The sequence below is a fragment of the Nonomuraea sp. NPDC049695 genome (assembly GCF_040674955.1).
GTDB lineage: Bacteria > Actinomycetota > Actinomycetes > Streptosporangiales > Streptosporangiaceae > Nonomuraea > Nonomuraea helvata.
In genome coordinates this window covers 114593-169266 of the sequence record NZ_JBFANV010000005.1, presented here as the reverse complement: position 1 = coordinate 169266, position 54674 = coordinate 114593, and the positions used below count along the sequence as shown (strand labels likewise).

Annotated in this window: 61 protein-coding genes, 1 tRNA gene and 2 riboswitches (2 of these 64 running past the window's edge); of the genes, 31 read left to right on the top strand and 31 right to left on the bottom strand. The window is 70.0% G+C overall.

From position 1 onward, the window contains the following. The 10 genes from AB0J64_RS06940 to AB0J64_RS06895 all read left to right on the top strand — a co-directional run. On the top strand, window positions 1-899 hold the 3' portion of the coding sequence (locus tag AB0J64_RS06940; protein ID WP_364021850.1) for a glutamine synthetase family protein. The gene continues 472 nt to the left of window position 1, outside the view; only the last 899 of its 1371 coding nucleotides appear in the window; its start codon lies off the left edge, out of view; its stop codon occupies window positions 897-899. A 9-nt stretch (window positions 900-908) separates the two neighbouring features. Next, on the top strand, window positions 909-2252 hold the full coding sequence (locus tag AB0J64_RS06935; RefSeq protein ID WP_364021847.1) for an aldehyde dehydrogenase family protein: 1344 nt from the start codon (window positions 909-911) through the stop codon (window positions 2250-2252). A 5-nt stretch (window positions 2253-2257) separates the two neighbouring features. Then, window positions 2258-3022, top strand: coding sequence for a 3-oxoacyl-ACP reductase (locus AB0J64_RS06930; protein WP_364021844.1), 765 nt, complete (start codon window positions 2258-2260; stop codon window positions 3020-3022). A 12-nt stretch (window positions 3023-3034) separates the two neighbouring features. Beyond that, window positions 3035-3730, top strand: a complete 696-nt coding sequence (locus AB0J64_RS06925; RefSeq protein ID WP_364021841.1) for a gamma-glutamyl-gamma-aminobutyrate hydrolase family protein — start codon at window positions 3035-3037, stop codon at window positions 3728-3730. A 112-nt stretch (window positions 3731-3842) separates the two neighbouring features. Continuing rightward, window positions 3843-3940, top strand: a riboswitch (glycine riboswitch). A 91-nt stretch (window positions 3941-4031) separates the two neighbouring features. Next, window positions 4032-4131: riboswitch (glycine riboswitch) on the top strand. Window positions 4132-4165: 34 nt separating this feature from the next. Further along, on the top strand, window positions 4166-5251 hold the full coding sequence (gene gcvT, locus AB0J64_RS06920) for a glycine cleavage system aminomethyltransferase GcvT (protein ID WP_364021838.1): 1086 nt from the start codon (window positions 4166-4168) through the stop codon (window positions 5249-5251). After that, on the top strand, window positions 5248-5637 hold the full coding sequence (gcvH, locus tag AB0J64_RS06915) for a glycine cleavage system protein GcvH (protein WP_364021835.1): 390 nt from the start codon (window positions 5248-5250) through the stop codon (window positions 5635-5637). Before gcvT ends, gcvH begins: the two co-directional genes overlap by 4 nt. Before the next feature lie 58 nt (window positions 5638-5695). Continuing rightward, window positions 5696-7072 (top strand): L-serine ammonia-lyase, encoded by a 1377-nt coding sequence (locus AB0J64_RS06910; RefSeq protein ID WP_364021832.1) that lies wholly within the window; start codon window positions 5696-5698, stop codon window positions 7070-7072. A gap of 73 nt (window positions 7073-7145) precedes the next feature. Then, complete coding sequence (locus AB0J64_RS06905; RefSeq protein WP_364021829.1) at window positions 7146-7346, top strand: hypothetical protein; 201 nt, start codon at window positions 7146-7148, stop codon at window positions 7344-7346. An 89-nt stretch (window positions 7347-7435) separates the two neighbouring features. After that, window positions 7436-7696, top strand: a complete 261-nt coding sequence (locus AB0J64_RS06900) for a type II toxin-antitoxin system prevent-host-death family antitoxin (RefSeq protein ID WP_364021826.1) — start codon at window positions 7436-7438, stop codon at window positions 7694-7696. Continuing rightward, window positions 7693-7950, top strand: coding sequence for a Txe/YoeB family addiction module toxin (locus AB0J64_RS06895; RefSeq protein WP_349450429.1), 258 nt, complete (start codon window positions 7693-7695; stop codon window positions 7948-7950). Before AB0J64_RS06900 ends, AB0J64_RS06895 begins: the two co-directional genes overlap by 4 nt. Before the next feature lie 194 nt (window positions 7951-8144). Here the strand turns inward: AB0J64_RS06895 and AB0J64_RS06890 are convergent, their stop codons facing one another. The 3 genes from AB0J64_RS06890 to bcp form a co-directional block, all read right to left on the bottom strand. Next, window positions 8145-8591 (bottom strand): hypothetical protein, encoded by a 447-nt coding sequence (locus AB0J64_RS06890; RefSeq protein ID WP_364021822.1) that lies wholly within the window; start codon window positions 8589-8591, stop codon window positions 8145-8147. Between the two features lie 211 nt (window positions 8592-8802). Further along, window positions 8803-8885 (bottom strand) — tRNA-Leu (locus AB0J64_RS06885). A 122-nt stretch (window positions 8886-9007) separates the two neighbouring features. Beyond that, a complete protein-coding gene (bcp, locus tag AB0J64_RS06880; RefSeq protein WP_364021819.1) occupies window positions 9008-9481 on the bottom strand; it encodes a thioredoxin-dependent thiol peroxidase in 474 nt (157 codons plus the stop codon). Between the two features lie 152 nt (window positions 9482-9633). On the opposite strand from bcp, the gene AB0J64_RS06875 reads away from it, so the two are divergent. Beyond that, window positions 9634-9963: a DUF3618 domain-containing protein gene (locus AB0J64_RS06875; RefSeq protein ID WP_364021816.1), complete on the top strand. Its 330-nt coding sequence runs from the start codon at window positions 9634-9636 to the stop codon at window positions 9961-9963. Between the two features lie 18 nt (window positions 9964-9981). Here AB0J64_RS06875 and AB0J64_RS06870 read toward each other — a convergent pair whose 3' ends face one another. Continuing rightward, on the bottom strand, window positions 9982-11175 hold the full coding sequence (locus AB0J64_RS06870; RefSeq protein ID WP_364021813.1) for an amino acid deaminase/aldolase: 1194 nt from the start codon (window positions 11173-11175) through the stop codon (window positions 9982-9984). Between the two features lie 137 nt (window positions 11176-11312). Between AB0J64_RS06870 and AB0J64_RS06865 the strand changes: the two genes are divergently transcribed. Next, the gene (locus AB0J64_RS06865; protein WP_364021810.1) at window positions 11313-11915 is read left to right on the top strand and encodes a DUF6286 domain-containing protein; all 603 of its coding nucleotides are present in this window, start codon (window positions 11313-11315) and stop codon (window positions 11913-11915) included. Further along, the gene (locus AB0J64_RS06860) at window positions 11916-12407 is read left to right on the top strand and encodes a hypothetical protein (RefSeq protein ID WP_364021807.1); all 492 of its coding nucleotides are present in this window, start codon (window positions 11916-11918) and stop codon (window positions 12405-12407) included. A gap of 18 nt (window positions 12408-12425) precedes the next feature. Here AB0J64_RS06860 and AB0J64_RS06855 read toward each other — a convergent pair whose 3' ends face one another. Next, on the bottom strand, window positions 12426-12908 hold the full coding sequence (locus AB0J64_RS06855; protein ID WP_364021804.1) for a hypothetical protein: 483 nt from the start codon (window positions 12906-12908) through the stop codon (window positions 12426-12428). Between the two features lie 168 nt (window positions 12909-13076). On the opposite strand from AB0J64_RS06855, the gene AB0J64_RS06850 reads away from it, so the two are divergent. The 4 genes from AB0J64_RS06850 (at window position 13077) to AB0J64_RS06835 (ending at window position 18225) form a co-directional block, all read left to right on the top strand. Next, window positions 13077-14255 (top strand): histidine kinase, encoded by a 1179-nt coding sequence (locus AB0J64_RS06850; RefSeq protein ID WP_364021802.1) that lies wholly within the window; start codon window positions 13077-13079, stop codon window positions 14253-14255. Between the two features lie 13 nt (window positions 14256-14268). Beyond that, window positions 14269-14919, top strand: coding sequence for a response regulator transcription factor (locus AB0J64_RS06845; RefSeq protein ID WP_364021799.1), 651 nt, complete (start codon window positions 14269-14271; stop codon window positions 14917-14919). A gap of 80 nt (window positions 14920-14999) precedes the next feature. Beyond that, window positions 15000-15746, top strand: a complete 747-nt coding sequence (locus tag AB0J64_RS06840) for an ABC transporter ATP-binding protein (protein ID WP_364021797.1) — start codon at window positions 15000-15002, stop codon at window positions 15744-15746. A gap of 1 nt (window position 15747) precedes the next feature. Further along, the gene (locus AB0J64_RS06835) at window positions 15748-18225 is read left to right on the top strand and encodes an FtsX-like permease family protein (RefSeq protein ID WP_364021794.1); all 2478 of its coding nucleotides are present in this window, start codon (window positions 15748-15750) and stop codon (window positions 18223-18225) included. 147 nt (window positions 18226-18372) lie between these two features. Here the strand turns inward: AB0J64_RS06835 and AB0J64_RS06830 are convergent, their stop codons facing one another. From AB0J64_RS06830 to rph, 5 genes are all read right to left on the bottom strand, one after another. Next, the gene (locus tag AB0J64_RS06830; protein ID WP_364021791.1) at window positions 18373-18642 is read right to left on the bottom strand and encodes a hypothetical protein; all 270 of its coding nucleotides are present in this window, start codon (window positions 18640-18642) and stop codon (window positions 18373-18375) included. Next, a complete protein-coding gene (locus AB0J64_RS06825; RefSeq protein WP_364021788.1) occupies window positions 18639-19529 on the bottom strand; it encodes a toxin glutamine deamidase domain-containing protein in 891 nt (296 codons plus the stop codon). The genes AB0J64_RS06830 and AB0J64_RS06825 overlap by 4 nt, the downstream gene beginning before the upstream one ends. A 78-nt stretch (window positions 19530-19607) precedes the next feature. Further along, on the bottom strand, window positions 19608-21227 hold the full coding sequence (locus AB0J64_RS06820; protein WP_364021785.1) for a molybdopterin-dependent oxidoreductase: 1620 nt from the start codon (window positions 21225-21227) through the stop codon (window positions 19608-19610). A 46-nt stretch (window positions 21228-21273) separates the two neighbouring features. Further along, window positions 21274-21864, bottom strand: a complete 591-nt coding sequence (rdgB, locus tag AB0J64_RS06815) for an RdgB/HAM1 family non-canonical purine NTP pyrophosphatase (RefSeq protein WP_364021783.1) — start codon at window positions 21862-21864, stop codon at window positions 21274-21276. Then, a complete protein-coding gene (rph, locus tag AB0J64_RS06810) occupies window positions 21861-22580 on the bottom strand; it encodes a ribonuclease PH (RefSeq protein ID WP_364022096.1) in 720 nt (239 codons plus the stop codon). The genes rdgB and rph overlap by 4 nt, the downstream gene beginning before the upstream one ends. 53 nt (window positions 22581-22633) lie before the next feature. Between rph and AB0J64_RS06805 the strand changes: the two genes are divergently transcribed. Beyond that, window positions 22634-23887 carry an MFS transporter gene (locus AB0J64_RS06805; protein ID WP_364021780.1) on the top strand — a complete coding sequence of 418 codons (1254 nt, stop codon included), beginning with the start codon at window positions 22634-22636 and terminating at the stop codon, window positions 23885-23887. On the opposite strand, the gene AB0J64_RS06800 is transcribed toward AB0J64_RS06805, so the two are convergent. The 3 genes from AB0J64_RS06800 to AB0J64_RS06790 form a co-directional block, all read right to left on the bottom strand. Next, window positions 23872-24624: an MBL fold metallo-hydrolase gene (locus AB0J64_RS06800; protein WP_364021777.1), complete on the bottom strand. Its 753-nt coding sequence runs from the start codon at window positions 24622-24624 to the stop codon at window positions 23872-23874. The genes AB0J64_RS06805 and AB0J64_RS06800 overlap by 16 nt on opposite strands. Further along, a complete protein-coding gene (gene murI / locus AB0J64_RS06795) occupies window positions 24621-25463 on the bottom strand; it encodes a glutamate racemase (protein ID WP_364021774.1) in 843 nt (280 codons plus the stop codon). Before murI ends, AB0J64_RS06800 begins: the two co-directional genes overlap by 4 nt. Before the next feature lie 104 nt (window positions 25464-25567). Further along, window positions 25568-26356 (bottom strand): thioesterase family protein, encoded by a 789-nt coding sequence (locus tag AB0J64_RS06790; protein ID WP_364021771.1) that lies wholly within the window; start codon window positions 26354-26356, stop codon window positions 25568-25570. Window positions 26357-26462: 106 nt separating this feature from the next. Between AB0J64_RS06790 and AB0J64_RS06785 the strand changes: the two genes are divergently transcribed. Beyond that, window positions 26463-26789, top strand: a complete 327-nt coding sequence (locus tag AB0J64_RS06785) for a hypothetical protein (RefSeq protein WP_364021768.1) — start codon at window positions 26463-26465, stop codon at window positions 26787-26789. Between the two features lie 85 nt (window positions 26790-26874). Next, window positions 26875-28788: a DUF3352 domain-containing protein gene (locus AB0J64_RS06780; protein ID WP_364021765.1), complete on the top strand. Its 1914-nt coding sequence runs from the start codon at window positions 26875-26877 to the stop codon at window positions 28786-28788. Window positions 28789-28839: 51 nt separating this feature from the next. Here the strand turns inward: AB0J64_RS06780 and AB0J64_RS06775 are convergent, their stop codons facing one another. The 5 genes from AB0J64_RS06775 to clpS form a co-directional block, all read right to left on the bottom strand. Continuing rightward, a complete protein-coding gene (locus AB0J64_RS06775) occupies window positions 28840-29787 on the bottom strand; it encodes a cysteine synthase (RefSeq protein ID WP_364021763.1) in 948 nt (315 codons plus the stop codon). Between the two features lies 1 nt (window position 29788). Next, window positions 29789-30061, bottom strand: a complete 273-nt coding sequence (locus AB0J64_RS06770; RefSeq protein WP_185071430.1) for a MoaD/ThiS family protein — start codon at window positions 30059-30061, stop codon at window positions 29789-29791. Window positions 30062-30296: 235 nt separating this feature from the next. Next, window positions 30297-30698 carry a M67 family metallopeptidase gene (locus AB0J64_RS06765; RefSeq protein WP_364021760.1) on the bottom strand — a complete coding sequence of 134 codons (402 nt, stop codon included), beginning with the start codon at window positions 30696-30698 and terminating at the stop codon, window positions 30297-30299. A gap of 9 nt (window positions 30699-30707) precedes the next feature. Continuing rightward, window positions 30708-31232, bottom strand: coding sequence for a DUF2017 domain-containing protein (locus tag AB0J64_RS06760; RefSeq protein WP_364021757.1), 525 nt, complete (start codon window positions 31230-31232; stop codon window positions 30708-30710). A 13-nt stretch (window positions 31233-31245) separates the two neighbouring features. Beyond that, the gene (clpS, locus tag AB0J64_RS06755) at window positions 31246-31539 is read right to left on the bottom strand and encodes an ATP-dependent Clp protease adapter ClpS (protein WP_090935661.1); all 294 of its coding nucleotides are present in this window, start codon (window positions 31537-31539) and stop codon (window positions 31246-31248) included. Window positions 31540-31585: 46 nt separating this feature from the next. Here clpS and AB0J64_RS06750 point away from each other — a divergent pair, with 46 nt between their 5' ends. The 3 genes from AB0J64_RS06750 (at window position 31586) to AB0J64_RS06740 (ending at window position 34111) form a co-directional block, all read left to right on the top strand. Next, window positions 31586-32869, top strand: a complete 1284-nt coding sequence (locus AB0J64_RS06750) for a nicotinate phosphoribosyltransferase (protein ID WP_364021754.1) — start codon at window positions 31586-31588, stop codon at window positions 32867-32869. 15 nt (window positions 32870-32884) lie between these two features. Beyond that, a complete protein-coding gene (locus AB0J64_RS06745) occupies window positions 32885-33454 on the top strand; it encodes an isochorismatase family protein (RefSeq protein ID WP_364021751.1) in 570 nt (189 codons plus the stop codon). Window positions 33455-33583: 129 nt separating this feature from the next. After that, the gene (locus tag AB0J64_RS06740; RefSeq protein ID WP_364021748.1) at window positions 33584-34111 is read left to right on the top strand and encodes a hypothetical protein; all 528 of its coding nucleotides are present in this window, start codon (window positions 33584-33586) and stop codon (window positions 34109-34111) included. Window positions 34112-34113: 2 nt separating this feature from the next. On the opposite strand, the gene AB0J64_RS06735 is transcribed toward AB0J64_RS06740, so the two are convergent. The 7 genes from AB0J64_RS06735 to AB0J64_RS06705 all read right to left on the bottom strand — a co-directional run bounded on the left by AB0J64_RS06735 (window position 34114) and on the right by AB0J64_RS06705 (window position 41931). Further along, entirely contained in the window at window positions 34114-34491 is a 378-nt protein-coding gene (locus AB0J64_RS06735; RefSeq protein WP_364021745.1) for an STAS domain-containing protein, read from the bottom strand. Between the two features lie 204 nt (window positions 34492-34695). Continuing rightward, window positions 34696-36447, bottom strand: a complete 1752-nt coding sequence (locus tag AB0J64_RS06730; protein ID WP_364021742.1) for a DEAD/DEAH box helicase — start codon at window positions 36445-36447, stop codon at window positions 34696-34698. A 124-nt stretch (window positions 36448-36571) separates the two neighbouring features. Beyond that, on the bottom strand, window positions 36572-37426 hold the full coding sequence (locus AB0J64_RS06725) for a hypothetical protein (protein WP_364021739.1): 855 nt from the start codon (window positions 37424-37426) through the stop codon (window positions 36572-36574). Between the two features lie 194 nt (window positions 37427-37620). Beyond that, window positions 37621-39006: an MFS transporter gene (locus AB0J64_RS06720; RefSeq protein ID WP_364021736.1), complete on the bottom strand. Its 1386-nt coding sequence runs from the start codon at window positions 39004-39006 to the stop codon at window positions 37621-37623. 25 nt (window positions 39007-39031) lie between these two features. Beyond that, complete coding sequence (locus AB0J64_RS06715) at window positions 39032-39907, bottom strand: zinc metalloprotease (protein WP_364021733.1); 876 nt, start codon at window positions 39905-39907, stop codon at window positions 39032-39034. Between the two features lie 78 nt (window positions 39908-39985). Beyond that, window positions 39986-40246, bottom strand: coding sequence for a DUF3039 domain-containing protein (locus AB0J64_RS06710; RefSeq protein ID WP_364021730.1), 261 nt, complete (start codon window positions 40244-40246; stop codon window positions 39986-39988). A gap of 89 nt (window positions 40247-40335) precedes the next feature. Further along, a complete protein-coding gene (locus AB0J64_RS06705; RefSeq protein WP_364021727.1) occupies window positions 40336-41931 on the bottom strand; it encodes an MFS transporter in 1596 nt (531 codons plus the stop codon). A 151-nt stretch (window positions 41932-42082) separates the two neighbouring features. Between AB0J64_RS06705 and AB0J64_RS06700 the strand changes: the two genes are divergently transcribed. Then, window positions 42083-42691, top strand: a complete 609-nt coding sequence (locus AB0J64_RS06700) for a TetR family transcriptional regulator (protein ID WP_364021724.1) — start codon at window positions 42083-42085, stop codon at window positions 42689-42691. Window positions 42692-42736: 45 nt separating this feature from the next. Here the strand turns inward: AB0J64_RS06700 and AB0J64_RS06695 are convergent, their stop codons facing one another. Then, the gene (locus tag AB0J64_RS06695; RefSeq protein ID WP_364021721.1) at window positions 42737-43315 is read right to left on the bottom strand and encodes a YqgE/AlgH family protein; all 579 of its coding nucleotides are present in this window, start codon (window positions 43313-43315) and stop codon (window positions 42737-42739) included. A 111-nt stretch (window positions 43316-43426) separates the two neighbouring features. Between AB0J64_RS06695 and AB0J64_RS06690 the strand changes: the two genes are divergently transcribed. Next, entirely contained in the window at window positions 43427-43936 is a 510-nt protein-coding gene (locus AB0J64_RS06690; RefSeq protein ID WP_364021718.1) for a hypothetical protein, read from the top strand. Here AB0J64_RS06690 and AB0J64_RS06685 read toward each other — a convergent pair. Then, window positions 43933-44559: a TetR/AcrR family transcriptional regulator gene (locus AB0J64_RS06685; protein WP_364021716.1), complete on the bottom strand. Its 627-nt coding sequence runs from the start codon at window positions 44557-44559 to the stop codon at window positions 43933-43935. The two genes, AB0J64_RS06690 and AB0J64_RS06685, sit on opposite strands and share 4 nt — an antisense overlap. A gap of 159 nt (window positions 44560-44718) precedes the next feature. Between AB0J64_RS06685 and AB0J64_RS06680 the strand changes: the two genes are divergently transcribed. The 4 genes from AB0J64_RS06680 (at window position 44719) to AB0J64_RS06665 (ending at window position 49130) form a co-directional block, all read left to right on the top strand. After that, window positions 44719-45471: an IclR family transcriptional regulator gene (locus tag AB0J64_RS06680; RefSeq protein ID WP_364021713.1), complete on the top strand. Its 753-nt coding sequence runs from the start codon at window positions 44719-44721 to the stop codon at window positions 45469-45471. 56 nt (window positions 45472-45527) lie between these two features. Beyond that, window positions 45528-47003, top strand: a complete 1476-nt coding sequence (glpK, locus tag AB0J64_RS06675; RefSeq protein WP_364021710.1) for a glycerol kinase GlpK — start codon at window positions 45528-45530, stop codon at window positions 47001-47003. An 11-nt stretch (window positions 47004-47014) separates the two neighbouring features. Further along, window positions 47015-48589: a glycerol-3-phosphate dehydrogenase/oxidase gene (locus AB0J64_RS06670; protein ID WP_364021707.1), complete on the top strand. Its 1575-nt coding sequence runs from the start codon at window positions 47015-47017 to the stop codon at window positions 48587-48589. Between the two features lie 61 nt (window positions 48590-48650). Beyond that, window positions 48651-49130: a hypothetical protein gene (locus AB0J64_RS06665; protein ID WP_364021704.1), complete on the top strand. Its 480-nt coding sequence runs from the start codon at window positions 48651-48653 to the stop codon at window positions 49128-49130. Window positions 49131-49231: 101 nt separating this feature from the next. Here the strand turns inward: AB0J64_RS06665 and AB0J64_RS06660 are convergent, their stop codons facing one another. From AB0J64_RS06660 to AB0J64_RS06645, 4 genes are read right to left on the bottom strand one after another with little or no spacing between them, the layout of a single operon-like run. Continuing rightward, window positions 49232-50641: an NAD-dependent malic enzyme gene (locus tag AB0J64_RS06660; RefSeq protein ID WP_364021701.1), complete on the bottom strand. Its 1410-nt coding sequence runs from the start codon at window positions 50639-50641 to the stop codon at window positions 49232-49234. 56 nt (window positions 50642-50697) lie between these two features. Then, the gene (locus AB0J64_RS06655; protein WP_364021698.1) at window positions 50698-51327 is read right to left on the bottom strand and encodes a cytidylate kinase-like family protein; all 630 of its coding nucleotides are present in this window, start codon (window positions 51325-51327) and stop codon (window positions 50698-50700) included. Between the two features lie 9 nt (window positions 51328-51336). Further along, on the bottom strand, window positions 51337-52275 hold the full coding sequence (locus tag AB0J64_RS06650; RefSeq protein WP_364021695.1) for a tetratricopeptide repeat protein: 939 nt from the start codon (window positions 52273-52275) through the stop codon (window positions 51337-51339). 34 nt (window positions 52276-52309) lie between these two features. Then, window positions 52310-52831, bottom strand: a complete 522-nt coding sequence (locus AB0J64_RS06645) for a MarR family transcriptional regulator (protein ID WP_364021692.1) — start codon at window positions 52829-52831, stop codon at window positions 52310-52312. A gap of 229 nt (window positions 52832-53060) precedes the next feature. Here AB0J64_RS06645 and AB0J64_RS06640 point away from each other — a divergent pair, with 229 nt between their 5' ends. Both AB0J64_RS06640 and AB0J64_RS06635 read left to right on the top strand, forming a co-directional pair. After that, window positions 53061-54431 carry a hypothetical protein gene (locus AB0J64_RS06640; RefSeq protein WP_364021689.1) on the top strand — a complete coding sequence of 457 codons (1371 nt, stop codon included), beginning with the start codon at window positions 53061-53063 and terminating at the stop codon, window positions 54429-54431. A gap of 67 nt (window positions 54432-54498) precedes the next feature. Next, on the top strand, window positions 54499-54674 hold the 5' portion of the coding sequence (locus AB0J64_RS06635; RefSeq protein ID WP_364021686.1) for a DUF4230 domain-containing protein. Its footprint extends 496 nt past the window's final position; 176 of the gene's 672 nt are visible here — the first part of the coding sequence; it begins with the start codon at window positions 54499-54501; the stop codon falls past the right edge of the window.

The following is a 54674-nucleotide window of genomic DNA, read 5'->3' as shown; positions in this document are numbered from 1 at the left end:
ACGAGGACGCGTGGAAGCGCGGCTACCGCGACCTGTCCCCCGCCAACCTCTACAACGTCGACTACTCGCTCCTCGGCACCTCCCGCATCGAGCCGCTGCTCAGGCGGATCAGGCGGAGCATGGAAGGCGCCGGCCTGTACGTCGAGTCCGCCAAGGGCGAATGCAACCTGGGCCAGCACGAGATCGCCTTCCGCTACGACGAGGCGCTCAGGACCTGCGACCACCACGTCATCTACAAGACCGGCGCCAAGGAGATCGCCGCCCAGGAGGGCAAGTCGATCACCTTCATGGCCAAGCCCAACCAGCGCGAGGGCAATTCCTGCCACATCCACATCTCACTGCGGAGCAGCGAGGGCGATCCGGTGATGGCGGGCGAGGGGCCGTACGGGCTCTCCCCGCTCGGCGCCCGCTTCGTCGCCGGTCAGCTCGCCTGCCTGCGCGAGCTCACCCTCATGTACGCGCCCAACATCAACTCCTACAAGCGCTACGTCCCCGGCAGCTTCGCGCCCACGGCCGTCAAGTGGGGCGTGGACAACCGCACCTGCTCGCTGAGGCTGGTCGGCCACGGCCTGTCGCTGCGCGTCGAGAACCGGGTCCCGGGCGGCGACGTCAACCCGTACCTCGCGGTGTCCGCGCTGATCGCGGCCGGGCTGCACGGCATCGACAACGAGTTGCCGCTGGAGAGCGCGTACGAGGGCAACGCCTACGACTCCGGCGCCGAGACCGTCCCCCACACGCTGCGCGACGCGCTGGCGCTGTTCGAGGGGTCGAAGCTGGCGCGTGAGACGTTCGGCGAGGATGTGGTCGAGCACTACGCGAACAACGCGCGGGTGGAGCTGGCCGCGTTCGACGCGGCGGTCACCGATTGGGAGCTTTTCCGTGGTTTCGAGCGGATGTGAATGGGGCGCATGAAGATCGTTAATCCGGCCACGGAGGACGTCGTGGCCGACGTCGAACTGGCCGACGCCGCCGAGGTCGACCGGGCCGTGGAGCGTGCCAGGAAGGCGTACGAGAGCTGGCGGAAGGTGTCGCCGGGCGACCGGGCGCGGCTGCTGCGCAGGTTCGCGGACCTGGTGGACGAGCACGGCGAGGAGCTGGCGCTCCTGGAGCTGGCCAACGCCGGCCACCCGATCGGCAACGCCCGCTGGGCCGCCGGCAACGTGCGTGACGTGCTCCACTTCTACGCCGGCGCCCCCGAACGCGATCACGGCAGGCAGATCCCGGTGCCCGGGGGCGTGGACATCACGTTCCAGGAGCCGCTGGGCGTCGTCGGTGTCATCGTGCCGTGGAACTTCCCTATGATGATCATGTCCTGGGGCATGGCCCCGGCGCTCGCGGCCGGCAACACGGTGATCGTCAAACCGGCCGAGTGGACCCCGCTGACCGCGCTGAGGCTGGCCGAGCTGGCCCTCGCCGCGGGCCTCCCCGAGGGGGTGCTCCAGGTTCTGCCTGGGGCAGGGGAGGTGGCGGGTGCCCGCCTCGTGGAGCACCCCGGCGTGGCGAAGATCGTGTTCACCGGCTCGACCGAGGTGGGCAAGGAGATCGCCGCCAAGGCGGCGCGGCACGTCAAGCGGGTCACGCTGGAGCTGGGCGGCAAGTCCGCGAACATCGTCTTCGCGGACGCCGATCTCGAGAAGGCCGCGGCAACCGCCCCCTACGCCGTTTTCGACAACTCCGGCCAGGACTGCTGTGCCCGGTCCCGGCTCCTCGTCCAGGCCGAGGTGTACGACGCGTTCATGGACCGCCTGGCGACGGCCGTACGCGGCGTCAAGGTCGGCGACCCGCTCGACGAGAGCACCGAGATGGGCCCGCTGATCAGCGCCGAACACCTCGACCGCGTGCGCGGCTTCGTCCGCGGCACCCCCTACCTGCAGGGAGCCTGCCCCGACGGCAAGGGCTACTGGTTCCCGCCGACCGTGCTGACGCCCGAGGTGACGGACCCGGCGTTCACCGAGGAGATCTTCGGGCCGGTCGTGTCGGTGGTGCGCTTCCAGGACGAGGCCGAGGCCGTACGGATCGCGAACGACACCCCCTACGGCCTGAGCGGCTCCATCTGGACCCGGGACGTCGGGCGGGCGCTCCGCGTGGCCAGGGCGGTCGAGGCGGGCAATCTGTCGGTCAACTCGCACTCGTCGGTCCGCTACTGGACGCCGTTCGGCGGCTTCAAGCAGTCCGGGCTCGGCAGGGAACTCGGCCCCGACGCCCTGGCGGCGTTCACCGAGACCAAGAACGTCTTCATCTCCTGGGAGTGAATGCAGTGCAGCGTTTGCAGGATCGGGTGGCGGTCATCACCGGTGCGGGCAGCGGCATCGGGCTGGCCACCGTGCGCAGGTTCGCCGAGGAGGGCGCCAAGGTCGTCTGCGTGGACATCGACGAGGAGGCGGGGGTCAAGGCGGCGAACGAGGTCGGCGGCCTCTTCGTCAAGGCCGACGTGACCAGCGAGGACGATGTCGTCAGGATGTTCCAGACGGCCTTCGACACCTACGGCAGCGTGGACATCGCCTTCAACAACGCGGGCATCTCGCCGCCCGACGACGACTCCATCCTGGAGACCGGCATCGACGCCTGGCGCCGGGTCCAGGAGGTGAACCTCACCAGCGTCTACCTCTGCTGCAAGCACGTCATCCCGTACATGCGGCGGCAGGGCAAGGGCTCGATCATCAACACCGCGTCCTTCGTGGCGGTCATGGGCTCGGCGACCTCGCAGATCTCGTACACGGCCTCCAAGGGCGGGGTGCTCGCGATGACGCGCGAGCTGGGCGTGCAGTTCGCCAGGGAGGGCATCAGGGTGAACGCGCTCTGCCCCGGGCCGGTGAACACGCCCTTGCTGCAGGAGCTGTTCGCCAAGGACCCGGAGCGGGCACAGCGGCGGCTGGTGCACATCCCCGTCGGGCGCTTCGCCGAGGCGTCGGAGATCGCGGCGGCGGTGGCGTTCCTGGCCAGCGACGACGCGTCGTTCATCACGGGCAGCGAGTTCCTGGTGGACGGCGGCATCTCCGGCGCGTACGTCACGCCGCTCTAGCTCTGGGAGATCATGGTGCAGCGTCCCGTCATCGGCATCACGTCGTACGTCGAGCCGGCGAACTTCACGGTCTGGGCGGACATGACCGTGGCGCTCCTGCCGTACATGTACGTGGAGCAGGTCGTACGCGCCGGCGGGCAGCCGGTCGTGCTGCCGCCGGCCGGCGAGCCCGCGCAGGTCGTGGGCCGCCTGGACGGGCTCGTTCTGGCCGGTGGCGGGGACATCGACCCGGCGAGGTACGGCGAGCCGCCTGGGGAACACACCGGCTATATCCGGAAATTTCGTGATGAGGCGGAGTTCGCCCTGATCGGCGCGGCCCTCGACGCGGGCCTGCCGTACCTGGGCATCTGCCGCGGCCTCCAGGTGCTCAACGTCGCCCTCGGGGGCAGCCTCCACCAGCACCTCCCCGACGTGGTCGGGCACACGGACCACGCCCCCGCGCCCGGCCGCTTCGGCCCGCTGCCCGTCACCGCCGTGCCCGGCACCCGCGTGGCCAAGGCGCTGGGCACCGGGCCCGTGACGGTCCCCCACTACCACCACCAGGCCATCGACCGCCTCGCGCCCGGCCTCACGGTCGGCGCGACCGCCGACGACGGCACGATCGAGGCGGTCGAGCTGGACTCGGCGCCCTTCGCCGTGGCCGTGCAGTGGCACCCGGAGGCCGCTGAGGACTGCGCGCTCTTCGAGGCCCTCGTCGCCGCCTGCTGACCGCAGGGTCCACAGCGACCGGACGGAAAGCCACCATTCGCCAGAGCGGTTCGTGAGAGGCCGGAACGCGACAACACCCCCATCACCGCACTAGGCTGACGAACATCACCGGCAAAACCGCGCGGGAGAGCACCCTGACATCCGGTCAGGGTCCCTGAAGGAGCAAGCCCTCCCCGCAAACCTCTCAAGGCAAAGGACCGCGCGGTATCCGAGTGAGAAATCTGCCAAGTGGACTGCCGCTACGGACATCGCGGGCACGACGATAGGGCGGCAGTCCGCTTGAGACAGGTTTCTTACTCGGCGGGTGACCTCTGGAAAGCAGGCCTGCGCGGCCTCGCCGAAGGTGAAAGTCCGGCAAAACTCGGGCGAAGCTCTCAGGCATCGACGACAGAGGGGGAGGATGCTGGCATCCGATCCTGTCCAGAGGTGCGACAAATGTCCCGACCCACACCGCTACGAGACGTTCACGAGAGCCTCGGCGCCATGCTCACCGACTTCGCGGGGTGGCTCATGCCGCTCCGGTACGGGAGCGAGTCCGCGGAGCACAACGCCGTCCGGCAGGCGGCCGGGCTGTTCGACCTCTCGCACATGGGCGAGATCTTCCTGACCGGGCCGCAGGCGGGCGAGGCCCTCGACTACGCGCTGGTCGGCCACCTGTCGGCGCTGGCGCCCGGGCGGGCCAGGTACACCATGATCGTGAACGAGCGCGGCGGGGTGCTCGACGACCTCATCGTCTACCGGCTGGGCGACGAGGAGTTCATGGTCGTAGCAAACGCCTCGAACTACGAAAAAGTCGGAAATGAGCTGAAAGAGCGGTCGAAGGCGTACGACGTGGTGGTCGAGGATCGCTCGGACCAGTACGCGCTGATCGCCGTACAGGGGCCCCGAGCCCAGGAGATCCTCGCCACGCTCACCGACGCCGACCTCGACGGCCTCAAGTACTACGCGGGCCTGCCCGGCGTGGTCGACGGGCGGCAGGCGCTCATCGCCCGCACCGGCTACACCGGCGAGGACGGGTTCGAGCTGTTCGTCGCCAACCAGGACGCGGTGCCGCTCTGGCACGCGCTCATGGCGGCGGGCGAGCCGCACGGGCTCAAGCCCGCCGGCCTGTCCGCCCGCGACACGCTCAGGCTCGAGGCGGGCATGCCGCTGTACGGCAACGAACTCAGCGCCGAACTGACCCCGTTCGACGCGGGGCTGGGCAAGGTGGTGAAATTCGACAAGCCGGGCGACTTCGTCGGCAGGTCGGCGCTCGAGGCGGTCAAGGACGACACGCCGCGGCGCCGTCTCGTCGGCCTGGTCGCGCGGGGACGCCGGGTGCCGCGCCACGGCTACCCGGTCACCAAGGACGGCGCCGTCGTCGGCGAGGTCACCAGCGGTGCGCCCTCCCAGACCCTGGGAAAGCCCATCGCGATGGCCTACGTGGACGCGGGCGTCGAATCAGGCCTGGCCGTGGACATCCGGGGCAGCCAAGAACCTATGGACCTGGTTGAGCTGCCCTTCTACAGGAGGAACAAGTGAGCAACATCCCTGACGACCTGAGCTACACCAAGGAGCACGAGTGGGTGGCGGGCCTCGACGACGGCCTCACCGTGACCGTCGGCGTCACGGCCTTCGCCGCCGACTCCCTTGGTGACGTCGTCTACGTGCAGCTCCCCGAGGTCGGCTCCACCGTCGAGGCGGGCGACTCGGTCGGCGAGGTGGAGTCCACCAAGTCGGTGAACGAGATCTACACCCCCGTCGGCGGTGAGATCGTCGAGGTGAACCAGGTCGTCGTGGACGACCCCAGCCTGGTCAACAGCGACCCGTACGGCGATGGCTGGATGTTCCGGGTGCGCGTCGAGGGCGAGCCCGAAGACGTGCTCTCCGCCGAGGAGTACAAGGCACTCACCTCAGGCGAGTCCTGACCTGTTCGCCGGGGCCCGAGCCCGGGCCCCGGCACCGTATGAAAGGCAGCGCTCATCAATGGCGATCAGCGTCTTCGACCTCTTCAAGATCGGCATCGGCCCGTCGAGCTCCCACACGGGAGGCCCGATGGCTGCCGCGCACAAGTTCGCCCGCGGGCTGCACGAGGACGACCTGCTCCCGCAGGTCGCGCGCGTCGAGGCCATCCTGTACGGCTCGCTCGGCCTGACCGGCAAGGGCCACGGCAGCGACAAGGCGGTCCTGCTCGGCCTCTCCGGCGAGAAGCCCGAGCTGGTGGACGTCGACTCCATCGACGGCCGGCTGGCCGAGATGCGCGAGTCGGGCATGGTCAAGCTGTACGGGACGCACGAGATCCCCTTCGTCGTGGGCGAGCACCTCGTCTTCGAACGCAAGATCTCGCTGCCCGAGCACCCGAACGGCATGCGCTTCACCGCGTACACGGCCGATGGCGAGAAGCTGAGGGAGAAGGTCTACTTCTCGGTCGGCGGCGGCTTCGTCGTGGACGAGAAGGCCACCGGCGCCGACCGCATCAAGCCGGACGACACCGTACTGCCCTACCCCTTCACCACCGGTGAGGAGCTGCTCAAGCACTGCTCCAACACAGGCCTGTCCATCTCGGCCCTCATGCTCGAGAACGAGAAGGCGTTCGGCCGCACCGAGGAGGAGATCCGCGCGGGCCTGCTGCGGCTCTGGCAGGTCATGTCGGAGTGCGTGCACCGCGGCATCTCCAAGGAGGGCGTCCTGCCCGGCGGCCTCAAGGTCAAGCGCCGCGCCAACCAGCTCCATCGCCGCCTGCAGTCCGAACCGGCCGAGAAGGACCCGCTGCAGGCCATGGACTGGGTGACGCTCTTCGCGCTGGCGGTCAACGAGGAGAACGCCGCCGGGGGCCGCATCGTCACCGCCCCCACCAACGGCGCCGCCGGCATCATCCCGGCCGTCCTGACGTACTACACCCGCTTCGTGCCGCGCGCGGACGAGGAGGGCGTGGTGCGCTTCCTGCTGACGGCGGGCGCGATCGGCGTGCTGTTCAAGGAGAACGCCTCGATCTCGGGCGCCGAGGTGGGCTGCCAGGGCGAGGTCGGCTCGGCCTGCTCGATGGCCTCGGCCGCCCTCACGGAGGTCCTCGGGGGCACACCTGAGCAGGTGGAGAACGCCGCCGAGATCGGCATCGAGCACAACCTGGGCCTGACCTGCGACCCGATCGGCGGCCTGGTCCAGATCCCGTGCATCGAGCGGAACGCGGTGGCCTCCAACAAGGCCATCACGGCCGCCCGGATCGCGCTGCGCGGCGACGGCCGCCACTTCGTGGCCCTGGACAAGGCCATCAAGACGATGCGGGACACGGGGCGGGACATGCTGGACAAGTACAAGGAGACGTCACGCGGCGGCCTCGCCGTCAACGTGATCGAATGCTGACGGCCGGCTGCGGGCGGGCGTGGGTCCTACCGGTGCATCTGGGAATGTCATAGCGAGCAGGTAACGTGCGACCATGACGTCGCAACACCACGACGAGGTCGTCACCATCCCGCGTGACGAATACGAGGCACTGAAAGCCGAGGTCCGGCGGCTGCGTCGAGAGGTAGGGCGTCAGCAGGCCATGCGAGCCATCATGGACAACGCGACCGACCCGGGCAACGTGCGGACGTTCACCCGCGACGAGTTGGCCGCCGAGTGGGGCATCGTTGGCTGACCGGCGTATCGCATTCCCTAGCGAAGTGATCGAGTGCCGAACAACCCATCGAGTGGTACCATGATGTTGTACCACTCCCAGGGGGGGCCGTGTCCATTACTGCCAGCGAAGCCCGCCGTCGACTGTTCCCTCTCATCGAAGAGGTCAACAACGACCGCACCGCCGTGGAAATCGTGTCCAAGAGCGGCAACGCCTACCTTGTGGCCGCAGAGGAATACGAAGCTCTCCAGGAAACGGCCTACCTTCTCCGCTCCCCCGCCAACGCGCGTCGGTTGATCGAGTCCTACCAGGAAGCGGTCGGAGGACGCTACGAACGGCACGAACTACTGGACGACGAGGCTGCGGGGTGAAAGTCTCATTCACAAGCCAAGGCTGGGAGGACTACGTCCACTGGCAGACGGCCGACCGGCAGATACTCAAACGGATCAACCGGCTCATCGAAGACACCCTGCGTGATCCCTACGAGGGCATCGGAAAGCCAGAGCCGCTTAAATACGCGCTGGCGGGTGCGTGGTCGCGGCGCATCACCGACGAGCATCGCCTGGTATATCTCGCCGCGAACGACGAGATCGTCATCCTGCAGGCCCGGTACCACTACGAATAGCCGCCGCATCCCGTGCATCGAGCGGAACGCGGCGGCCTCCGACAAGGCCATCACGGCAGCCGGATCGCCCTGCGCGGCGACGGCCGCCACTTGTCCTTGCCCTTGTACGGGGTGACGACCGGGCTCTCGGCTCTTTGATACGCCGACTGCCGCGCGCGGAGCGGCGGTCGGTACGTGACCGGACGGATATCGGTTCATTCAGCGAATCTGACAATGCCGTCCACCGGGGGTGTGCGGTCGCCCGTCGGAGCCGTCAGAGGACTCTCTTCGCCCAGCATGATCTCGTAGTCGGCCCAGCAAACTCCGTGAGCGATGATGTAGCTCTCGATGGAATCGGGTTCGAGAAGGAAGATGCCCAATCCATGCCGGACTTCCCCGAGCAGGGACGTCAGGATGTCGGCCTCGGCGTCGGTCGGCTTGCGCAGGTGGATGGGACCCATATCCTTCCAGCAGGCGATACGCCAGACACCTGCGAAGAACAGGTCCCGCACGATGCCTTCACCGTCTCCCTCCTCAATAGCCTCAAGAGGCGGAAATCCTCTGACCACGGCGTACGAATGCTGGGGGCGATACGCGAACAGGCTGAAATGCCGGTCGTCGCGGAATCCGAGAGCCCCTCTTTCCAGCTTCTCCTCCGTCATGTCAATAGACCTCCGTGGCGTGCCTGAGCGTTGTGTCAACTGCGAGATCGGGGAAACCTGGCAAGAGAAGCCGTTGACGCTGGAGGTGGACCACAACAACGGCAATCCGCTCGGCAACCGGCGAGAGAACCTCAGACTGCTGTGCCCGAACTGTCACTCACAAACAGCGACGTTTGCCGGGCGGAACAGAGGCCGATCCAGCGCATAAGTGTGCGGGCGGGGGGACTCGAACCCCCACGGTGTCTCCACCAACAGGACCTAAACCTGCCGCGTATGCCATTTCGCCACGCCCGCGCAGCCCTCACCAGAGCAGGGCTCACATAGTTTAGCGCTCCGAATGGGCATGAGGAGCGTGCGCAAGTCGACCCCCGCGAAGGGGCGGCACGGGCCCTCGGCGGAGGGCCCGCAGGCAGTGGTCAGCTCAGGCCGAGCTTCTTCTTCAACCCTGCCACGTGACCCGTGGCCTTTACGTTGTAGAGTGCCTGCTCCACCTTCCCGTCCGCGTCGATGACGAACGTCGAGCGGATGACCCCCACGACCTCCTTGCCGTACAGCTTCTTCGTGCCGTACGCCCCGTACGCCTGGTGCACGGCCAGCTCGGGGTCGGACAGCAGCGGGAAGGTCAGGGCGTCGCGCTCGGCGAACTTGACCAGCTTCGCCGGCTTGTCCTTCGACACGCCGAGGACGACGAAACCCTCGGCGGTCAGCTGGTCAAGGCTGTCGCGGAAGTCACAGGCCTGCTTGGTGCAGCCGGGCGTCATCGCGGCGGGGTAGAAATAGAGGATCACCCGCTTGCCGCGGTAGGCGTCAAGGGAGACAGTGGTGCCGTCGGCGGCGGGTAGCGTGAACTCGGGCGCGGCGTCGCCGGGCGCGAGCTTGGTGTCGGTCAATGTGCCCTCCTGAGTTCCTTCCCGCCAACCTACCGGCCTGGCCGCCGTGCCGTACGGCGTGCCGACCTGACAGACTGATCACGACCAGAACGGACGGAGCTCGCACGGCACGCGGAGCGGGCGCGGCCCCGCGTACGGTCGAGAGGAGAGACATGGCTGACACCGATCCCGACGAGCTGGAGCGGCGGATCGCGCGGACGCGCGCGGAGTTGGCGCAGACGGTTGACGCCATTGCCGACCGGGTGAGCCCCAAGCGGGTCGCCGAGCGCACGGTGGAGGACGTCAAGACCCGGGCCACGAACTTCGTGGTGTCCGTGGGCGACGCGCTGGGAGTGACGCCGCGGCCGGCCGCGTACGGCGACGACACCGACCAGGTGTGGGAGGAAGAGCGGCCCGACCTGGCACCGGTGCTGATCGGGGTCGGGGCCGTGCTGGTCGTGGGGGCGGCCATCATGCTCTGGCGCCGCCGCAATCGCCGCTGACCCCCGGGGCCGGGGCGGTCAGAGGAAGGTCCGGCCCTCGCCCCGGTAGGTGGGCACCGACTCCACCAGGGTGTCGCCGTCGATGAGGTGGAGCGTGTCGAAGCGCTCGCACAGCTCGCCCGCCTTGGCGTGCCTGAACCACACCCTGTCCCCGATCCGCAGGTCCTCGGCCGCCTGGCCGAGGAGCGGGGTCTGCACCTCGCCCGCCCCCTCGTCAGGCGCGTAGCGGAGCCCGGCGGGCAGGTACGGCTGGGGCAGGCGGCTCGGCCCGGGGGCGCCCGAGGCCAGGTAGCCGCCGCCGAGCACGGTCACCGTGTCAGGGGCCGGGCGGCGGACCACCGGCAGGGCGAACAGCGCGGCCGGATGCCCGGTGAAGCGGCGGTAGAAGTCGAACAGCCTCGGATGGAAGAACCCCGATCCGGCCGCCACCTCCGTGATGGCCTTCTCGCGCACGGTGCGTTCGACCGAGCCGGTGCCGCCGCCGTTGACGAACTCGAGGTCGGCGACCTGGCGGACGGCGTTCACGATGCGGCCGCGCCTGAAGATGAGGTCCCTGGCGGAGCGGGCCTGCATGATGCGGATGGCGCGGGTGTAGGCGGCGTTCGCGGCCGGGGCGTCGCCGACTCCGGCGATCTGCGCCTCGTACGCCAGGAGCCCGGCCAGCCTGAACCCGGGGCGCTTGGCGACGGCGGCGGCCAGGTCGGCGGCCTCCTCCGGCTCGCGGATGGGCGAACGGAGAGCCCCCGCCCGAAACTTCCCACCGAAGGCGACATATCCGGCGTCGATGTCGATACATATCCGGATTTCCGCCCGAGAGTGCACCCCCGCCACGGCCGCCTCGATGAAGTCGAGGTGGGCGACCGAGTCGATGGTGACGGTGATGTGCCGGGCCGCGTCGGCGTTCCCGGCCAGCTCGGCGAGCGCGTGCCGGTCGGCCGTCGGGTACGCCACCAGGAGGTCGGTGAAGCCCTCGGAGGCGAGCCACAGGGCCTCGGGGAGCGTGAAGGCCATGATGCCCTGGAAGCCGTCCATGGCCAGGATGCGTTCGAGCACGGGGCGGCTGCGTACCGACTTGCTCGCCACCCGGATCGGCTTGCCCGCGGCCCGCCGCACCAGGTCCGCCGCGTTGGCCCGCATCGCCTCAAGATCGAGGATCGCGAGCGGTGGTTCGAGGACCACTGTGGCGCGGTCGTAGCGCTGGCGGTCGTCCATATGAGCAGCCTAACGGCATATCCGGCAGGTGAATATGAGCGCCGTTCACATTACTGCCTGTCCCCGTAATGTTCGGGCAAACGGGCGGCGAGGGTGCGGTTCCGGCCCCGCGCCACCCATGTACGTCTGTCGTTGTGATGACCACGCTTCAGCAGACAGCGCCCGGCGCCGCCGCCGTCACGACGCGGCAGACCGGGCTGCGCAGGGCGAGAAGGGCGCTCAGGCCGGCGCGTACCCTCCCTGGAGCCTTCGTCGCGCTCGCGCTGACCGCCGGGTTGGGGGCGACGGCGGCCGAGGTGGTGTCGGGGCTGCTCGGACACCCGCTCGGCTGGGTACCCGTGAACGAGCTCGTGGACCTCGCGGGCAAGACCACCTGGCCGGAGCTGTCCACCGCCGCCCTGGTCACGGTGGGGGCGGGCATGCTGATGCTGCTGCTGGCGCTCGTACCGGGTCGCTCCGGGCTGGTGCCGGTGGAGACGTCCGACGCGCTGATCGTCATCGGCATCACCCGCTCGGGCCTGCGCCGCACGCTACGCGCGGCCGCCCAGCAGGTGGCGGGGGTGAAGAAGGCCCGGGTACGGCTGCGCCGCCGCACCATAGAGGTCACCATCGTGACGGAGTCGGAGAGCTCGGGCGCCATGCTCAGGCAGATCGGCACGGCGGTGGGCGACCGGCTGGCGGGTGTGGGGACGCTGGGCACGGGCGAGGTCGTGGTCCGGCTCCGCAGGAAGGGACGGTAGATGCGGCAGTACACGGGCAACCGCACAGGCCTTGGCGTCGTGGGCGGGACGCTGCTGAGTCTTGGCGTCTACGCCTGGCTGCGCGGCCACGACCGCTTCTTCGACCTGGCGCCCACCGCGAAGGTCCTGCCCGTCCAGGCCCGCAAGGTGCTCGACGAGCCCTGGACCCTGTGGTCGCTGGCCCTGAGCCTGATGCTGCTGGCCCTGGTCTCGCTCCGCTGGCTGCTGCTCAGCCTCGGCTGGGGCCGCCGCCGCGTGCCGAACGGCACGGGCACCGCCATGCTGTTCGTCGGGCTGAAGAACGTGGAAGGGCTGGGCAGGGCGCACGTACGGGTCGGCGAGGACGGCCTGCGCATCGGCGTCACCTGTCCGTCGTCGGCGGATGTGGGCGCGGTGGTGAGCAAGCTGGACCAGGAGATCGTCGGCAGGATCCGCCGCGAGATCCGCAACGACGACGCGGGCACCGTCGTCCGCCTGCACGTCCGCCGTTAGCCTGCCGGGAAACAGCTCTCAGCCGGTGCTGGTCGGCAAGGGTTCGGGGGCCATGCTGAAGCTGGGCACGGGCGCGGGCACCACGTTGTCGCACCACAGGCTGCCCGCCCTCCGGTCGCAGACCGCGCCGGGTGCGGGCACCATGAAACGCTCGTGCATCCGGCCCGGACCCCAGTACACACCACCGCGCGCCTCGTCCCGGTGGGTGAGGTTGCCGATCGCGGCCACGGCGCCGCCGCCGAGCAGGCCGCCGACGAAGAGGCCGATCAGGCCGGCGCCGAGGATCTGGGTCTGCTTCTGCCGGAAGAAGTCCCGGTAGGACCCGGGATGCGAGGACGACGCCACGGGGATGGTGGGCGCGATGCCGGGACCAGGCGGGGGATCGCCGTACCTCAGTCCGCTCCGGCCTGCTACCCGGTTCTCGGTCTCCTCCGCGGGGGCAGGGTCGCGCGGTGCTTCCTCTTCACCGCGCGACCCGGCTTCGCGATCATGATCCGCCATCACGATCTCCCTTTACTCGCCCGCAAGAGGGGCGCTCCCAGGAATCATGGTGCCCAAATCACCGTAAGACCGGCGTAAGACCCAGGCCTGCCCCGCGTCGTGTAAGACCTGGGTCGTAGTCGCACTTCCACCTCCAGGCGGAACAAAGGTCAGGTGGAGCTACATATCGTGAGGGGTGTGTTCGGCAGGGTACGGGCGTGGTCGAGGCGCCATGAGAAGCCGGCGGCCGCCCTCCGGGTGATGCCGCTCGCCGCGCTGTGCGCGATCCTCGCGATCCCGTACGCGAGCATCGAGCCGACGCTGAGCAGCGCGCACCTCAGCGTGGCCGGATATCTGGCCCTGTCGGCGGCTCTGCTGCTGCCGCTGCTCTGGCGGGACCGCCCGATCGCCTCGTTCGCCGTCATCTCGCTGGTCTGCTTCGGCCAGTGGCTGGCGCACGTCAATCCGCTGCCCGCCAACCTCGCGGTGCTCATCGCGCTCTGGGCCGTGGCCTACCGGTCCCCGTTCCGCTGGGCGCTGGCCGCGTGCCTGGTGGCGGAGCTGGGCGTGTTCCTGGCGCTGGTCAACTGGGACACGCCCACGTTCGGCATGTTCTTCAGCGGCTCGATCTTCGTGGTGACGATCTGGCTGGCCGGCCTGTACGCCAACACGCGCAGGCGCTACCTCGAAGGGCTGGAGGAGCGCGCCGAACGGGCCGAACGCGAGCGCGACCAGCAGGCCAGGATGGCCGCGGCGGCCGAGCGCGCCAGGATCGCCAGGGAGCTGCACGACGTCGTGGCCCACAACGTCAGCGTCATGGTGGTGCAGGCCGACGGCGCGGGCTACGCCCTCGACACCGACCCGGAGCAGGCCCGCCTGGCCGTCAAGGCGATCTCCAAGACGGGCCGCGCGGCCCTCGCCGAGATGCGCAGGCTGGTCGGCGTCCTGCGCGAGGACGAGGCGGCGATCATCGACTACACCCCGCAGCCCGGGCTCGGACAGCTCGAGGAGCTGGTACGCGGCTCGGCAGTGCCCGCCCGGCTGGAGGTCTCCGGGTTCCCGCGCGAGCTGCCCGAGGGCCAGCAGCTCGCGGTCTACCGCATCGTCCAGGAGGCGCTGACGAACGTGCTCAAACACGGCGGCCCCGGCGTGCGGGCGGTCGTGGAGATCGACTACAGCGGCCCCGAGCTGGTCGTGCGCGTGACCGACGACGGCAGGGGCGCGGCGGCGCCCAGGAGCCCAGACGGCCACGGCCTGATCGGCATGCGGGAGCGGGTCGGCATGTACGGCGGCGCCATCTCGGCGGCCCCCCGCCAGAGCGGCGGCTTCGAGGTGCTGGCCAGGCTGCCCATGGTCAACGCGGCGTAGAGGAGGCGGCAGGGTGATTCGTGTGATGCTCGTCGACGACCAGGAGCTGCTGCGGGCCGGGTTCAGGATGGTGCTGGCGGCCCAGCCGGACATCGAGGTGGTGGCGGAGGCCGGGGACGGGCTCTCGGCGCTGGAGAATCTCAAGACCACCGAGGTGGACGTCGTGCTCATGGACGTGCGCATGCCGAACATGGACGGCGTCGAGGCCACCAGGCACGTCAACGGGCCGAAGGTGCTGATCCTGACCACGTTCGACCTCGACGAGTACGCGTTCGCGGCGGTCAAGGCGGGTGCGGCCGGGTTCCTGCTGAAGGACGTGCCACCGGCCGACCTGGTCAGCGCGATCAGGGTGGTGCACGCGGGCGACGCCGTGGTGTCGCCGAGCACCTTGCGGCGGATGCTGGACAGGTTCGCCACGCAGCTGCCGACGGACGAGCCGGTGCCGGGGGCCGACCTGACGCCGCGCGAGCGCGAGGTGCTGCTCATGGTGGCCCGCGGCCGGTCCAACGCCGAGATCGCGAGCGGCCTGGAGGTGGCGGAGGCGACGGTGAAGACGCACCTGGGGCGGGTGCTGGCCAAGCTGGGGCTGCGGGACCGGGCCCAGGTGGTGGTGTACGCGTACGAGGCCGGGCTGATCGTGCCGTCGCATCGACCGAAAGTCTGACCGGGGTCATCCAGAGGCCTACACAAAGTCCATCCACAAGGCCCATAAATCCCGAACTTTCCACTCCTAGCGTGATGCGCATGAATGTGACGCTCACCCAAGCCCCGCCCGCGGTGGTGGCCAGAGATCTCACCAAGGTGTACGGCCAGGGCGACGCCCAGGTACACGCCCTCCGCGCGGTGAACGTGTCCTTCGCCACGGGCGCGTTCACCGCCATCATGGGCCCGTCGGGCTCGGGCAAGTCCACGCTGATGCACTGCCTGGCCGGGCTCGACACCGCCACGTCGGGCACCGTGCACATCGGCGACGTGGAGCTCACCGGGCTGAGCGACCGGCAGCTCACGCTGCTGCGGCGCGAGCGGATCGGGTTCGTCTTCCAGGCGTTCAACCTGCTGCCCACGCTCACCGCCGAGCAGAACATCCGCCTGCCCCTCGACATCGCCGCCCGCCAGGCGGACCAGCCGCTGTTCGAGCGGGTCATCGAGACCGTGGGCCTGAAGGACCGGCTCTCGCACAGGCCGACCGAGCTGTCGGGCGGCCAGCAGCAGCGCGTGGCCGTGGCCAGGGCACTGATCAGCAAGCCCCAGGTGATCTTCGCTGACGAGCCGACGGGCAACCTCGACTCCCGAAGCGGCGCCGAGGTCCTGTCCTTCCTGCGCACCTCCGTGCGCGAGCTGGGCCAGACCATCGTCATGGTCACGCACGACCCGGTGGCCGCCTCGTACGCCGACCGCGTGGTCTTCCTGCGCGACGGCGAGCTGGTCACCGAGATCACCGCGCCGACGCCGCAGTCGGTGCTGGACACGCTCGTGAAGCTGGAGGGGTGAGGTGCTGAAGACGGCACTGGCCGGGCTGCGCGCGCACAAGCTCCGGCTGCTGCTCACCTCGCTGGCGATCACGCTCGGCGTGGGGTTCATCGCGGGCACGTTCGTGCTGAACGACACCATGCAGGCCGGGTTCGCGCAGCGCGTCACGGCCGACGCGGCCAAGGTGGACGTGGCCGTGCTGCCCAAGGGCCCGGACGCCGTGCTGCCCGAGCAGGTCCTGGAGCGGATACGCGCGCTGGACGGCGTGACCGAGGCGCAGGGCCTGATCCGCGCCGCCGCGCCCGTGCTCGGCAAGGACGGCAAGACCGCCGGGAACGCCCCCACCACCGCCCTGTCCGTCGTCCGCGGCCCGCTCGACCGCACCGACATCGTCTCGGGCACCGGTCCCGGGACCGACGACCAGGCCGCCGTGCTCGACAAGAACACCGCCAAGGCCCAGGACTTCCAGCTCGGCGACACGATCACCGTGCTCGACGACAGGCAGCGCCCGCACCGGTTCAAGCTCGTCGGGCTGCTCGACCCGGGCGTGGACCAGGAGCTCTCCTACACCGGGGCGGTCGGCTTCACCGCTGCCACCGCGCAGCGGATGACCGGCGCGAAGGGCTACCGCGAGATCGACGTCGCGGGCACGGCTCCCGGCCTGAAGCAGGCCGTCGCGGCGGCGGCCGGCGGCGCGTACGCGGTCAAAACCGGCGGCGAACTGGCCGACGACCTGGCCAGAGCGGCGGGGGTGGAGATCCGCTCGCTCACCACGGGGCTGCTGCTGTTCGGCGTCGTGGCGATGATGGTGGCCGCGCTGGTCATCTACAACACCTTCAACATCCTCGTCGCCCAGCGCACCAGGGAGATGGCGCTGCTGCGGTGCATCGGCGCCACGCGCGGGCAGGTGTTCGGCTCGATCCTGCTGGAGTCCGTGGTGGTCGGCGCGCTCGCCTCCGCGCTCGGCCTGGTCATCGGGTACGGCCTGGCCTCGCTCACACTGACCGTCCTGAGCGCGCTCGACGCCCCGATGCCCACGGACGCGGCCGTCACGCTCACGCCCGCCACGATCGCGGCCGGCCTGGCCGTCGGCGTGGTCGTCACGGTGGGCGCCGCCCTGCTCCCCGCCAGGTCGGCCACCGGGGTCCCGCCGATCGCGGCGCTGCGCTCCCAGGTCGAGGAGCAGACATTCCGGTCCGGCCGGCTGCGCGGGCTCTTCGCCGCGCTCTTCCTGGTGGCGGGCCTCGCCACGACGTCGGTGGGCGTGTTCGTGCTCCAGCCGGGCCAGCAGGTCGCGCTCTTCGTCGTGATGGCCGGGGGCGCGCTGACGTTCCTGGGGGTGTTGATCCTCGGGCCGGTGCTGGTCAGACCGCTGAGCGCGCTGGTCGGCTGGATCCCGGGCAGGCTGTTCGGGGTGCCGGGACGGCTGGCGGTGGACAACTCGGGCCGCAACCCTAGGCGGGCCGCGACCACCACGATCGCGCTGACCATCGGGGTGACGCTCATGACGCTGATCTCCGTCGTCACCGCCTCCACCAGGCTGACGATGACGGCCAAGCTCGACGACCAGTTCCCGATCGACTACCTGCTGGCGACTCAGGAAGGCGACCCGGTCGTCCCCAGGTCCGTGGCGTCGCAGCTGCGCGGCCGGCCCGAACTGGCGTCCGTGGCGCAGATCCGCGACGCCAAGGCCAGTGTCGCGGGCAAGCGGCTCAAGGTCGGCACGTTCAACGGCCCGATCAGCCCGTACGTCACCGCCGGCTCCATGAACGGCTTCGGCGCCGGGCAGGCGGCGGTGGACGACGACCTCGGCCTGCGGCTCGGCGAGTCGATATCGGTCAAGACGCCCAAGGCCGGCACCGTCTCGCTGAAGGTGGTCGCGCTGCTCGACGGGGGCCAGTCGTCGCTGCCGCCGGTCACGGTCGCGGAGGCCGCGTTCGACACCTACTTCGGGGCCGTGCCGGACTCCCGCGTCCTGATCAACATCCGGGACGGCGTGCCGCCCGAGCGGGCGCGCAAGGTGGTGGACGCCGCCGTCGCGGCCTATCCGACCGTGCGGGTGACGAGTTCGACGGAGGTACGCGGCCAGTTCGACGAGACGCTGGACATGCTGCTCATGATCGTCACTGGGCTGCTGGGGCTGGCGATCCTGATCTCGCTGCTGGGCATCGCGAACACGCTCTCCCTGTCGGTCCACGAGCGGACCAGGGAGTCGGCGCTGCTGCGGGCCCTGGGCCTGACCAGGGCGCAGTTGCGGCGGATGCTGTCGATCGAGGCGCTGGTGCTCGGGCTGATCGGGGCGCTGGTGGGCGTCGTGCTCGGGGGCGTCTTCGGATGGGCCGCCATCAGGGCGATGCTGGACGGCGCCGTCTTCACCGTGCCTGCCGGGCAGATCGGGCTCTTCGTGGTGCTGTCGGGAGTGGCGGGGATGCTGGCCGCCGTGCTTCCGGCTCGCCGCGCGGCCCGTGCTTCGATCGTGGGCTCCCTTGCCGCCGGCTGATCCGGACAAATAGCTATGTAGCCGAATAAAAGCGAAAAACACGGAAAGAGGGAGCGCGCGGTCGGTCGGGCGTCTCATGGGGGCGGCGCCCGGCCCTTCCGTACAGCCCGGCCCTCCCCGTACAGCCTGGCCTTCCCCTACAGGACGTCAGCGGGGCGTGAGTCCGGGCCAGAGGTCGGCGATCGTCTCCGGGTCGAGGAGCGGCCGGGCCACCACCTCGCCCGTGGCCCGGTCGATCACGATGCACCCGCCCCCGATCGTCTCCGGCAGCCTCGCCGGATCGTCGAGATCGAGATCACGCACCCAGGCGACATAACCGTCATGGAACCCGTACACCCCCACCGGCACCGCCTCGTCGTGCGCCCGCACCCCGTTGAAGTACTCCTCGGCTATCGCCCGGGCCTGGTCCAGGTTCATCGCGGCCGCCCCTGCCGGTCGAGCAGCACGCAGAACACCCCGGTCACCGTCGTGTACGGCGGCTCGACGGACATGTGCCCCCTCTGAGCGTCGATCCAGATCACCTCGCCATCGGCGTTGACCGCGTTCCAGGCGTGGGAGCCGCCGCCGGGCCAGCGCACCGCGATGACGGCGCTCGCCCCGTGGCCGGCGTCCAGCAGCCGCCGCGCGATCATCGGGTAGCCGTGCCGGCCCTGCCCCGCGTACTGGAAGCGGTGCCCCACCCACCGCTCGATCCGGTGGAGACTGCCCTGCTCACCGGTCAGCAGGGGCCGGCCGATCCGGTCGTACTCGGGAAATCTCGGGGCGGCCGCCGCGGGCTCGCCGTGCCAGGTGGACAGCACCGCCAGCGCGCAGTCGGCGGCGTTGGAGGCCCTGAACGGGTCGTCGCCGGGGCCGCCGCCGTTGATCAGCCGCACCCAGGTGCCGCGCGGGTCGGGAAAACGGTCGCCGGGCCGCAGCGCCTCGGCGAGGTCCCGCTCCACCTGCGGGTCCGGCTGCGCGAGCCCGCCGGGCACACCGTACGGCCTGGAGTCGGCGAGCCTGGGCGGCCGGCGCGGCCCGTCGAACCAGTCACCCTCGCCGGCGTCGAGCCGGTCGGCCGGCGGTTCGCCGTCGTACAGGAAAGCGTCGGACTGCGAATCGGCCGGCGGGGACAAGGTGGCCGGGCCCTCCGGGGAGCCGTCCCGCGCCGTGACGCCACCGGCCTCGGCGGCGCGCTCGTAGTCGAGCCACCGCACCCCCTCCGCCACCAGGGGGTTGTACTGCCCGTCTCGGACACTCGGCTTGCGCTCGCGGAACACGGCCTGCCTCCTGTCATGCTCGACGACCGATCGTAGAGGCGTCACCGTGACAAGGAGGGGAAGTCGGCAAGATTCTCCGCAGGAACCACCGGCCGTACCTGCGGAAACAGGGACAAACTAGGCCTACGCCACCTGCACCGTGATGGTGTGCCAGCCGGTCGCGCCGTCGGGCGCGGGCGGGGCCTCCTGCTCGGTCTGGGTACGCCCGGCGGCATCGGTCGCCCGTACCTGGATCGTGTGCCGCCCGGGCGCGGCGTCCCAGTCGATCGACCACTGCCGCCAGGTGTCGGGGCCGGGCACCTCGGCCAGCCGCGCCTGCCGCCACTCCCCACCGTCGACCCGCACCTCCACGGCGTCCACCCCGGTGTGCTGCGCCCAGGCCACTCCGGCGATCGTGGCGCGCCCCGGCTTCAGGGAGGCACCCGGCTTGGGGACGTCGATCCGCGACTGGGTCTTGATGGGACCCTTGGCCGCCCAGCCGCGCGGCGTCCAGTACGCCTCGTCCTGGTCGAACCTGGTCACCTTGAGGTCCACGACCCATTTGGTGGCCGACACGTACCCGTACAGGCCGGGCACCACCTGCCGCACGGGGAAGCCGTGCTCCACGGGCAGGGCCTCGCCGTTCATCGCGATGGCGAACAGCGCGTCTCGGCCGTCCATGACCACGTCGACCGGGGTGCCGCAGGTGAAGCCGTCGGCCGAGGTGGACAGGAGCATGTCGGCGCCGGACTGGAGCCCGGCCTTGCGCAGCACCTCGGCCATGCGGACGCCGAGCCAGCGGGCGTTCCCGACGTACTCGCCGCCGACCTCGTTGGAGACGCAGGTGAGCGTGACGTCCGCCTCGGTGAGCGGCATGGCGAGCAGGTCCGCGTACGTGAGCTCCACCGGCCGGTCGGCCATGCCGTGAATGCGCAGCTTCCAGTCGCGGGGGTCCACCTGGGGGACGATGAGCGCGGTGTCCACCCGGTAGAAGTCACGATTTTTCGTGATGAACGATGACAGGCCGTTGATGCGGAGGTCGGCGCCCGCCGGAACGGGCTTGGCGGGCGTCACCGGCTTGGGCAGCGCCACGCCCACCCGCGCGGTATCCACGACCTGCCGCCCGCCGAGCTGCCGCCCCAGCACGGCGGCCGCCCCGGCGACCACCACGCCGCCGGCGGCGCCGGTCAGCAGCCGCCGCCTGTCGAAGGCCCGCAGGTCATCCCCCGCCCGCATCACGACGGGCCGCTCCACCGCCGCACTGTCCCCGGAAGAGGATGCCCCAGCATCGCCGCCGGCGTCCGGGCCCGGGCCGCCGGTGTCCGTCGTGGCCCGCCGTACCAGCCAGGAAAGCGCCCACGCACCCGCCATCACCCCCAGGAGGGTCGGCAGCACGTCCAGGAGCCCGGCGCCGGGCCGGGTGAGCACCGCGACGGCGCCGATCACCCCGAACGCGGCCAGCCCCGCCAAGCCGTAGGCGAGCCGGCGCAGGGCCAGCGCCCCGATGAGCGCCGCGACCGCGGCGAGCACCACCAGGACGCCGCCGACCAGGACCGTCTTGTCGTTCTCGCCGAACGCGCTGATCGCGAACTCCTTCACAGGAGCAGGCGAAAGATCGACCGTCACATCCCCCACGGCCACGACAGGGGACGTCTCCGGCCCGACGAACGCGGCCACGAGCTGGGCCACTCCAAGGGCCACACCACCGGACACCAGCCCCACAAGGGCCCCGGCCCAGGCGGGCGCCACCGAATTACGCTGCACAATCCGACGCTACGCCGTCCGGCCCCGCGCGGTTCTTACGCGGTGATTACGAGCTGAGCAGCTCCCGCACCAGCGGCGACAGCGCGCGGAAGGCCCGCCCCCGGTGGCTGATCGCGTCCTTGTCCTCCGGCGACATCTCGGCCGTCGTGCGCTCCTCGCCGTCGGGCACGAAGATCGGGTCGTACCCGAACCCGTTGGACCCCCGGGGAGAGCTGACGAGGCGGCCCGGCAGCACGCCCTCCACCACGCGGGTCTCCCCCGACGGGAGCGCCAGCGCGGCGGCGCAGGCGAAGTGCGCGGTCAGCTTGTCGGCCGGCACGTCGGACACCTGCGCGAGCAGCAGGTCGAGGTTGGCCTGGTCGTCGCCGTGCCGCCCCGACCAGCGGGCGGAGAAGACGCCCGGCATGCCGCCGAGCACGTCGACGCAGAGCCCCGAGTCGTCCGCGACCGCGGGCAGCCCCGAGCCCTGGGCGACGGCGTGCGCCTTGAGCAGCGCGTTCTCCTCGAAGGTGATCCCGGTCTCGGCGACCTCGCCGATCGAGGGGAACTCCTCGAGGCCCACGATGTCGAAGTCGGCCAGGATGCGGCGCAGCTCCGCGATCTTGCCCGCGTTGCGGGTGGCCAGCACGATCTTCATGAGCCCAGGGCTTCCTGCTGGATCAACGTGAGCTCCTCGCAGCCGGCCACGGCCAGGTCGAGGAGCTGGTCGAGCGCGCCGCGGTCGAACGGGGCGCCCTCGGCGGTGCCCTGCACCTCGACGAAGCTGCCCTCTCCGGTCATCACGACGTTCATGTCGGTCTCGGCGGCCACGTCCTCGGTGTAGCAGAGGTCGAGCATCGGCACCGAGCCGACCACCCCGACGGAGACGGCCGCGACCGAGCCGATCAGCGGGTCGCCCGGGCACATGCGGCGCTCGCGCATCCACGCGACCGCGTCGGCGAGCGCGACGTAGGCGCCGGTGATCGCGGCGGTCCTGGTGCCGCCGTCGGCCTGCAGCACGTCGCAGTCGAGCAGGATGGAGTTTTCTCCCAGCGCCTTGTAATCGACGCAGGCCCGCAGCGAACGCCCGATCAGCCGGGAAATCTCATGAGTCCTGCCGCCGATTTTGCCGCGGACCGATTCGCGATCGTTGCGAGTATTGGTCGCCCGGGGCAACATGGCATATTCGGCCGTAACCCAGCCCTGGCCGCTGCCTCTGCGCCAGCGGGGCACGCTGTCCTGGACGGAGGCGGCGCACAACACCCGCGTGTTGCCGAATTCGACCAGCACCGAACCTTCGGCGTGGTCCAGCCAATGCCGGGTGATGGTGATGGTGCGTAGCTGGTCAGGGTTGCGGCCATCCTGTCTGGACATGCAGATCACCCTATCTCCGAGCCACGACACTCTTGACCAAATGTGTCCGCCACATGGATCCTTACCGAATGACAACGGGGGTGTTGCGAAACCCTGACTTCCTCCGGTTCCTCAGTTCGCATGTCGCGGACGAACTTGGGGCGAACATCTCACGTGTGGCACTCCCCCTGGTGGCCGTGCTCACGCTCCACGCCGGCCCGGCGGCGGTCGGCGCGCTGTCGGCGCTGCAGACGACGGCGTTCCTGCTGATCGGTCTGCCCGCGGGGGTATGGGTCGACCGGATGCGCAAGCGCCGCGTGATGATGATCACCGACCTGGCGAGGTTCCTGCTGCTCGGCAGCATACCGCTGGCGGCCCAGCTGGGGCTGCTGTCGATCGGCTTGATGTTCGCGGTCGCCCTGCTGGCGGGCGCGAGCCAGGTCTTCAACGACGTGGCCGACCAGACGTACCTGCCGGAGCTGGTCGGCACCGGGCAGCTCAGCGACGGCAACTCCAAGCTGGAGGTCGTCCGCTCCGGCGCGTTCCTGGCGGGGCCGGGCATCGGGGGCGCGCTGGTGCAGCTGCTCGGTGCGCCGTTCACGGTGGTCGCCACCGCGCTCGGCTCGCTCGGCTCGGTGCTCTTCCTCGGCTCGGTCAAGGTGCCCGACAAGCCCCCCGCCGTCACCGAACGCACCTCGTTGCTGCGCGGCATCGGCGAAGGTCTCGCGTACGTGTGGCACGACCGGCTGATGCGCATGTTCGTGGCCTCCACGGCGGCCGTCAACCTGTGCGTCAGCGCCGTGCTCGGCTTGTCGGTCTTATTCCTCGCCGACGAGGTCGGGCTCGCGCCCGGCGTCGTCGGCGTGCTGCTCATGTCGGGCGGCATCGGCGGCCTGATCGGCGGCCTGAGCGCCGGCTGGCTGTCCAGGCGGTACGGCATCGCCAGGACGACGTGGCTGGCCGTCAGCGTGGCCTCGCCCTTCGGCCTGCTGCTGCCGCTGACGCACGCCGACTGGCGGGCGGTGTGCTTCGCCATCACTTCCATGGCGCTCTCTTGGAGCGCGACATTGATGAACGTGGGTCAGATCACCTACCGGCAGACCGTGACCCCCGAGCACCTGCTCGGCCGGGTCAACGCGTCGGTGAGGTTCATGGTCTGGGGCATCATGCCGCTGGGCGCGCTGCTCGGCGGGCTCGTCGCCCAGCAGATCGGCGTACGGGACGCCCTGTGGGTCTTCATGGGGGGCAGGCTGCTGGCGTTCCTCCCGCTGCTGTTCTCGCCGCTCCCCCGCATGCGTGACTTCGGAGAGGTTCAGGCCAGGTCGTAGACCGCGCCGCTGCGCGCCAGCTCGACCGGGCCCGCGAAGCCCGCTCCCGTCGCCTGCTCGAGCACCGTCCTCTGGTCGTTCCACGGGACGAGGTGGGTGAGCACGAGACGGCCGACGTCGGCCCTGTCGGCGTGCTCGGCGGCCTGACGGCCGGTCAGGTGCAGGTCGGGGGGCAGATCGGGGCCCTCGACGAACGACGCCTCGCACAGCATCAGATCGGCGCCCGCGGCCAGCTTCACCAGTTCGGCGGACTCGCCGGTGTCGCCGGAGTAGGCCACGGACCTGGTGCCGTCGGACACGCGGAAGCCGTACGCCTCGACCGGGTGGTTGACCAGCCCCGCGGTCAGCGTGAACGGCCCGATCTCGAAGGAGCCCGGCGCCAGCGGCACGAACTGGAAGGCGGTCTCCATGCCCGGCTCATCCGGCATCCCGTACGCGGCCGAGAGCCGGCGCGGCGCGTCGGCGGGCGCGTAGACGGGCACCAGGGGATACGGCGCCGCGGGCCCGTACGTGCGGGCCACGTGGTATCCGCACATGTCGAGACAGTGGTCGGCGTGCAGGTGGGACAGACAGATCGCGTCCACGTCGTACAGGCCGATGTGGCGTTGGAGCGCACCGAGCGACCCGCCGCCGAAGTCGAGCAGCATCCTGAATCCGTCCGCCTCGACGAGATAGCAGGACGCGGGGCTGTCGGGGCCGGGGAAGCTGCCCGAGCACCCGACGATGGTCACCTTCATGTGGGCTCCTTCCCGGCGGCCGAGTGGCCGTTAGAGGTAGTACCCCCCACTGGTGCGACTTCGACCGCATCGATCTCCGGGCCCAGGAAACGCCGCCCGTGCCGGGCGAAGAGCAGGGAGTCGCCGGTGGCGAGGAAGCGGTGCCGGGGGGTGGCCTCGCCTCCCGCCGCCAGATCGCGGTCGTGCAGGATCCGGTAGACGTCCTTGGCCGTCTCCTCGGCGCTGGAGACCAGCGTGACCCCGTCGCCCACGACATAGGAGATCGCGCCGGTGAGCAGCGGGTAGTGGGTGCAGCCCAGGATGAGGGTGTCGCATCCCGCGGCCCTGATGGGCTCCAGGTATTCGCGCACGACCTCGATGAGCTCGTCGCTCATCGTCTCACCTCGTTCGACGTACTCCACCAGACGCGGGGCGGCCACACCGGTGAGACACACGTCGGGCGCCGCGGTGAAGGCGTCGTGGTAGGCCATGGAGTCGATGGTGGCCCTGGTGGCGATCACGCCGACCCTGCCGGAGCGGGTGGCTCGCACCGCGCGCCTGGTGGCGGGCTGGATCACCTCGACGACCGGCACGTCGTAGCGCTCGCGCGCGTCACGCAGCACGGCCGCGCTGGCGCTGTTGCACGCGATCACGAGCATCTTGACGCCCTGCTCGACGAGGTGGTCCATCACCTCCAGGGCGTAGGCGCGGACCTCCGCGATGCGTTTCGGCCCATACGGCTGGCGGGCCGTGTCGGCCACGTACGTAATGGACTCGCAGGGCAACTGGTCGATGATCGCACGGGCGACCGTCAAGCCGCCGACCCCGCTGTCGAAGATCCCAATACTCGCGTCCGGCACGCTCTAGAGGGTAGGCGACCTGCGTGATCAACTCTGCGTAAGAATCCTCACACCTGTGAGAAGTGGCCTTGAATCGGTGTCGTCTTCGTCACATTGCCCGGTGATCAGCCTCTTCCGACCCGGGCCAGCTGGCGCGACTGGGCGACGAGGCGGCCGGCGGAGTCGCGTACCTCGACCTCCTCGTCGAACCAGCCGTCCGAGATGAGCCGGCCGCCGCCGAGCAGCGTGAGCCAGCCGGGCGCGGGCAGCGCGCGCAGGTGCCAGGTGAGCTCCACGGTCGGCGCCCAGCCCCGTGCGCCCGCGGAGAACACCACGGGCGGCAGCGCGTCCACGGCCAGCGCCAGCACGTACGGGTCCGGGTCCTGGGGCTCGGCCATCCTGAAGTACGCCCGCGACTCCGGCCTGCCGGTCGGCTCGCCCTTCAGCCAGCCGATGGTGGGCGGGTCGAAGAGCAGCTCCATCTGGGCGTTCAGGGTCATGCCCGAATCGGGCTTGGGGTCGGGGAGTTTGACGCACTCCGCACGGCTCGGCATGTCCTCCGCGGGCGCCTCGTAGACCGGCTCGGCCTCGTTCAGCGTGGCCGTCGTGACCAGGCCCTCGATGTGCGCCACGCCGTCCTGCACGAGCGTGGCCCTGGCGAAGGCGGCCGTCCTGCCCGCTTTGAGCGGCTCGATCCTGACCTGCGCGGGCCCGGCGATCGGCGCCTTCAGGAACTGCGCGGTCGTACTCACCGGGTGCTCGAACGGCGAGGCGTCCACGGCGGCCCGGAGCATCACGGCCATGAGGTAGCCGCCGTTGAGCGGGCCGCCGATCGCGTAACCGGGATCCAGGCACACGTCGTACACGCCCTCATCGACCTTGATCGCCTGCGTCGCCTCGTCGAACTTGGTCATCCATGCCTGCCTCAATCCAGAACACTATTCTGGAGGCATACTCTAGTGCATCCCGTTATCAGCGCGCCTACCTGCGAAAACGTGATACGGCTGCGAAAGTTCGATCATGTCGAGTGTCACCGAACTCATCGGTCAGTCCGTTTGGGACTCCAATGGGGTGTGGGTCGGCCACGTGGTGGACATCCGCGTGGTCAAGCACAAAGGGGAGCTGCAGCAGAGCCACACCGTCTACGGACTCGTCGTCTCGAGCATGCGCGCGCCGCTGCTGCTGGGCCTCACCCGCGAGCGCGAGGACCGCCCGGAATGGCTCTCCCGGATCCTGTCCCGCCTGGCCTATGCGGGCTGCACATTCGTGCCGTGGTCGGCCATCGCGGAGTACGGCGGCGGCGAGGTCCACATCAGCACGTTGAGAAAGGAGCTCACCCGGGTCTGAATCTCACTTCAGTACATTTCAAGCGCCCGTCAAGCAACATCAGCTAACTTCTTTGGGGTCCAAAGTCCACATTGTGAGTTGAGTGATGTCTGCGAATAATCCCCCCTACGGCCAGGATCCTGACCGGACCGCGGCGTACAACTGGAACCAGGGGCAGCAGTCGGAGAACCCCCCGGCGACCCCGCTGACATCGGGCCAGCCGTATCCACCGCAGCAGCCCTACCAGCAGCCGTACGGCCAGCAGGCGTCCTACGGCCAGCAGCAGCAGCCGTACAACCCTCAGCCCGGCTACGGGCAGCAGCAGCCCTCCTATGGCGACCCTTACGGTCAGCAGGGTCAGCAGGCGTCCTACGGCCAGCAGGGTCAGCAGGGCCAGCAGAATTGGCAGCAGGGCCAGCCGCAGGCACAGAGCGGCTGGCAGCAGCAACCGCAGCAGGGCTGGCAGCAGGAGCAGCAAGGGTGGCAGCAGGGCCAGGGATGGCAGCAGGAGCAGCAGGGTTGGCAGCAGGACCAGTACGCCCAGGGCGGCTGGCAGCAGCAGGGGCCTGAGGGCTTCGGCCCCGCGGAGCCGGCCAAGAAGGGTCGCAAGACGTGGATCATCGCCGCCGCGGCGGCGCTCGCGGTGATCCTGCTCGGCGGCGGCGCGGTGTGGGCCACGGGAGCCATCGGCGGCGGCGGCACGCAGCCGAACGAGGTGCTGCCCGCCAACTCGATCGCCTACGTCCGGCTCGACATGGACCCGGCGGCCAACCAGAAGCTGGCGCTGTTCCAGGTGGCCAAGAAGTTCACGATGACCAAGGACAGCTTCACCGGCGAGGACCCGCGCAAGGCGATCTTCGACATGTTCAACGAGGGCTCCGACTCCAAGATCGACTTCGCCAAGGACGTCGACCCCTGGCTGGGCAGCAGGGCCGGCTTCGCGGCCGTGCCTTCGGGCAAGGAGGAGCCCGACTACGCGGTGGCCATCCAGGTCAAGGACGAGGCGCAGGCCAAGGCCGGCATCGCCAAGGTCATGAAGGGCGAGAAGTACGGCATCGCCTTCCGCGAGGACTACGCGCTGCTCAGCTCGACCCAGCAGCTGGCCGACAAGTACGCGCAGTCCGACACCAGCCTGGCCGACAACAGCGAGTTCAACGACGACATGGGCGCGATCGGCGAGCAGGGCGTGCTGTCGTTCTGGGCCAACATGGGCGGGCTCATGCAGCTGGCCAAGGAGGAGATCCCGGCCGAGCAGGCCGCCGCCGTCGAGCAGTTCAAGGAGGCGAGGTTCGCCGGCGCGCTCCGCTTCGACAGCGCGTACGTCGAGCTCGCCGGTGTCATGCGCGGCGCGAAGGGCCTGAACGCCGAGGGTGACCTGCCCAAGGCCGAGCTGGGCACGCTGCCCGCCACCACAGCGGGCGCCGTGTCGGTCTCCGGCCTCGACCAGATCATCACCAAGCAGTGGGCCAACATCCAGAAGCAGGCCGCGGCGGCCGGGGGCGCGGAGGTCAAGCAGTTCATCGAGCAGGCGCAGAGCCAGCTCGGCCTGCAGCTGCCCGGCGACCTCGCCACGGTCGTCGGCCAGAACTTCACGCTCGCGGTCGACAGCCAGGGCCTGGGCGGCGAGCAGATCAAGGGCGGCGTGCGCGTCGTCACCGACCCGGCCAAGGCGCAGGCCGTCCTGGACAAGGTCCAGAAGGCCCTGGGCTCCCAGGGCGCGCCGCAGATCGCCAAGGTCGCCGGCGACGGCGTCCTCGCGGTGGCCACGTCGGACGAGTACGCCAAGCAGCTGGCCGCGGAGGGCACGCTCGGCGACTCGGAGACGTTCCAGACGGCCGTCGCCAACGCCGATGACGCCAACTACGCCGTCTTCGTGGACCTGGACAAGGTCGAGAACCTCTACCTCAAGTCCATGCAAGGCGACGACAAGGCCAACGCGCAGGTGCTGAAGGCCATCGGCATCAGCGGCACCCGGACCGACACCGAGGCGACGTTCTCGGCGCGGGTCCTGTTCAACTGACGCAAAAAAGCAGGCCGCCGGTCATGGACCGGCGGCCTGCTTTTTTCTGTTTCACGCCCAGAGCTGGCCTTCGAGGCGCTCTTCGGCCTCGTCCAAGGTGCCCTCGTAGGCACCTGTGGACAGGTATTTCCAGCCGCCGTCGGCCACCACGAACGCGATGTCGGCGCGTTCGCCCGCCTTGACCGCCTTGTTGGCCACCCCCAGCGCCGCGTGCAGCGCCGCGCCGGTCGAGACCCCGGCGAAGATGCCCTCGGAGGCGAGCAGCTCACGCGTGCGCCGCAGCGCGTCGGCCGAGCCCACGGAGAAGCGGGTGGTCAGCACGGACTCGTCGTAGAGCTCGGGGATGAAGCCCTCGTCCACGTTGCGCAGCCCGTACACCAGCTCGCCGTAGCGCGGCTCGGCCGCGACGATCTGCACGCCCGGCACCCGCTCGCGCAGGAACCGGCCGACCCCCATCAGCGTCCCCGTCGTGCCGAGTCCGGCCACGAAGTGGGTGACGGTGGGCAGGTCCTCGAGGATCTCGGGGCCGGTGGTCTCGTAGTGGGAGCGCCAGTTGGCCGGGTTGCCGTACTGGTAGAGCATCACCCAGGAGGGATTCTGGGCCGACAGCTCCTTGGCCACGCGTACGGCCTCGTTGGAGCCGCCCGCGGCCGGCGAGGAGATGATCTCCGCGCCCCACATGCGCAGCAGCTGGCGGCGCTCCTCCGAGGTGTTCTCCGGCATCACGCAGATCAGCCTGTAGCCCTTGAGCTTGGCCGACATCGCGAGCGAGATGCCGGTGTTGCCGCTGGTGGGCTCGAGGATCGTGCACCCCGGCGTGAGCCTGCCGTCCTTCTCGGCCTCCTCGATCATCCAGAGGGCGGGCCTGTCCTTGATCGAGCCGGTCGGGTTGCGGTCCTCGAGCTTGGCCCAGAGCCGCACCTCCGCGGAGGGCGACAGCCGCGGCAGGCCGACGAGCGGCGTGCGGCCGACCGAGTCGATCAGCGATTCGAACCGCATGTCACCCGCCTGCGACGGCAGGCAGCACGGTGACCGTGTCGCCGTCGGACAGCGGCGTGCCCAGGCCGCCCAGGAAGCGCACGTCCTCGTCGTTCAGGTAGACGTTGACGAAGCGGCGCAGGCTGCCCGCGTCGACCAGGCGCTCCTTGATGCCGGGGTGACGCGACTCAAGATTGCTGATCAGCTCTTCGAGGGTGGCGCCCTCGGCGTCGACGGCCTTGGCGCCGCCGGTGTAATTACGCAGGATGGTCGGAATGCGAACTTCGATGGCCATCGCGCTCAGTCTCCTCAGGTCAGGTCGTCCCATCGGCAGCAACGCCGACGGCTGAAGGGGGATTCCGGGCAGGGGGCTTCCAAGAAGAAACCTGCTCAGACTGCTGCTGCCGCCGCCCTACTCTCCTGCCCGGCCAGGACCGTAGCGGCAGTGAGACGGCAGATTTCTCAGCGACAGTCGTAAACGACGACAGCCGGAGTGTGCGCGAAGAGGAAGCTCTGCACCGGCCTGGCCATCATGGGAGAAACCTTACCTCTTCCTCCGTAATCACTCCGTCGAGGATCCGGTACGAGCGGAACTCGACCTTGTCCTCGTCCCGCGTGGAGACCAGCACGTAGTGGGCGTCCGGCTCGGAGGCGTAGGACACGTCGGTGCGCGACGGGTACGCCTCGGTGGCAGTGTGGGAGTGGTAGATCACGACGGGCTCCTCGTCGCGGTCGTCCATCTCCCGCCAGACGCGCAGCTGCTCCATGGAGTCGAAGCGGTAGAAGGTGGGCGAGCGTTCGGCGTTCTCCATCGGGACGAACCGCTCGGGAACGCCGTTCTTGCCCGCGATGACGCCACACGCCTCGTCGGGGTGGTCGGCACGGGCATGGGCGACGATCTTGTCTGCCAGTTCCTGCGCGATCGACAGCATGCCCGGAAATTACCAGAGCGCCCGGACCAAGCTGTCCTGGAGGTAGGTCAGCCAGTCGTAGGTGACGTAGGCCGGGTAGCGCGGATCGTCCTCGGACATCATGGCGATCTCGTCGTGGACCTCCTCGGTCACGTCGAGCTTGGTGCCGAGCGTGAGGCGTACGTCATTGAGCGAGCGCAGCCACGCCTGGGCCTCCTCGGGCGTGAGCTCGGCCCGGCCCGACTTGGCGGTGTCGAAGACGGTCTGGGCGTCGGCCCGCTTGCCGTCGCGCAGCGTGGCCTCGGTGTAGCGGCGGAACTCCGCCGACTCCTGCTCGTCCTCGTACGCCGACGGGAACAGCCTGGCCAGCACCGGGTCGGACGGCGCCTCGCCCCCTCCGATGCCCAGCGCGCGCTCCAGCGGGTCGTCGCTGGTCTGCCCCGGCTCCACGATGCCCAGCATCATCGAGACGAGCGAGCGCAGGAGCGAGACCTCGGCGGCCTCGAACTCCGCGATGACGCCGCCGCCCTTGCCCGGTGAGAATCCCGATGTCACGCGTGCCGCCGCCTCACTTGACCGAGTCCGGCTGGAGCGTCGCCCACAGGCCGTAGGAGTGGAGAATCTGCACATCGCGTTCCATCTCTTCCCGCGTGCCGCTGGACACGACGGCCTTGCCCTTGTGATGAACGTCCAGCATGAGTTTCTCGGCCTTCTCCTTCGTATAGCCGAAGACCGTTTGGAAGACATAGGTCACGTAGGACATGAGGTTGACGGGGTCGTTCCAGACGATGGTCACCCATGGCAGATCGGGTCGGACGTCCGATGACGGACGCTCGACGGCGATTGGAGCGGTGCTACCCACATCCCCGAGTCTGCCCTATCTGGGCCGTAGTCTTCGAGTCGTGAGGATGGCCATGAGCACTGCGTTGCTGACAGATCACTATGAGCTGACGATGCTACAGGCGGCCCTGCAGAGTGGGGCCGCACACAGACGCGCCGTTTTCGAGGTTTTCGCCAGACATCTACCAGGCGGCAGGCGCTACGGGGTTGTCGCCGGTACGGGACGTGTCCTGGACGAACTGGAACGCTTCCGTTTCGGTGAGGAAGAACTCACCTATCTGCGGGAGAACCACGTCGTCGACGGCTCCACTCTGGCGTTTCTCGCCGATTACCGGTTTTCCGGGAACATCTACGGATACCGCGAGGGAGACCTCTACTTCCCCGCCTCTCCCATCATGATCGTGGAGGGCACGTTCGCGGAGGCCGTGCTGCTGGAGACGCTCGCGCTTTCGATACTCAACCATGACTGCGCCATCGCCTCCGCCGCCTCGCGGATGACCAACGCGGCGGGCAAGCGGCCGATCATTGAGATGGGCTCACGCCGTACGCACGAGGGCGCCGCCGTGGCGGCCGCACGGGCCGCGTACATCGCCGGGTTCGCCTCCACCTCCAACCTGATGGCCGGGCACGTGTACGGCGTCCCCACGGCCGGCACGGCGGCACACGCGTTCACGTTGCTGCACGACACGGAGAAGGACGCGTTCAAGGCCCAGGTCGCCTCGCTCGGCCGCTCGACGACGCTGCTGGTGGACACGTACGACGTGGCCGAGGCGGTACGCACGGCCGTCGAGCTGGCCGGCCCGGAGCTGGGCGCGGTCCGCATCGACTCGGGCGACCTGGCCGCCGCCGCACAGGAGGTCCGCGAGCAGCTCGACGCGCTCGGGGCCTTCAACACCCGCATCCTGGTCACCTCCGACCTGGACGAGTACGCCATCGCCGCGCTCGCCGCCGCCCCCGTGGACGGCTACGGCGTCGGCACCTCCCTCGTGACCGGCTCAGGCGTCCCCACAGCGGCCCTGGTGTACAAGCTGGTGGCGCGTGAGACGGCCACGGGCAAGCTGGAGGCCGTGGCCAAGCGCTCGGTGGGCAAGCCGTCGCGCGGGGGCCGCAAGCAGGCGTACCGGCTGCTGGACGAGTCAGGGAACGTGGAGACCGAGCTGGTCACCACCGGCGGCCTGGCCCCCGAGGGCGGCATCCCTCTGCTGCACGAGCTGGTGCGCGACGGCGAGGTCGTGGGCAGGGAGCCCCTGTCGGCCGCCCGCGAGCGCCACGCGCAGGCCGTCGCCAGCCTCCCCCAGGAGGCCCTCCACCTCGGCAGGGGATATGCGGCGGTCCCCACGGAATTCGCCTGACATATGGTGCTACGTATGGGTACCGCGTTGATCATCGTGGATGTGCAGAACGACTTCTGCGAGGGCGGCAGTCTGCCCGTGGCCGGAGGCGCCGAGGTGGCGGCGGCGATCACCCGTCACGTGGCCGAGCACGGCTACGACCACGTGGTGGCGACCCGCGACTACCACGTCTCCCCCGGCGCCCACTTCTCCGGCTCGCCCGACTACATCTCGACGTGGCCCTCGCACTGCGTGGCCGGCTCCCCCGGAGCGGACTTCCACCCGGCGTTCGACGTGTCGAGCGTGGAGGAGGTGTTCAGCAAGGGCGCGTACGCGGCCGCGTACAGCGGTTTCGAGGGCGCCTCCGGCGACGGCGTGCCGCTGGCCGAATGGCTGAGGCAGCGCGGGGTGCACGAGGTCGACGTGGTGGGGATCGCCACGGACCACTGCGTGCGCGCCACGGCGCTCGACGCGGTGAAGAACGGGCTGGCGGTGCGGGTGCTGCTGGATCTGACGGCGGGCGTGGCCCCCACGACGACGGAGGCGGCGGTGGCGGAGATGAGGAAGGCGGGCGCCACCCTCCAGGGAGCGCCTGTCGTGGAGTGAATCCGCCACTGATCACGATGCGTACATGATAGGCAACGCAGAGGTCATGTGATATTCATGAGGACGAACCCTCTCCGGAGCCGTAGTAATACGGAGAGTCACATACTTCTTTTCGTGTGAGGTCCTTTCATGTTGGCCTTCTCCCTGGGTGTGGCCTGGCTCCTGCTCGGTCCCCTGTGCCTGTGGCTGCTCGTGAGGGGCCGCGCCGGCGAGCGGGTGGGCGCCGTCGTGGCGCTGGCGCTGCTGGAGGGGGGCACGATCGCGATGAGCGACATCCACCCGGCCATGCCGCCCGCCCACGCCGTCGCGGCGCACGTCGAGCCGTCCTGCGACGAGCGCGTGCCGGTGCCCCGGTCCGCGAAGGTGGGGCGCGAGATCGTGCTGACCTGGCCGGCGGCCCCGCACGAGTGCCAGGCGGCCGAGGCCGTCGTACGCACCCAGGGGCGGAAGATGCTGGTCTGGCTGTACGAGGGGCCGAGCATCGGCCGGCGCGTCTCCGTGCTCACGGTTCGTCACCAGCACGTGTTCACGCTGCCCGTCCGCGTGGACGGCGGTAGCGCGGTGCTCAGCGTTCCGATGCACGGAAACCCGCATGAGGTCCTGACCGATGGGCGCACGGGGCGGCGCATCCCGGCGCACTCCCCGCAGGCCGCCTGACCTCAGGTCTTGGCCACCGCCAGCCGCAGCGCGTCGTCGAACCGGGCGAAGACCTCGAACGCGTGCCGCAACCCGGTGATCGACAACACCCTGGCCATGACTCCCTGGACCCCTCCGAGCAGGAGCCTGGTCTCCCTGGCCTCGCACCGCTGCAGGACGCCGATGAGCTCGTTCATCCCCATCGAGTCGCAGAACCGCAGCTCACCCAGGTCCAGGATCAGGAAGGGCCTCGGGGGCAGGTCCCAGATGGGCTCCATGTGCTCGCGCAGCACCGGCAGCGCATAGACGTCGAGCTCGCCCTCGAGCCGGACGATGACCGCGTTTCGGGTGAGGCCGGAAGTGACACTCAATGTCGGCTTTCTGGTGGCCTCAGACGGCATGGGCAAAGTCCTTCTACGTATCCCGAGACGAGCCAGAAGTGGTTGTTGCCGTATCGGTCGAGTTTCTAACAAGAGGGCATGGTTCTGTGGCGAAATGCACAGAGTCACGGAGGGTAACAGGGGCTCGGGGGGTCCCTACTCCCCGCCGTGCTTCGGCCGGGGAGCGGGGACCGCGATCGCTCGGGGCGTCGATGAAGAGCAGGGTCAGCGGCGTTGGGTGGCCCAGCGGCGGATCGTGTCGATCCGCTCCTGGATCTGCTCCGCCGTCGCCTGCGCGATCGGCGGGCCGCCGCAGGAACGCCGCAACTCCGAGTGGATGACGCCGTGCGGCTGGCCCGTGCGGTGGTTCCACGCGCCCACCAGGCCGTTGAGCTCGCGCCTCAGCTCCGCGATCTGCTCGTGCGGCGCCAGGGTCTCGCTCGGCTGCTCCACCGCCTGCTTGCGCCTGGCCGCCTGCTGGTCGGACTGGCGCTTGCGCAGCAGCGTCGCCACCTGGTCGGGCTCCAGCAGCCCCGGCAGGCCGAGGAAGTCCTCCTCCTCGGCCGAGCCGATCTCCGCGCCCGTGCCGAACTCGCCCCCGTCGAACAGCACCCGGTCGAACGTGGCCGACGTCTCCATCGTCTCGAACGGGAGCTCGTCGCCCAGGACGTCGGGATTGTCCTTCTGGCGGTTGGCCTGCTCGAGGAGGCTGTCGTCGAGGCCGTCCTCCGGAGGCCGCTTGTTGAGCACGTGGTCGCGCTCCACCTCCATCTCGTTGGCCAGCCCCATGAGGGTGGGCACCGAGGGGAGGAAGACCGAGGCGGTCTCACCGCGCTTGCGCGCGCGCACGAAGCGGCCCACGGCCTGGGCGAAGAAGAGCGGGGTGGAGGTGGAGGTGGCGTAGACACCCACACACAGGCGGGGGATGTCGACGCCCTCCGACACCATGCGTACGGCCACCAGCCAGCGGGCCTCCGAGGCCGCGAACTCCTTGATCTTCTTCGACGCCCCGGGGTCGTCGGAGAGCACGACCGTGGCGCCCTCGCCGGTGATGTTGCGCAGGTGCCGGGCATAGGCCCGGGCGGTCTCGTGGTCGGTGGCGATGACCAGGCCGCCCGCGTCGGGCACGCCCCTGCGCACCTCCGTGAGACGGCGGTCGGCGGCCTGCATGACCTGGCGGATCCAGTCGCCCTTCGGGTCGAGCGCGGCCCGCCACGCCTGCGAGAGCTGGTCCTTGGTGAGCGGCGTGCCGAGCGTCGCGGCGATCTCGTCGCCCGCCCGGGTGCGCCACTTCATCTCGCCGGAGTACGCCAGGAAGATGACCGGGCGCACGACGCCGTCGTCGAGCGCGGGACCGTAGCCGTAGGAGTAGTCGGCGACGCTGCGCTTGAGGCCCTCGACGTCCTCCTCGTAGCCGACGAAGGGGATCGGGTTGTCGTCCGACCTGAACGGGGTGCCGGTGAGCTGGAGGCGGCGGGTGGCGGGCTCGAACGCCTCGCGCACGCCGTCGCCCCACGACTTGGCGTCGCCCGCGTGGTGGATCTCGTCGAAGATCACCAGCGTCTTGCGCGCCTCCGTGCGTGCTCTGTGCAGCGCGGGGTGCATGGCGACCTGCGCGTACGTCACCGCGACGCCCGTGTAGTCGCGCGAGGTGGCGCCCTGGCTGTTCTTGAACTCGGGGTCGATGGCGATGCCGACCCGCCCGGCCGCGTCGGCCCACTGGCGCTTGAGGTGCTCGGTGGGCGTGACGATGGTGATCGCCTTGATCACTCCGTTGGCGATCAGCTCGCTGGCGATCCGCAGGGCGTAGGTCGTCTTGCCCGCGCCCGGCGTCGCCACGGTGAGGAAGTCACGCGGCTCGCGCCTGAAGTAGAGGTCGAACGCCTCCTGCTGCCAGGCACGCAGTTTGGGCGCGGTGCCCCATGCGGCTCGGTCGGGATAGGAAGGCGAAAGGTGGGACGCGGCGAAGGTGCTCACCGCATCACCTCTGGGGTTCGTGTGCTTCGCTTTCTCACAGTGACCCAAGGGTAATCGGGCCCACCGACAAGACGTGCCGTGAGTCGAGGATTCTGGCCAAGGTCATCTCCACGTGCTATGCGGCTTATCGGATCCTCGCCATGACCGAATCCAGCGCCTGTCTGCGAGCGGTGTCCTCGGGTTGGAGCAGCCCCACGAGCAGCACACCGTCGCCGCTCCGAGTGAGCAGTGTCACTCTCATGAACGCCGGCCGGTTGACCACATCCTGATATTCCGCCCGCAGCGCCCGCGTGCGTCCTCCCGGGAGCTCCTTGTTCTCGACGACCGTCACCCGGTCGCCCTTGAGCAGCAGCCTGGAGTACAGCTCGGCGGCCTCCGTGGTGGCCTTCTCGGCGTCCTCCACGGGCCCGGGGACGGGCCTGGCCATGACGAGCCCGCCGCCACCGTCCCTGATCACCGACGTGAACCCCGTCACCGGCGCCACCGCCCCCTGTCTCCATCCCTGCGGCAGCGTCACGGTCACCCTGGCCAGCGAGTCGCTCAGCCGGCCGCTCTCCACCGGTGGCGCGGTGATCCGCAGCACGACCGCGCTCGCCCCCGCCACCAGGGCCACCCCGGCCAGCACCGCCGCCGCCACGCCTGCCCATCGCCGTCGGCCCGGCCCTGGCGCCCGCATGCGCAGCCCCGGGTCCGCCGGGGTGCCGCGCAGCCGGCCGGACGGGGGAAGCGAGTCCCAGGGGTCCTCGTCGCGCTCCACGGTCCTGTGGATGCGCGGGTTCCAGGGCTCATCCGGTTCGGGGGCCAGCGGGGAGGGCTCGTCCGGTTCGAGGCCCAGTGGGGAGGCCGGTTCGGGGTTCCGGCGCGGGTAGGGCTCGCCGCGTACCGGCCGCAGGTCGAGCGGATGCGGGTGCCGGCGTATCGGCTCGGTGTCACGGACGGGCTCCGGCTCCGGGTCCGGCACGGCCTCCAGGGGGCCCACGCGCCCGCGCCGCGGCTCCTCCTCGTGAGGCGGGCCCCACGTGTACCGCGGAGGAGTACGGCGGTGCCTCGGGCCCGGCTGAGGCGGCCAGACACGGCGATCATCCTCCATGGCACCTCCCTGTCCCGCTGTCCTATCACTCCTCAGGACAAGCGGCAGGAGAACCGTGGTGGCTGTGACAGGAGGGGCGGAATTCAGCGGGTGCGTCCGGCGAGCGCGGTGGCGCTCAGCGCGATGGCGGCCATGAGGAACGAGATCACCGCGAACCCGGTGGAGATCTGGGCCGGTGCGTGCCCGATCAGGTTGACCAGCGCGCCGCCGATCCCGACCGACAGCGCGGAGCCGAGCATGTCCGTGACCGACAGGGCGGCCGAGTTGGCCCCCTGCTCGTTCACCGGCGACTGCTTCAGCGCCGTGACGCTGACCGTGGTCATGCCGAACCCCATCCCGAACCCGGCCACGATCCACGCGGGCACCGCGATCCACCCGCTCACCCCGGGAAGGACGCAGAGCACACAGATCAGGATCGCGACGGTGACGCAGCCGGCCCCCAGCCGGATCCTCTTGTACGCCTCCCCCTCCTGCCTGCTCTGCAGGTACGACCCCGTGGACCACCCGATCGCCCCGGTCGTCAGCGCGATTCCCGCGTAGCTCGGGTCGAAGCCCTTCACCTCTTCCAGCGCCAGCGGGATGAAGGAGTTCACGCCGAAGAAGGCGGCCGAGAAGAACCCGCGCATCAGCACGGTCGTCGCCAGCCCGCGCCCGAACCGCAACGCCCTGGGCGGCAGCAGCCGGTACAGCCCGTACACGAGGAACGCGAGCCCGGCCACCGTCTCGACGGCCGCCGGCACGGCGTCCACATGCAGCCGGTCCACCCCGTGCAGCAGCACCCCGGCCCCGCCCGCCGTGGCGGTGGCGGCCAGCGTCATCGCCAGCGGCCTCGACCGCGGCCCCTGCGAGGGCTCGGCCTCGGACGAGGACGGCATGCGCAGCGCGGGCACGAGCATCGCCAGCGCCGGCACGACCAGCGGGATGATCCCGAAGAAGACGTAGCGCCATCCCCAGTGCCCGGCCACGAACCCGGCCACGGCCGGCCCCACCATGGCGGGCACCACCCAGGCCGCGGAGACGGCCGCGAACACCTTGGGCCGCAGCCCCGACGGATAGACCCGCGCGATCATCACGAGCAGCGCCACGATGGAGGCCCCTGCCCCGAGGCCCTGAACGGCCCGCGCCACGAGGAACAGCACCGCGGACTGCGCCGCTCCGGCCAGCGCCATGCCCGCCACGAAGAGCACCACCCCGGCCAGGAACGGCAGCGCGTAGCCGCGCCGGTCCGACCAGAGCCCCGCCACCACGTTCGCGAACAGGCTGGCGATGAGGAAGGCGGAGATGCTGATCCCGTAGAGGTTGAGGGCGTTCAGCTCCTTCGTCACCGTGGGCATGATGACCGCGACCGACATGCCCTCGAAGGCGACCAGCGTGATCGTCAGGACGATGCCGACCGTCGCGGTGCGGAATTCGGGCGCGAGGATGCGCGTGGGCGTGTGCGGAGTGTCGAGTGCCTTCGGTCCTGTCACCTACACATCGTAATTTGTCGGACACCTAAGCCGATGTCGCGTGCCGGTACACCGCCCACATCTCGTGCATGCGCTCGGCCTGCGCCCGCGTGAACTCCGACATGCACCGGTCGTACGCGTAGTCCATGAAGTTGCGCGTGGGATCGGTGCCCGGGTTGGTGCAGGTGTCCTTGGCCGGCGGGCAGCCCTCGGTCGGCCCGGCCTCCATCGGGGTGTCGTCGATGCCGTCACCGGGCGCCGCGCAGCCGTTCTCGAACGGGTGGAAGAGGCCGAGCCAGTGCCCGACCTCGTGCACTCCGGTGAACCCGCGGTTGTACTCGGCTATCGAGCCGCCGGGCAGGCTGCGCCAGTCGATCACGACGCCGTCGAGGCCGGGGGACTCCGCGTACCAGAAGGGGTAGCTGGCGAAGCCCAGCATCTGCTCGCTGAGCTGGGCGATGTAGAGGTTGAGCGTGGCGGCGTCACCGCGGTGCAGCTTGGCTTTCATCGGCCGCTCGTTGCCGATGGGGTCGGTGAACCACAGGGCGTTCTCGTCGACCGTGACGCCCTCGAGCTTGAAGCGCACGCCGGTGTCCACGCCGCCGTAGCCACCGCCGTACGCGGAGTTGAGCGCCTTGATCTGGGCCGCGACGTCCTGGTCGGAGACCCGGCGCGCGCCGGCGGTGATGATGTGCACCCAGGTGGGCACGGTGATCCGGGCGGGTGGTGTGCCGCCGCTCAGCTTTCTGGTCAGCTCGGCCATGACCTTGGCCACGTCTTCCGGCTTGGGCGAACGTGGCCACGGCCCCCGCGCGGCATGGACGGCGCAGCCTGCCGCGTGCGCGGCCTCGAGCCGGAGCGGCGGTGTGTGCCCGGCTGCGAGCAGGCATGCCAACGAGACGGCGGCCACGCGCCGGGCCATGCGATCCCCCACTACGAACGCGAGCTGGTCTGGCTACCGACCGTAACGCGACGTGGTGGGATTACCGCTCAGCAACACTCACTGCTTGTCGTCGCCGCCGTCGCCACCCGAGGGCAGACCCTCGTAGATCTCCTTGCACTCCGGGCAGACCGGATATTTCTTGGGGTCCCGGCTGGGCACCCAGACCTTGCCGCACAGGGCGCGGATGGGCGTGCCCGTCACCATGCTCTCGGTGATCTTGTGCTTGTCCGCGTAGTGGGCGAACCGCTCGTGATCGCCGTCGCCGTGCGACGTCCGCGGCGTGGTCTCCTGCTCTGGGAGGATCTTCGTGGTGCTCACCCACTGATTTTATGCCCGCGCGCCCCTTGGTCCCCCACACAGCGGTACGGCCCCCGCCGCGTGGCGAGGGCCGTACGTGCAGCCGGAGGTCAGCCCACGTGGACCGGCGCGCTCTCGGTCTTCCTGCCGGCCTTGACGAACACCGTCAGCGCGGCGGTCAGCACCGCGATGCAGGTGCTCACCAGGAAGGCCACGTGCATGCCGTCCATGAAGGAGTTGTGCACGGCGTCGCCGATCTGCTGCGGCAGGCCGGGCGGCACCTTGCCGAAGGAGGCCGCCTTCTCCAGCCCGGCCAGCTGGTCGGGCTGGAACATCCTGGCGGCCGGGCCGAGGTAGCCGGGCAGCTTGTCGGAGATCTCGCCGGCCATCACGGCACCCAGGATCGCGGTGCCGAGCGCGCCGCCGACCTGCATGGCCGACTGCTGCAAGCCGCCCGCGACACCGGTGAGATGCACCGGGGCGTTGCCCACGATGATCTCCGTGGCGCCCACGAACACCGGCGACATGCCGAAGGCCAGCAGCACGAACGGGATGGCGCTCTCGATGAACGACGCGTCGATGCCGAGCCGGGACATGAGGAACATCGCGAGGGCGGTGATCAGCAGGCCCGTCGCCATCGTGATCTTCGGCCCCAGCTTGCCGATCGCCATGCCGGCCAGCGGCGAGGCGACGATCATGCCGGCGCTCATCGGCAGCATGCGCAGGCCGGCCTCAAGCGGGGACAGGCCGTGCACGCCCTGGAAGAAGAAGCCCAGGAAGAACATCGCGCCGAACATGGCGAACGCGACCATCATCATCAGCACGGTGCCGATGGAGATCGAGAGGTTCCTGAACAGCGACAGCGGCACCAGCGGCTGGCTCGCCCTGCTCTGCCAGAAGATGAACGAGCCGACCAGCACCACGAACGCGGCCGCGAAGGTCAGCGTCGTGCTGTCGCCCCAGCCCCACTCGGGAGCCTTGATGATCGTCCAGACCAGCGAGAACATCGCGCCGGACAGCAGCAGCACGCCGAGCCAGTCGATCCTCGCGAGCGTCTGCGCGCGGTTGTCCTTGATCAGGATGGTGCCCAGGACGAGGGCGGCGAGGCCGACGGGGGCGTTGATGAAGAAGACCGTCTCCCAGCTCGCGTTCTCGACCAGCAGGCCGCCCACGATCGGGCCGGCGGCACTGGACAGGCCGATGATCGCGCCCCAGGCCCCCATCGCCTGGTTGAGCCTCTCGCCGGGGAACGCTCCACGCAGCAGCGCCAGGGCGGCCGGCTGAAGCAGCGCGCCGAACAGGCCCTGCAGCACCCGCAGAGCGATCAGCGCGCCGACCGGGCTGAGACCGGGAATGACGTCGGCGAGCTGGGCGCTGAGTCCGATGCCCACCGAAGACAGGGCGAAGCCGGCCACGCCGATCAGAAAGACGCGCTTGTGCCCGAACAGGTCGCCCAGCTTGCCGGCGGTGATCAGGAACACCGCCAGCGCCAGCAGATAACCGCTGGTCACCCACTGCAGATCGGACAGCGAGGCCTTGAGGTCAGCCTGGATGGACGGGTTGGCGATGCCTACGACCGTGCCGTCGAGCATGACCATGATGACGCCCAGGCTGACCGCCAGCAGCACGAGCCACGGGTTGCCACCTGTCCCCGGTTGCGCGGGGCCGAGCGACGGCGGCGCGTCTACCGCCTTCGCGTGAGCCATGAAGTCCCCCTAAGTAAGCCCCCACCGGGGCATAGAACGCGTAGTCGACAGGTAATCTATGGCAGAGGATGACTTATCACAATCGATTTTCGATCGTCACGCTATGACTTATGGCACACTGTGACAGAAAGGTTTCGAGGGAGTGACCACTGTGGGTCTTCGGGAACGCAAGAAGGAGAAGACGCGCCTGGCGATCCTCGACGCCGCGCTCGAGCTCTTCCTCGAACAAGGATACGAGTCGACCACGGTGGAGCAGATCGCGGGGGCCGTCGAAATCTCCCCTCGCACCTTCTTCCGCTACTTCACCAGCAAAGATCACCTTGTGCTGTGGTTCCATGACCACGGCGAGGAGATCATGCTCGAGACCCTGGGCTCCCGCCCCGCGGACGAGCCGGCGTTCACCTCGCTCATGCACGCGGTCCGCGCGGTGCTGCACGACGTCGAGAGCTCAACGCCCGAGGAGACCGAGAGGTTCCTGAAACTGCGGCGACTCCTTGACGCCCAGCCGCGCCTGGTCGGACTGTCGGTGGCCAGAGGCGCGACGACCGAGCGCAACCTGGTCGAGGCGGTCGCCGCCCGCCGGGGCGTGAACCCCGACGAGGACCAGCTCTCGCACCTCATCGTCGCGTTCGCCTCGTGTGCCATGCGCGTCGGCTTCGAGTGCCCGCGCCGCGACGCCACCGTCCCGGAGATCACGCGGCGGATGGCGGAGACCATCGAGCTGGCCGAGCGCTCGCTGCGGCCCGGCTGGGACCGCTGAAGGTCAGTTCATCGTCGGGTCGTCGGGGCAGGTCGCCGCTGAAGGTCAGTTCATCGTCGGGTCGTCCGGGCAGGTCGCCACGAAGGCCAGCTCGCCGGGCTGGCGTCGCAGCACGTGCCGCCAGAGCGCTCTGGGGTCGGCGTGGAAGGTGTCGCCGGCCTCGGAGTCGACGACGTACCAGGCGCCTTCGGCGATCTCGCTCTCCAACTGGCCGGACGACCAGCCCGCGTACCCGGCGAAGATGCGCATCTGCGCGATCTCCCCTTGCAGGATCTCGGGCGGCGCGTCCAGATCCACCGTGCCCAGCCGTGAGACGGCCGGAGTGCCCGCGTGCAGCCTGCGCCAGCCGAGCGGCTCCTGGCCGCTGGGCACCGCCGCCAGCGCGAGCGCGCTGTCCGTCTGCACGGGCCCGCCCTCGAAGAGCACGGACGGCCCCGTCACCAGCGGATCCCACACGGGGAGCACCTGGGTCACCGAGATGTCGCTCGGCCTGTTGAGCACCACGCCCAAGGTCCCGCCGTCATGATCGTGTTCGAGGATCAGCACGACACTACGCCGGAAATTGGGGTCGTCGAGAAGCGGCGTCGCCACCAACAAACCGCCGACGTAGATCGCTTCCGCCATACCTCCATCATGAAGGGTCCGGGGCGGTCTGCGCTCCCCCAGTGCGCTCATGTTACTTTCCGTGCTCACTTGGGCACCTTACGTAGCAAAGATCGCGCCGAGGGGGGTCCAATGCGCACAAGTTCACGTGCCGTCGTGGCGGCGCTCGCGGTGTGCGGCGCACTGTTCCTTCCCCACCAGGCGCATGCGTGGCCGTGGCCCGACCGCGGCGACGACCCGTTCACGCTGACCGTGGACGACGTGGCCTGCCGCTCGGGACGCGCGGAGATCACCCTGCGCAACCTGACCTCCGCGCCCGTGCGTTTCGACGTCCGAGCCGACGGGGAGAGCGTGGCGACCGGCTCGATCGCGGCCCGTAAGGCGGTCTCGAGGCAGGTCCGGGTGCGCAAGGGCAGCGCGGCCGAGATCGAGGCGTTCTTCGTCGACGGCGGCCGTCAGGACGAGCTCATCGACTCCACCCGCGTCACGAACGACTGCCCCTGGGGTCACCACCGCGGCAACCTGCCCTTCACCGGCCCGCCCGTGGACCTCATGGCCAAGCTGGCCACGGCGGGGGGCCTGATCGTGATGGGCGGCATCCTGTGGTGGTACGGCTCCATCTGGCCGCGCTCGACCCCCTAGAGCGCCGTCTCCCGTACGACGAACGCCCCGGCCCTGGCGGCGGTCAGCGTGCGTGACACCGACCGTTCGGCGTCCTCCCGGGTCACCGGCTCCCTGGTGACCACCAGCCGGTAGTAGAGCGGCGCCGAGATCGCCCGGATCACCTCCCCGCCGTCCGTGCCCTCGGGCAGCTCACCCCGCTTGACGGCCAGGTCCACGACGCCGGCCCACTCCTCGATCCGGCGCAGATAGAAGACGCGCAGCGCGCCGGCGGCCTGCTCGTCGCAGGTGGCGGCGGCGATCACCGCCTGGAACGTGGCCCCGAGCCGCCCGTCGGTGATCGCCCCCAGGACGGACAGGGCGTTGGCCCGCAGGTCCTCTTCGACGTCACCCGTGTCGGCATGGGGGGTGGACTGGTTCGCCAGCTCGGTCATGAGGTCGGTGACCAGGCCGGCCCTGCTCCCCCAGCGCCGGTAGACCGTGGTCTTGCCGACGCCCGCCCTGGCCGCGACCTGGTCCATGGTCAGGCCGTGGAAGCCGTGCTCGACCAGCTCGTCCTGCGTGGCCTCCATGACGGCCGCGCGGACCCTCGCCGTACGGCCCCCTGGCCGCACGGTTCCCGCCGAACGGGAAGGTAGGTCCATCAATTCTCCTTGTCGCAACGTTCCATTTTAACGGAACTTCCATTCCATTAAGGATCAACATCGCGTTTTCCCCTCCTCCTGGACGCGGACGCGGGGTGATCGGTTCCACCTCAAGATTCGTTCGGCAATACCGAACGCAACTGCGCTATGGTTCGGCTTGTGGGAGAGACGATTCAGTCGGTCGAGCGGGCGGCCGCGATCCTCCGCCTGCTCGCCTCGGGGCCGCGCCAGCTCGGCGTGGCCGAGCTGGCCAGGGCACTGGGGCTGCCCAAGGGCACGCTGCACGGCATCCTGCGCACCCTGGTCCACGTCGGGTTCGTCGAGCAGGACCAGACAAGCGGGAAGTACCGCCTCGGCGCCACGCTGCTCCATCTGGGCAGCAGCTACCTCGACGTCAACGAGCTGCGCACCCGCGCCATCAACTGGGCCGACGCCCTGGCCGGGCGCAGCAGGGAGAGCGCCTGGATCGGCACCCTCCACGAGGGCCACGTGCTGGTGATCCACCACGTGTTCCGGCCGGACGACAGCATGCAGACCCTCCAGGTGGGTACCTACCTGCCGACGCACGCCAGCGCGCTCGGCAAGGTCCTGCTCGCGCACGACCCGTACGGCGAGGCGCCCGCTCCGCCGCTCCAGCCGTACACGAAGCACACGATCGTCGACCCTGCGGCGCTGGAGCAGGAGCTCGACCTGGTCAGGACGCGCGGCTGGGCGGCCGAGACGGAGGAGCTGACCGAGGGCGAGGTGGCCATCGCCGCGCCCATCAAGGACCCGCGCGGCCTGGTGGTGGGCGCCATCGGCATCCGCGGCGCCGTCGAGCGGCTGGCCGCCGACGGCGTCCTGCACATGGAGTTCGTCTCGTACGTACGGGACGCCGCCCGCGCGATCACCCGCTCACTTGAACATCCCTAAGGCCACGAAATAGCATTCGTTCGGCATTGCCGAACCTGAACCAAGCGAGGAACCTCGTGCCTCGACCTCACTACGTCGCAGCCATCGACCAGGGCACCACGTCCAGCCGCTGCATCGTCTTCGACCAGGCCGGCAACATCATCTCCGTCGCCCAGCGCGAGCACCGCCAGATCTTCCCCAAGCCCGGCTGGGTGGAGCACGACGCGGCCGAGATCTGGCAGGCCGTGCAGGGCGTGCTGGCCGATGCCGTCGGCGGCGCCGGCCTCGAGGACGGGCAGATCGCCGCGCTGGGCATCACCAACCAGCGCGAGACCACCGTGCTGTGGGAGCGGGCGACCGGCCGGCCCGTCTGCCCCGCGATCGTCTGGCAGGACACCCGCACCGACCAGCTGACCCGGGCGCTGGCCGAGCACGAGGGGCTGTTCAAGGAGAAGGCGGGGCTGCCGCTGACGACGTACTTCTCCGGGCCGAAGATCCGCTGGCTGCTGGACGAGCACCCCGGGCTGCGGGAGCGGGCCGAGCGCGGCGAGGTGCTGTTCGGGACGATGGACAGCTGGCTGCTGTGGAACCTCACAGGGCGTCACATCACCGACGTGACCAACGCCAGCCGGACGATGCTGATGAACATCCACACGCTGGCCTGGGACGACGAGCTGCTCGCCGCGCTCGGCGTGCCCCGGGCGATGCTGCCGGAGATCCGCCCGTCCGCCGAGGTCTACGGGCACACCGCGGCCGGCGTGCCGGTCGCCTCGGCGCTCGGCGACCAGCAGGCGGCGCTGTTCGGGCAGACGTGCTTCGCGCCCGGCGAGACGAAGAGCACCTACGGCTCCGGCAGCTTCCTGCTGATGAACACCGGCCAGGAGCCCGTCGTCTCCAAGCACGGCCTGCTGACCACCGTCGGCTACCGGATCGGCGACGGCCCCGCCACCTACGCCCTTGAGGGCGCGATCGCGGTCACCGGCTCGCTGGTGCAGTGGCTGCGCGACAACCTGGGCCTGATCTCCAGCGCGGCCGAGATCGAGACGCTGGCCAGGACGGTCGACGACAACGGCGGCTGCTACTTCGTACCGGCCTTCTCGGGGCTGTTCGCGCCGCACTGGCGCTCGGACGCGCGCGGGGTGATCGCGGGGCTGACCGGGTTCGTCACCAAGGGGCACATCGCGCGGGCCGTGCTGGAGGCCACGGCGTGGCAGACCCGCGAGGTGGTCGACGCGATGAACGCCGACTCCGGGCTCGACCTGACCACGCTGCGCGCCGACGGCGGCATGACCGCGAACAACCTGCTCATGCAGACGCTCGCCGACGTGCTCGCGGTGCCGGTGATCCGCCCCATGGTGGCCGAGACGACCGCCCTCGGCGCCGCCTACGCCGCGGGGCTGGCGACCGGCTACTGGCCCGACATCGAGAGCCTGCGCGCCAACTGGCACAAGGCCGCCGAATGGCGCCCGGCCATCGACGAGGCCGCCCGCGAGCGCGAATACCGCAACTGGAAGAAGGCCGTGGCCCGCACCCTCGACTGGGTCGAGCAGTAGGGAGTTTGGACATGAGGACCACGACCGGCGCCGACCGGGCGGAGATCCGCGAGGAGCTCTCCCGCACCGCCTACGACCTGCTCGTGATCGGCGGTGGCATTCTCGGCACGTCGGTGACCTGGATGGCCGCCCAGGCCGGGCTGCGGGTGGCCATGGTGGACGCGGGCGACTTCGCCGGCGCCACCTCCAGCGCCTCGTCCAAGCTCGTCCACGGCGGCCTGCGCTACCTGCAGACCGGCAACGTCAGGCTGGTCGCCGAGAACCACCGCGAGCGCCGCGCCCTGGCCGCCGACATCGCCCCGCACCTGGTCAAGCCGTTGACGTTCCTGGTGCCGATCTACAAGGGCGGGCCGCACGGGGCGGCCAAGCTGGGCGCGGGGGTGTTCCTGTACTCGGCGCTGTCGGTGTTCGGCGACGGCATGGGCAAGGTGATCACCCCTCACCAGGCTCTTTCCAAGGTGCCGGCGCTGCGTACCGAGGGCCTGCGGGCCGCCGCCGTCTACGGCGACCACCAGATGAACGACAGCCGCGTCGCGGTCATGACCGTCCGGGCCGCCGTGGACGCGGGCGCCGTCGTGCTCAACCACGCCGAGGTCGTCGGACTGCGCAAGACGGGCGGCGCCGCGGCGGGCACGGTCGCGGGCACGGTCACCGGTGCCGACCTGCGCGACCGGCTCGACGGCACCGAGTTCGGCGTCTCCGCCCGGCTCGTGCTGAACGCCACCGGGCCGTGGGTGGACCACCTGCGGCGCATGGAGGACCCGGGCGCGGCACCGAGCATCCGGCTGTCCAAGGGCGCCCACCTGGTCCTGCGCCGCCACGAGCCGTGGAAGGCCGCGCTGACCACGCCGATCGACAAGTACCGGGTGTCGTTCGCCATCCCGTGGGAGGACCACCTGCTGCTCGGCACCACGGACGAGGCGTACGAGGGCGACCCCGGCGCGGTGGGCGTCACCGAGGCCGACATCGCCCAGATTTTGGACGAGGCCGGCCATGCGGTACGCGACTCCCAGGTCAGGCGCGAGGACATCACCTACGCCTTCGCCGGCCTGCGGGTGCTGCCCGGCAGGCCAGGCCAGGTGACGGCGGCCAAACGGGAGACGGTGCTGACCAGGGGCGCGGGCGGCATGCTCTCGGTGGCGGGCGGCAAGTGGACCACTTACCGCCACATCGGCAGGCACGTACTCGACACGCTCGCCCACCTGCCGGGGCAGCCGCTGGGCGACGACCTGGCCGACATCCTGCCCGCCGTACCGCTCCCGGGCGTGGCCAGCCCCGACGCGGTGGCCATGCGGCTGTGGACCGACCGTGACCCGGGCGCGCGCATGGACCCGCTGGTCGCCAGGCATCTGGCCACGCATTACGGCTCGATCGCGTTCGACCTGTCCCGGCTCATCCGCGAGGACCCCGGGCTCGGCGAGCGCATCCACCCGGACGGTCCCGACATCTGGGCCCAGGCTGTCTACGCGCGCGACCGCGAGTGGGCGGCCACGGTGGACGACGTCGTACGCCGCCGCACGACGCTCACGGTCCGCGGCCTCGACACAGCCGACGTACGGGACAGGATCCAGGAGCTGCTCGGCTGAGCGCTACCGGAAGTGGTCTGGCCGTGCGGCGGCTGGGAAGGGGGGTGGCATGTGCACTCCCATGAACCAAGCCCTGATCCGTCACTTCTGCGATCTTCGCGACGGCATCCACGGCCAGGCCGTCTCGCGGGAGGACAAGGAGCGCCTGTTCGCCAGGGCCGCCGAACTGCTGGACCCGGTGGCGCGCAGAGCCCTCGACGAGGTCAACGCCGACCTGCTGCTCGGCACCGGTGAAGTGGTGGCGAGCGGGGTCACCCGGTCCCGCGAGGGCGGGCTCAACGCGATGTGGTCGCTGACGTGGCCGGAGCAGCGCGCCGGCCACGTCCAGCCGATCGCCGTCGTGGCCCATTACGGATGCGACTTCCACCACCCGCACCTGCGGGGCAACACGGTCGGTGACTGGCCGATGAACGTCTTCGACGCGGCGGACGCGGAGGCGCAGCTCGACACGTTGCGGGTGATCGCCGCCGGCGACGCCCACAACCTGGTCTTCCAGGAGAGCTATCACCTCATGCCCGCCATCGAGACGCAGGTCTCGTAGGGGATGGGTGCGTAAAGGTCTCTACGCCCCTGTAGACCCCTCCGAGGCGAGTGTCCCCCTTGACGGCGGGTGGCGCCGCCCGTGCCCGGCCGTATCGAGCCTTACGCCTCGGTGAAGCCGCGCGCGCGGCCGCCGGCGGATTCACGCACGGCGGCGGCGACGGCGGTCGCCACGTCGGGGTGGAACACGCTGGGGATGATGTAGTTGGGACCCAGCTCCTCCGGCGTCACGACGGCGGCGAGGGCGCCGGCGGCGGCCAGCAGCATCTCCTGCGTCACCCCGTCCGCCTGCGCGTCCAGCAGCCCGCGGAAGACGCCGGGGAAGGCCAGCACGTTGTTGATCTGGTTGGGGTAGTCGGAGCGCCCCGTGGCCACCACGGCCGCGTGCTCGCGGGCGTCGTCGGGCGACACCTCGGGCTCCGGGTTGGCCAGCGCGAACACCACCGCGTCCTTGGCCATCGTGGCGATGTCGTCACCGGTCAGGATGCCCGGCGCGGAGACGCCCACGAAGACGTCGGCGTCCTTGACCGCTCCCCGCAGGTCGCCCGAGTAGCCTTCGGCGTTGGTGTGGTCGGCGATCCACTGCAGCGACTCGTCGAGGTCGTCGCGCCCGCGGTGCACGGCCCCCAGGTAGTCGCACACGACCACATTGCGCGCGCCGGCCGCCAGCAGCAGCCGCAGCACCGCGTTGCCGGCCGCGCCCGCGCCCGCCATGGTGATCTTGACGTTCTCGATGCTCTTGTCGACGACCCGCAGCGCGTTGGTGAGGGCGGCGAGCACGCAGATCGCCGTGCCGTGCTGGTCGTCGTGGAAGACGGGGATGTCGAGCAGCTCGCGCAGCCGCCGCTCCACCTCGAAGCAGCGCGGTGCGCCGATGTCCTCGAGGTTGATCCCGCCGAACCCGGGCGCGATCACCTGCACCGTGCGGACGATCTCGTCGACGTCCTGCGTGTCGAGGCAGATCGGCCAGGCGTCGATGCCCGCGAACCGCTTGAACAGCGCAGCCTTGCCCTCCATCACCGGCAGCGCGGCCTCGGGGCCGATGTTGCCCAGCCCCAGCACGGCCGAGCCGTCGGTGACGACGGCGACCGTGTTGCGCTTGATGGTCAGGCGCCTGGCGTCCTCCTTGTTGCGCGCGATGGCCATCGACACGCGCGCCACGCCCGGCGTGTACGCCATGGACAGCTCGTCGCGGTTGCGCAGCGGCACCTTCGACTTCATCTCGATCTTGCCGCCGAGGTGCATGAGGAACGTGCGGTCGGACACCTTGTGGATGACGACGCCCTCGACGGCCTCGAGCTGGTCGACGATGGTCTGGGCGTGGTCGGTGTCCCTGGCGGCGCAGGTCACGTCGATGCGGAGCTTCTCATGGCCCGCGTTGCTGACGTCGAGCGCGGTGACGACACCCCCTGCCGACTCTACGGCGTGGGTGAGCTGGCTGACGGCCTTGCCGCCGGCCGGAACCTCGAGACGCACGGTGATGGAGTACGACACACTCGGGACGGTCGCCACGTCAATCGCTCCTTCGGGACTGACCAAGAATGTCCCCCATGATAGGGCTCCCCAGGTCAGTCCAGTGCCTCGGCCGCCGTGACGATCAGATCGACGCATGTCGGAACGGGGATCGTGGTGCTGTCGATCACCAGGTGATATTGACGGGGGTCAGTCGGATCCACGCGGTAGAAGTGGCGTACGTACGACACTCTGGCGCGGTCGTTGTCCTCGATGATCTTGCGGGCGTCGCGCTCGCTCATCCCTCCGAGCGTGGCCGTCTGCCGGATCCTGCGCTTGATCGGCGCGTCGAGCCGGACGTGCAGCGCGCCCGGGTGGTCGGCCAGCACCACGGCCCCCGCCCGGCCGAGGAACACCCCGCCCTGGTCGCCGGCCATGTCCTTGAGCATGCGTTCGGTACGGCGGACGAACTCCTCGGGCGCGAGCGGCATCGCGCCCGGCACGTACATGTCCACACCGCCGAAGGTGACCGTGGGCAGCCGCATCGCACCCGAGAGCAGCCTGCCGAGGCCGTGTTCGGCCCGGTCGTCGTGGGCCAGCGCCTCCTCCAGCGTGCAGCCCAGCTCCTGGGCCACGGCGCTGGGGATGGCGCGGTCGACGAAGGGCACACCGAGACGCTCCGCGACGGCCGGGCCGATCTGGCTGCCGGCCGTGCCGTATGTCGCGGATATGGTGACGACCCGCATACACCCAGGTTAGAACAGTGCGCTCGCCAAAGCTCTACGGGCTTTCGCCAAAGATGGGTCGTCGGCCGGCAACGCGTCGAACAAGCCGAGCAGATGACGCCTGGCCTTGTCGCGCTCGTCACCCGAGGTGCGCTTGACCACGGCGATGATGCGGGCGAACGCCTCGTCGACCGAGCCGGACAGCATCTCCAGGTCGGCGGCGAGCAGGTGCGCGTCGATGTCGTCGGGGGCCTGCAGCCGCCGCTGGACGTCCGCGGGGTCGACGCCCTCGGTGCGCTTGATCAGGTTGACGCCGGCCAGGCCCATCTTGGCGTCCTCGTCGCCGGGCGCGCGGGCCAGCAGGCGCTCGTAGGCCGCCGCCGCCGCGTCGAGGTCGCCCTTCTCGATGGCCTGCTCGGCGGCCACGATGTCGGGGTCGACCGGCGGCCCCACGGGCTCCTCCTGGTCACCGGCCGCCGTCTCGGGCCGGGCGCCGGGGTTGGCCTGGTAGAACTGCTCGACCGCGCCCATCAGCTCGTCGAGCCAGCGGCGCACCTCCTGCTCGGGCAGCACCTGCTGGAAGCCGGTGACGGCCTGACCCTGGAAGATCGCCAGCACGGTCGGCACGGCCTGCACGCGCAGCGCCTGGGCGATCTGCGGGCTGGTGTCGACGTTGACCTTGGCCAGCACGGCCCTGCCGCCGAGCTCGCCGACCACCTTCTCCAGCACCGGGCTGAGCTGGGCGCTGCCCGGCGCCCTCGGCGACCACAGGTCGAGCACCACGGGCACGGTCATCGACCGGTCGATGACCTCGGTCGTGAACGTCTCCTCGGTCACGTCGACGACCGAGGCCGACGAGGCCGCCTGGGGACCCGCCGCCTCCCGCCGGGCCTGCGCCTCAAGGGCCTGCTTGCGCGCGCCCAGGTCAATCGCTCCGTAGAGCGACCCGGGCCTAGAGAAGTCCGCCATGCTCTTCATCTTGCCGCATCGTCGAGGCGACGAGTCACCCGCCGCCCTCTTCGAAGTCTCCCGCCGCCACCCTGAGGGTGCGCAGGTGGGCGAACATCTGGTGGAGTTCGTCCTCGGCGTACATCGTCAGGCCGAACTCGGCGTCCATCAGGTCGCGGGTGGCCCGCTCCACGACGTCCCTGCCGGCCTTGGTGATCTCGGCGAGCACGCCGCGCCCGTCGCGCGGGTTGGGCAGCCGGATGACGAAACCGGACTTCTCCAGCCTGTCCACCGTGTTCGTGACGCTCGTGGGATGGACCATGAGCCGTTCGCCGATCTTGGACAGCGGGAGCGCGCCCGTCTTGCTGAAGGTCAGCAGGACGAGGGCCTCGTACCGGGCGAACGTCAGGCCGTACGGCTTGAGCAGCGCGTCGAGCTGCGACAGCAGGATCTGGTGTGCTCGCATGATCGAGGTCACCGCGGCCATGGCGGCGGAGGGCCCGAAGTGGGCACGCCAGCTCTCCGCGGCGCGGTCGATGGGGTCGAACGGCAGGTTGAGCGGCTTGGGCTGCGACACAGCGCATACGCTAGCGCGCCGGTCATCCCGGTTCGTCCGGTGACCTGGAGCAACAGGCATCCCCGCTTGACCAAGAATACGGACGTCAATCATCACGCTCAGTTATGGTTCTCGTACACATGGTGACGCGGAAGCCAAGTCCATCGGCCTGTGGGGACAGGCCGGACTGACCGTTTTCGTCTTGCCGAGGGGCACGGGGGGTGCTTGATGAACGTCAACGAGGAAAAGGGTGCGTGAGCACGCGGGCGTTTCACGAGAGGAGCTGAAACACAGCGCGGCCGTCACGGTGGCCGTGCTCATGGCTCTCGGCCTGGTGGCGGCGTGGAACGTCCTGATACCCGGCGTGGACGCGTGGGAGAACATCGTGGCCGCCGTCATCGGCTCGCTGCGGATGACCGGGCCCGTGGCCGCGGCCTTCGCGGCCTGGGTGGCGCTGCGCAAGCGCAGGGCGTTGCGCGGGCGATCGCTCACGACGTGGCGGGCGCTGAAGGCGCCGCTGGCGATCGTGGTGGTCGTCATGTGCTCGTTCGGGGCGACGGTGCTGGTGCTGGCGGTCAAGACGGTGATCACCGACCAGGCGGGGCGCCTGAGCCTGTCCGGTCTCGGGATGGGCATGGCGGGGCTGGCCCTGTACTCGGTGATCGGATGGGTGGCCGGGTGGGTGCTGCCCAGGGCGTTCACGCCGCCCCTGGCCGGGCTCGCCTGTTACGGATTGTTCTCGTGGCTGGCCGAGGACCGCGGCTGGGCCGACCAGCTGGCGCCCGGCACCGGGGAGCCGTACGACCTGTTCCAGGGGTTGAGCGGGGCGCCGTTCCTCGACCAGACCATCTGGCTGCTCGGCCTCACGGCGGCGCTGCTGCTCGGCTGGGCGGCGCTGGTGACCAGGCAGGCGCTGGTGCTGGCGTGCGCGCTGCTGTCGGTGCTGGCGGCAGGGACGGGCGTGGCCCGGGTGCTGGCCCAGCCGAAGCCGGCCGCGGCCGTGGACATCGCCTACAGCTGCCAGGACTGGCCGATCACGGTGTGCGTGCATCCGGGGATGCGGGCGGGGCTGACCGAGCTGAGCGCGACCTTCACGCAGATCGCCTCGCGGCTGGCGGGCACGCCCGCGGCGTTCACGCGGGTGGAGCAGCGGCCGCTGGAGGAGGAGCTGAAGCCGTCGAACGGGCTGGCGCCCATCCACGTGCCCGACCTCTCCGCGGGGTTCGCCGAGGAGGCCGCGTACGAGTACATCGAGTCCCTGGCCGCCCGCTGCCCGGGCACGGTGGCGGACGGCTACCGGGAGATCGTGATGGCGTGGCTGCGCGGCGAGCCGCTGCCCGGGGGCCCGCTGCCCGAGCACCAGTACGCGGCGTCGTGGTTCTCGTGGCTGAGCGAGCACCAGCGGCGGGAGTGGCTGCGGATGTTCTACAGCGACTTCCAGAACTGCGGGCTGTCGAGCACGTACTTCGGCGGAGGCCCGGCGCGGGCGCAGGTGGCGCCGTCCTCGGCCCACCCGTCGCCGGAGTCGACCCACGTGTATCCGGTGTACCCGGAGACCGAGGGCACGCCGAACTCGGCGCCCAGCACGTCCATGGCCGGCATGGGATCCCCGACTGACTGACGGCCGGATTGGAAGATGTCACCTGACGGCTGGGAATGGTGATCGCCGGGCGGGTAGTCATGGTCGCATGACGACTTCCCGTACGTTGCCGCCCGGGGTCGCCCCCGAGCGGCGCCGCAGGTGGCGATATGTAGCGGGGCTCCTCGTCCTGGCGGTCCTGCTCGTCGTGGGCGGCCGCCTGGCCTGGACCTGGCTGAACCCGCTCGGTGAGCGGACCGTCGACCGCAGCCAGCCGGTCCTCCT

Bases quoted from the DNA above. Each gene is read 5' to 3' on its own strand.
- rdgB (WP_364021783.1), bottom strand. From the start codon at position 21,864: ATGAAGATCGTGCTGGCCACCCGCAACGCGGGCAAGATCGCGGAGCTG.
- AB0J64_RS06830 (WP_364021791.1), bottom strand. From the start codon at position 18,642: ATGAACCTGGACCAGGCCCGGGCGATAGCCGAGGAGTACTTCAACGGG.
- AB0J64_RS06715 (WP_364021733.1), bottom strand. From the start codon at position 39,907: ATGGCCCGGCGCGTGGCCGCCGTCTCGTTGGCATGCCTGCTCGCAGCC.
- AB0J64_RS06780 (WP_364021765.1), top strand. From the start codon at position 26,875: ATGTCTGCGAATAATCCCCCCTACGGCCAGGATCCTGACCGGACCGCG.
- AB0J64_RS06800 (WP_364021777.1), bottom strand. From the start codon at position 24,624: ATGAAGGTGACCATCGTCGGGTGCTCGGGCAGCTTCCCCGGCCCCGAC.
- AB0J64_RS06685 (WP_364021716.1), bottom strand. From the start codon at position 44,559: ATGGACCTACCTTCCCGTTCGGCGGGAACCGTGCGGCCAGGGGGCCGT.
- AB0J64_RS06690 (WP_364021718.1), top strand. From the start codon at position 43,427: ATGCGCACAAGTTCACGTGCCGTCGTGGCGGCGCTCGCGGTGTGCGGC.
- AB0J64_RS06925 (WP_364021841.1), top strand. From the start codon at position 3,035: ATGGTGCAGCGTCCCGTCATCGGCATCACGTCGTACGTCGAGCCGGCG.
- AB0J64_RS06910 (WP_364021832.1), top strand. From the start codon at position 5,696: ATGGCGATCAGCGTCTTCGACCTCTTCAAGATCGGCATCGGCCCGTCG.
- AB0J64_RS06865 (WP_364021810.1), top strand. From the start codon at position 11,313: ATGACCACGCTTCAGCAGACAGCGCCCGGCGCCGCCGCCGTCACGACG.
- AB0J64_RS06665 (WP_364021704.1), top strand. From the start codon at position 48,651: ATGAACCAAGCCCTGATCCGTCACTTCTGCGATCTTCGCGACGGCATC.
- AB0J64_RS06840 (WP_364021797.1), top strand. From the start codon at position 15,000: ATGAATGTGACGCTCACCCAAGCCCCGCCCGCGGTGGTGGCCAGAGAT.
- AB0J64_RS06775 (WP_364021763.1), bottom strand. From the start codon at position 29,787: ATGCGGTTCGAATCGCTGATCGACTCGGTCGGCCGCACGCCGCTCGTC.
- AB0J64_RS06650 (WP_364021695.1), bottom strand. From the start codon at position 52,275: ATGGCGGACTTCTCTAGGCCCGGGTCGCTCTACGGAGCGATTGACCTG.
- AB0J64_RS06655 (WP_364021698.1), bottom strand. From the start codon at position 51,327: ATGCGGGTCGTCACCATATCCGCGACATACGGCACGGCCGGCAGCCAG.
- AB0J64_RS06695 (WP_364021721.1), bottom strand. From the start codon at position 43,315: ATGGCGGAAGCGATCTACGTCGGCGGTTTGTTGGTGGCGACGCCGCTT.
- AB0J64_RS06705 (WP_364021727.1), bottom strand. From the start codon at position 41,931: ATGGCTCACGCGAAGGCGGTAGACGCGCCGCCGTCGCTCGGCCCCGCG.
- AB0J64_RS06935 (WP_364021847.1), top strand. From the start codon at position 909: ATGAAGATCGTTAATCCGGCCACGGAGGACGTCGTGGCCGACGTCGAA.
- AB0J64_RS06805 (WP_364021780.1), top strand. From the start codon at position 22,634: ATGGATCCTTACCGAATGACAACGGGGGTGTTGCGAAACCCTGACTTC.
- AB0J64_RS06870 (WP_364021813.1), bottom strand. From the start codon at position 11,175: ATGGACGACCGCCAGCGCTACGACCGCGCCACAGTGGTCCTCGAACCA.
- AB0J64_RS06670 (WP_364021707.1), top strand. From the start codon at position 47,015: ATGAGGACCACGACCGGCGCCGACCGGGCGGAGATCCGCGAGGAGCTC.
- AB0J64_RS06790 (WP_364021771.1), bottom strand. From the start codon at position 26,356: ATGACCAAGTTCGACGAGGCGACGCAGGCGATCAAGGTCGATGAGGGC.
- AB0J64_RS06750 (WP_364021754.1), top strand. From the start codon at position 31,586: ATGGCCATGAGCACTGCGTTGCTGACAGATCACTATGAGCTGACGATG.
- AB0J64_RS06890 (WP_364021822.1), bottom strand. From the start codon at position 8,591: ATGACGGAGGAGAAGCTGGAAAGAGGGGCTCTCGGATTCCGCGACGAC.
- AB0J64_RS06860 (WP_364021807.1), top strand. From the start codon at position 11,916: ATGCGGCAGTACACGGGCAACCGCACAGGCCTTGGCGTCGTGGGCGGG.
- AB0J64_RS06855 (WP_364021804.1), bottom strand. From the start codon at position 12,908: ATGGCGGATCATGATCGCGAAGCCGGGTCGCGCGGTGAAGAGGAAGCA.
- AB0J64_RS06765 (WP_364021760.1), bottom strand. From the start codon at position 30,698: ATGCTGTCGATCGCGCAGGAACTGGCAGACAAGATCGTCGCCCATGCC.
- rph (WP_364022096.1), bottom strand. From the start codon at position 22,580: ATGTCCAGACAGGATGGCCGCAACCCTGACCAGCTACGCACCATCACC.
- AB0J64_RS06905 (WP_364021829.1), top strand. From the start codon at position 7,146: ATGACGTCGCAACACCACGACGAGGTCGTCACCATCCCGCGTGACGAA.
- AB0J64_RS06735 (WP_364021745.1), bottom strand. From the start codon at position 34,491: ATGCCGTCTGAGGCCACCAGAAAGCCGACATTGAGTGTCACTTCCGGC.
- AB0J64_RS06745 (WP_364021751.1), top strand. From the start codon at position 32,885: ATGGGTACCGCGTTGATCATCGTGGATGTGCAGAACGACTTCTGCGAG.
- AB0J64_RS06740 (WP_364021748.1), top strand. From the start codon at position 33,584: ATGTTGGCCTTCTCCCTGGGTGTGGCCTGGCTCCTGCTCGGTCCCCTG.
- AB0J64_RS06785 (WP_364021768.1), top strand. From the start codon at position 26,463: ATGTCGAGTGTCACCGAACTCATCGGTCAGTCCGTTTGGGACTCCAAT.
- AB0J64_RS06875 (WP_364021816.1), top strand. From the start codon at position 9,634: ATGGCTGACACCGATCCCGACGAGCTGGAGCGGCGGATCGCGCGGACG.
- AB0J64_RS06770 (WP_185071430.1), bottom strand. From the start codon at position 30,061: ATGGCCATCGAAGTTCGCATTCCGACCATCCTGCGTAATTACACCGGC.
- gcvT (WP_364021838.1), top strand. From the start codon at position 4,166: ATGTCCCGACCCACACCGCTACGAGACGTTCACGAGAGCCTCGGCGCC.